Origin of the sequence: Marinobacter profundi (genome assembly GCF_002744715.1) — a bacterium.
In the GTDB taxonomy this organism is placed as follows: domain Bacteria; phylum Pseudomonadota; class Gammaproteobacteria; order Pseudomonadales; family Oleiphilaceae; genus Marinobacter; species Marinobacter profundi.
Map to the genome: position 1 here is coordinate 114,619 of NZ_KZ319375.1, position 50,134 is coordinate 164,752.

Annotated in this window: 59 protein-coding genes (1 of these 59 cut by a window edge); 7 read left to right on the top strand and 52 right to left on the bottom strand. The window is 59.2% G+C overall.

The window, feature by feature from the left end:
* Positions 1 to 141, top strand: the end of a protein-coding gene (locus tag CLH61_RS15750; protein WP_099615726.1) for a glycosyltransferase family 9 protein. 903 nt of this gene lie to the left of the window's left edge; only the last 141 of its 1,044 coding nucleotides appear in the window; the start codon falls outside the window, past its left edge; it ends in the stop codon at positions 139 to 141.
* 65 nt (positions 142 to 206) lie between these two features.
* On the opposite strand, the gene CLH61_RS15755 is transcribed toward CLH61_RS15750, so the two are convergent.
* From CLH61_RS15755 to glnE, 3 genes are all read right to left on the bottom strand, one after another.
* Complete coding sequence (locus tag CLH61_RS15755) at positions 207 to 614, bottom strand: DUF6165 family protein (protein WP_099615727.1); 408 nt, start codon at positions 612 to 614, stop codon at positions 207 to 209.
* A 90-nt stretch (positions 615 to 704) separates the two neighbouring features.
* Positions 705 to 1,631, bottom strand: a complete 927-nt coding sequence (locus CLH61_RS15760) for a branched-chain amino acid transaminase (RefSeq protein ID WP_099615728.1) — start codon at positions 1,629 to 1,631, stop codon at positions 705 to 707.
* Positions 1,632 to 1,713: 82 nt separating this feature from the next.
* Positions 1,714 to 4,620 carry a bifunctional [glutamate--ammonia ligase]-adenylyl-L-tyrosine phosphorylase/[glutamate--ammonia-ligase] adenylyltransferase gene (gene glnE, locus CLH61_RS15765; protein ID WP_099615729.1) on the bottom strand — a complete coding sequence of 969 codons (2,907 nt, stop codon included), beginning with the start codon at positions 4,618 to 4,620 and terminating at the stop codon, positions 1,714 to 1,716.
* 81 nt (positions 4,621 to 4,701) lie between these two features.
* On the opposite strand from glnE, the gene CLH61_RS15770 reads away from it, so the two are divergent.
* Complete coding sequence (locus tag CLH61_RS15770; RefSeq protein ID WP_099615730.1) at positions 4,702 to 5,853, top strand: ion channel; 1,152 nt, start codon at positions 4,702 to 4,704, stop codon at positions 5,851 to 5,853.
* Positions 5,854 to 5,865: 12 nt separating this feature from the next.
* Here CLH61_RS15770 and CLH61_RS15775 read toward each other — a convergent pair whose 3' ends face one another.
* From CLH61_RS15775 to typA, 5 genes are all read right to left on the bottom strand, one after another.
* Positions 5,866 to 6,729: a CYTH domain-containing protein gene (locus CLH61_RS15775; RefSeq protein ID WP_099615777.1), complete on the bottom strand. Its 864-nt coding sequence runs from the start codon at positions 6,727 to 6,729 to the stop codon at positions 5,866 to 5,868.
* 95 nt (positions 6,730 to 6,824) lie between these two features.
* Entirely contained in the window at positions 6,825 to 7,793 is a 969-nt protein-coding gene (locus tag CLH61_RS15780; RefSeq protein ID WP_099615731.1) for a porin, read from the bottom strand.
* Positions 7,794 to 8,339: 546 nt separating this feature from the next.
* Positions 8,340 to 8,798, bottom strand: coding sequence for a D-aminoacyl-tRNA deacylase (gene dtd / locus CLH61_RS15785; RefSeq protein WP_099615732.1), 459 nt, complete (start codon positions 8,796 to 8,798; stop codon positions 8,340 to 8,342).
* A gap of 75 nt (positions 8,799 to 8,873) precedes the next feature.
* Positions 8,874 to 9,836, bottom strand: coding sequence for a prolyl aminopeptidase (gene pip / locus CLH61_RS15790; protein ID WP_099615733.1), 963 nt, complete (start codon positions 9,834 to 9,836; stop codon positions 8,874 to 8,876).
* Between the two features lie 108 nt (positions 9,837 to 9,944).
* The gene (gene typA, locus CLH61_RS15795) at positions 9,945 to 11,756 is read right to left on the bottom strand and encodes a translational GTPase TypA (protein WP_099615734.1); all 1,812 of its coding nucleotides are present in this window, start codon (positions 11,754 to 11,756) and stop codon (positions 9,945 to 9,947) included.
* Positions 11,757 to 12,149: 393 nt separating this feature from the next.
* Here typA and glnA point away from each other — a divergent pair, with 393 nt between their 5' ends.
* The 4 genes from glnA to ntrC all read left to right on the top strand — a co-directional run bounded on the left by glnA (position 12,150) and on the right by ntrC (position 17,029).
* Positions 12,150 to 13,553 (top strand): glutamate--ammonia ligase, encoded by a 1,404-nt coding sequence (glnA, locus tag CLH61_RS15800; RefSeq protein ID WP_099615735.1) that lies wholly within the window; start codon positions 12,150 to 12,152, stop codon positions 13,551 to 13,553.
* 215 nt (positions 13,554 to 13,768) lie between these two features.
* Entirely contained in the window at positions 13,769 to 14,290 is a 522-nt protein-coding gene (locus CLH61_RS15805; protein ID WP_099615736.1) for a DUF4124 domain-containing protein, read from the top strand.
* Between the two features lie 232 nt (positions 14,291 to 14,522).
* The gene (gene glnL / locus CLH61_RS15810) at positions 14,523 to 15,605 is read left to right on the top strand and encodes a nitrogen regulation protein NR(II) (RefSeq protein WP_099615737.1); all 1,083 of its coding nucleotides are present in this window, start codon (positions 14,523 to 14,525) and stop codon (positions 15,603 to 15,605) included.
* Entirely contained in the window at positions 15,602 to 17,029 is a 1,428-nt protein-coding gene (ntrC, locus tag CLH61_RS15815) for a nitrogen regulation protein NR(I) (protein ID WP_099615738.1), read from the top strand. Before glnL ends, ntrC begins: the two co-directional genes overlap by 4 nt.
* Before the next feature lie 135 nt (positions 17,030 to 17,164).
* Here ntrC and CLH61_RS15820 read toward each other — a convergent pair whose 3' ends face one another.
* The 16 genes from CLH61_RS15820 to CLH61_RS15895 form a co-directional block, all read right to left on the bottom strand.
* A complete protein-coding gene (locus CLH61_RS15820) occupies positions 17,165 to 20,167 on the bottom strand; it encodes a DUF6701 domain-containing protein (RefSeq protein WP_143752163.1) in 3,003 nt (1,000 codons plus the stop codon).
* The gene (locus tag CLH61_RS15825) at positions 20,164 to 20,595 is read right to left on the bottom strand and encodes a hypothetical protein (protein ID WP_099615740.1); all 432 of its coding nucleotides are present in this window, start codon (positions 20,593 to 20,595) and stop codon (positions 20,164 to 20,166) included. The genes CLH61_RS15820 and CLH61_RS15825 overlap by 4 nt, the downstream gene beginning before the upstream one ends.
* Positions 20,585 to 21,364, bottom strand: coding sequence for a type II secretion system protein (locus CLH61_RS15830; RefSeq protein WP_099615741.1), 780 nt, complete (start codon positions 21,362 to 21,364; stop codon positions 20,585 to 20,587). Before CLH61_RS15830 ends, CLH61_RS15825 begins: the two co-directional genes overlap by 11 nt.
* On the bottom strand, positions 21,364 to 21,861 hold the full coding sequence (locus CLH61_RS15835; protein WP_099615742.1) for a type IV pilus modification PilV family protein: 498 nt from the start codon (positions 21,859 to 21,861) through the stop codon (positions 21,364 to 21,366). The genes CLH61_RS15830 and CLH61_RS15835 overlap by 1 nt, the downstream gene beginning before the upstream one ends.
* Complete coding sequence (locus CLH61_RS15840) at positions 21,858 to 22,364, bottom strand: pilus assembly FimT family protein (RefSeq protein WP_322868272.1); 507 nt, start codon at positions 22,362 to 22,364, stop codon at positions 21,858 to 21,860. Before CLH61_RS15840 ends, CLH61_RS15835 begins: the two co-directional genes overlap by 4 nt.
* Positions 22,365 to 22,487: 123 nt before the next feature.
* Positions 22,488 to 22,997, bottom strand: a complete 510-nt coding sequence (locus CLH61_RS15845) for a type II secretion system protein (protein WP_099615743.1) — start codon at positions 22,995 to 22,997, stop codon at positions 22,488 to 22,490.
* A gap of 45 nt (positions 22,998 to 23,042) precedes the next feature.
* Positions 23,043 to 23,564 carry a prepilin-type N-terminal cleavage/methylation domain-containing protein gene (locus CLH61_RS15850; RefSeq protein WP_099615744.1) on the bottom strand — a complete coding sequence of 174 codons (522 nt, stop codon included), beginning with the start codon at positions 23,562 to 23,564 and terminating at the stop codon, positions 23,043 to 23,045.
* A 134-nt stretch (positions 23,565 to 23,698) separates the two neighbouring features.
* Entirely contained in the window at positions 23,699 to 24,928 is a 1,230-nt protein-coding gene (locus CLH61_RS15855; RefSeq protein WP_099615745.1) for a type II secretion system F family protein, read from the bottom strand.
* A gap of 5 nt (positions 24,929 to 24,933) precedes the next feature.
* A complete protein-coding gene (locus CLH61_RS15860) occupies positions 24,934 to 26,715 on the bottom strand; it encodes a GspE/PulE family protein (protein ID WP_211289135.1) in 1,782 nt (593 codons plus the stop codon).
* 2 nt (positions 26,716 to 26,717) lie between these two features.
* Positions 26,718 to 28,388, bottom strand: a complete 1,671-nt coding sequence (gene mshL, locus CLH61_RS15865) for a pilus (MSHA type) biogenesis protein MshL (RefSeq protein ID WP_228152672.1) — start codon at positions 28,386 to 28,388, stop codon at positions 26,718 to 26,720.
* Positions 28,389 to 28,430: 42 nt separating this feature from the next.
* The gene (locus CLH61_RS15870; protein ID WP_099615747.1) at positions 28,431 to 28,769 is read right to left on the bottom strand and encodes a hypothetical protein; all 339 of its coding nucleotides are present in this window, start codon (positions 28,767 to 28,769) and stop codon (positions 28,431 to 28,433) included.
* 1 nt (position 28,770) lies between these two features.
* Positions 28,771 to 29,424: a type II secretion system protein GspM gene (gene gspM, locus CLH61_RS15875; RefSeq protein WP_099615748.1), complete on the bottom strand. Its 654-nt coding sequence runs from the start codon at positions 29,422 to 29,424 to the stop codon at positions 28,771 to 28,773.
* Entirely contained in the window at positions 29,421 to 30,029 is a 609-nt protein-coding gene (locus CLH61_RS15880; RefSeq protein ID WP_099615749.1) for a PilN domain-containing protein, read from the bottom strand. Before CLH61_RS15880 ends, gspM begins: the two co-directional genes overlap by 4 nt.
* Positions 30,026 to 30,832, bottom strand: coding sequence for a type IV pilus biogenesis protein PilM (locus tag CLH61_RS15885; protein WP_228152673.1), 807 nt, complete (start codon positions 30,830 to 30,832; stop codon positions 30,026 to 30,028). The genes CLH61_RS15880 and CLH61_RS15885 overlap by 4 nt, the downstream gene beginning before the upstream one ends.
* 328 nt (positions 30,833 to 31,160) lie before the next feature.
* Positions 31,161 to 31,682: a single-stranded DNA-binding protein gene (ssb, locus tag CLH61_RS15890; RefSeq protein WP_099615750.1), complete on the bottom strand. Its 522-nt coding sequence runs from the start codon at positions 31,680 to 31,682 to the stop codon at positions 31,161 to 31,163.
* Between the two features lie 59 nt (positions 31,683 to 31,741).
* Complete coding sequence (locus tag CLH61_RS15895) at positions 31,742 to 33,112, bottom strand: MFS transporter (protein WP_099615751.1); 1,371 nt, start codon at positions 33,110 to 33,112, stop codon at positions 31,742 to 31,744.
* 177 nt (positions 33,113 to 33,289) lie between these two features.
* Here CLH61_RS15895 and uvrA point away from each other — a divergent pair, with 177 nt between their 5' ends.
* Complete coding sequence (gene uvrA, locus CLH61_RS15900) at positions 33,290 to 36,115, top strand: excinuclease ABC subunit UvrA (RefSeq protein ID WP_099615752.1); 2,826 nt, start codon at positions 33,290 to 33,292, stop codon at positions 36,113 to 36,115.
* A gap of 158 nt (positions 36,116 to 36,273) precedes the next feature.
* Here the strand turns inward: uvrA and rplQ are convergent, their stop codons facing one another.
* From rplQ to rpsJ, 28 genes are all read right to left on the bottom strand, one after another.
* Positions 36,274 to 36,669: a 50S ribosomal protein L17 gene (rplQ, locus tag CLH61_RS15905; protein ID WP_099615753.1), complete on the bottom strand. Its 396-nt coding sequence runs from the start codon at positions 36,667 to 36,669 to the stop codon at positions 36,274 to 36,276.
* A gap of 34 nt (positions 36,670 to 36,703) precedes the next feature.
* Positions 36,704 to 37,708, bottom strand: coding sequence for a DNA-directed RNA polymerase subunit alpha (locus CLH61_RS15910; RefSeq protein WP_099615754.1), 1,005 nt, complete (start codon positions 37,706 to 37,708; stop codon positions 36,704 to 36,706).
* A gap of 35 nt (positions 37,709 to 37,743) precedes the next feature.
* Positions 37,744 to 38,364 (bottom strand): 30S ribosomal protein S4, encoded by a 621-nt coding sequence (gene rpsD / locus CLH61_RS15915; RefSeq protein WP_099615755.1) that lies wholly within the window; start codon positions 38,362 to 38,364, stop codon positions 37,744 to 37,746.
* An 18-nt stretch (positions 38,365 to 38,382) separates the two neighbouring features.
* A complete protein-coding gene (rpsK, locus tag CLH61_RS15920; RefSeq protein ID WP_007153992.1) occupies positions 38,383 to 38,772 on the bottom strand; it encodes a 30S ribosomal protein S11 in 390 nt (129 codons plus the stop codon).
* A gap of 13 nt (positions 38,773 to 38,785) precedes the next feature.
* Positions 38,786 to 39,142 carry a 30S ribosomal protein S13 gene (gene rpsM / locus CLH61_RS15925; RefSeq protein ID WP_099615756.1) on the bottom strand — a complete coding sequence of 119 codons (357 nt, stop codon included), beginning with the start codon at positions 39,140 to 39,142 and terminating at the stop codon, positions 38,786 to 38,788.
* A gap of 140 nt (positions 39,143 to 39,282) precedes the next feature.
* Positions 39,283 to 39,396, bottom strand: coding sequence for a 50S ribosomal protein L36 (gene rpmJ, locus CLH61_RS15930; RefSeq protein ID WP_008174902.1), 114 nt, complete (start codon positions 39,394 to 39,396; stop codon positions 39,283 to 39,285).
* A gap of 30 nt (positions 39,397 to 39,426) precedes the next feature.
* Positions 39,427 to 40,749, bottom strand: a complete 1,323-nt coding sequence (secY, locus tag CLH61_RS15935) for a preprotein translocase subunit SecY (protein ID WP_099615757.1) — start codon at positions 40,747 to 40,749, stop codon at positions 39,427 to 39,429.
* Positions 40,750 to 40,766: 17 nt separating this feature from the next.
* Complete coding sequence (gene rplO / locus CLH61_RS15940; protein ID WP_099615758.1) at positions 40,767 to 41,201, bottom strand: 50S ribosomal protein L15; 435 nt, start codon at positions 41,199 to 41,201, stop codon at positions 40,767 to 40,769.
* A gap of 1 nt (position 41,202) precedes the next feature.
* Positions 41,203 to 41,391, bottom strand: coding sequence for a 50S ribosomal protein L30 (rpmD, locus tag CLH61_RS15945; protein ID WP_099615759.1), 189 nt, complete (start codon positions 41,389 to 41,391; stop codon positions 41,203 to 41,205).
* Between the two features lie 4 nt (positions 41,392 to 41,395).
* Complete coding sequence (gene rpsE / locus CLH61_RS15950; protein ID WP_099615760.1) at positions 41,396 to 41,896, bottom strand: 30S ribosomal protein S5; 501 nt, start codon at positions 41,894 to 41,896, stop codon at positions 41,396 to 41,398.
* 12 nt (positions 41,897 to 41,908) lie between these two features.
* Positions 41,909 to 42,256, bottom strand: a complete 348-nt coding sequence (gene rplR, locus CLH61_RS15955) for a 50S ribosomal protein L18 (protein WP_099615761.1) — start codon at positions 42,254 to 42,256, stop codon at positions 41,909 to 41,911.
* A gap of 9 nt (positions 42,257 to 42,265) precedes the next feature.
* Entirely contained in the window at positions 42,266 to 42,799 is a 534-nt protein-coding gene (gene rplF / locus CLH61_RS15960) for a 50S ribosomal protein L6 (protein WP_099615762.1), read from the bottom strand.
* 9 nt (positions 42,800 to 42,808) lie between these two features.
* Positions 42,809 to 43,201, bottom strand: coding sequence for a 30S ribosomal protein S8 (rpsH, locus tag CLH61_RS15965; protein WP_099615763.1), 393 nt, complete (start codon positions 43,199 to 43,201; stop codon positions 42,809 to 42,811).
* A gap of 88 nt (positions 43,202 to 43,289) precedes the next feature.
* Positions 43,290 to 43,595 (bottom strand): 30S ribosomal protein S14, encoded by a 306-nt coding sequence (gene rpsN / locus CLH61_RS15970; RefSeq protein WP_099615764.1) that lies wholly within the window; start codon positions 43,593 to 43,595, stop codon positions 43,290 to 43,292.
* Positions 43,596 to 43,607: 12 nt separating this feature from the next.
* Entirely contained in the window at positions 43,608 to 44,147 is a 540-nt protein-coding gene (gene rplE / locus CLH61_RS15975) for a 50S ribosomal protein L5 (protein ID WP_099615765.1), read from the bottom strand.
* 15 nt (positions 44,148 to 44,162) lie between these two features.
* Positions 44,163 to 44,483 (bottom strand): 50S ribosomal protein L24, encoded by a 321-nt coding sequence (gene rplX, locus CLH61_RS15980; protein WP_012139777.1) that lies wholly within the window; start codon positions 44,481 to 44,483, stop codon positions 44,163 to 44,165.
* Between the two features lie 17 nt (positions 44,484 to 44,500).
* On the bottom strand, positions 44,501 to 44,869 hold the full coding sequence (gene rplN, locus CLH61_RS15985) for a 50S ribosomal protein L14 (RefSeq protein WP_007154005.1): 369 nt from the start codon (positions 44,867 to 44,869) through the stop codon (positions 44,501 to 44,503).
* Positions 44,870 to 44,887: 18 nt separating this feature from the next.
* On the bottom strand, positions 44,888 to 45,154 hold the full coding sequence (gene rpsQ / locus CLH61_RS15990) for a 30S ribosomal protein S17 (protein ID WP_092005427.1): 267 nt from the start codon (positions 45,152 to 45,154) through the stop codon (positions 44,888 to 44,890).
* Position 45,155: 1 nt separating this feature from the next.
* A complete protein-coding gene (gene rpmC, locus CLH61_RS15995) occupies positions 45,156 to 45,347 on the bottom strand; it encodes a 50S ribosomal protein L29 (RefSeq protein ID WP_099615766.1) in 192 nt (63 codons plus the stop codon).
* Positions 45,347 to 45,760: a 50S ribosomal protein L16 gene (gene rplP / locus CLH61_RS16000; RefSeq protein WP_099615767.1), complete on the bottom strand. Its 414-nt coding sequence runs from the start codon at positions 45,758 to 45,760 to the stop codon at positions 45,347 to 45,349. The genes rpmC and rplP overlap by 1 nt, the downstream gene beginning before the upstream one ends.
* 12 nt (positions 45,761 to 45,772) lie before the next feature.
* Entirely contained in the window at positions 45,773 to 46,456 is a 684-nt protein-coding gene (gene rpsC, locus CLH61_RS16005) for a 30S ribosomal protein S3 (protein WP_011784249.1), read from the bottom strand.
* 11 nt (positions 46,457 to 46,467) lie between these two features.
* Entirely contained in the window at positions 46,468 to 46,800 is a 333-nt protein-coding gene (gene rplV, locus CLH61_RS16010) for a 50S ribosomal protein L22 (RefSeq protein ID WP_008940674.1), read from the bottom strand.
* 16 nt (positions 46,801 to 46,816) lie between these two features.
* The gene (gene rpsS, locus CLH61_RS16015; RefSeq protein WP_058089997.1) at positions 46,817 to 47,092 is read right to left on the bottom strand and encodes a 30S ribosomal protein S19; all 276 of its coding nucleotides are present in this window, start codon (positions 47,090 to 47,092) and stop codon (positions 46,817 to 46,819) included.
* A gap of 23 nt (positions 47,093 to 47,115) precedes the next feature.
* Positions 47,116 to 47,943, bottom strand: coding sequence for a 50S ribosomal protein L2 (gene rplB, locus CLH61_RS16020; RefSeq protein WP_099615768.1), 828 nt, complete (start codon positions 47,941 to 47,943; stop codon positions 47,116 to 47,118).
* 17 nt (positions 47,944 to 47,960) lie between these two features.
* Entirely contained in the window at positions 47,961 to 48,254 is a 294-nt protein-coding gene (gene rplW, locus CLH61_RS16025) for a 50S ribosomal protein L23 (RefSeq protein WP_099615769.1), read from the bottom strand.
* Complete coding sequence (rplD, locus tag CLH61_RS16030) at positions 48,251 to 48,856, bottom strand: 50S ribosomal protein L4 (protein ID WP_099615770.1); 606 nt, start codon at positions 48,854 to 48,856, stop codon at positions 48,251 to 48,253. The genes rplW and rplD overlap by 4 nt, the downstream gene beginning before the upstream one ends.
* 11 nt (positions 48,857 to 48,867) lie before the next feature.
* Positions 48,868 to 49,506 (bottom strand): 50S ribosomal protein L3, encoded by a 639-nt coding sequence (gene rplC / locus CLH61_RS16035; protein WP_099615771.1) that lies wholly within the window; start codon positions 49,504 to 49,506, stop codon positions 48,868 to 48,870.
* 76 nt (positions 49,507 to 49,582) lie between these two features.
* Positions 49,583 to 49,894 carry a 30S ribosomal protein S10 gene (gene rpsJ / locus CLH61_RS16040; protein ID WP_004580743.1) on the bottom strand — a complete coding sequence of 104 codons (312 nt, stop codon included), beginning with the start codon at positions 49,892 to 49,894 and terminating at the stop codon, positions 49,583 to 49,585.
* Between the last annotated feature and the right edge of the window lie 240 nt (positions 49,895 to 50,134).

Here is a 50,134-nt window from a genome sequence, read left to right on the forward strand (position 1 = left end):
AAGTTCACCGGGAAAACGGTGGCGGAGGCCCGCTGGGGAGCCAAGGCCGAGTTCGAAGGGGCTATGGAACTGGTGACGGTCGCCGACACCACCGCCATGCTGGATCGATGGGTGGCGTCACATTGCGATGACCGGGACTGACACAGCGACGGGCGGGCGTGGCGCACGACAGCAATCGTGTCACCACGCCACGGAAGGCGCCGCCATTATTTCCTGGCGGTATAGTCCTGGTAGGATTTTTCTTCCACAAACCGCGAACCCAGCGCCAGGTTGATTTCTTTCTTGATCGCGGCGCGCTTGTCGTTGGTCACATACACGGCGCGGGCCAGTTCAATGAACTTCGGCCCGAAATCCTGTGCGGCTTCCTGGTCACGGATGTCATCTTCGATGACCCACAACTCCTCGTTCACCGCCTTGAGCTGCTTGCGCAGATCAGCAATATCTGCAGCCCGGTCCGACACCGCCTCATCCCAGGTTACGCTGAGCTCCTCAAGCTCCAGGCGCACGTTTTTCACTTTCTCCTGATCCTTGATGCGTTCGGACTTGATTTCCAGGATGGTGATCTTGTCGAGGACTTCGCCGAAGGAAACCGGAACTTTGATTACGTCTGCCATTGTCTCGTCCTGCTTTTTTCCGTGAATTCTATACAACGAAGCCGCCGGGGCTGGGAGCACCGGCGGCTATCTTTAAATAAAAGGCGTTTCTCAGCCCTTGACCGGCGTCAGCCACTCAGAATGCTGAGCCAGCTTACCTTTCACCGCATCGAAATACATTTGCTGAAGCTTCTCGGTAATCGGCCCGCGCTTGCCCTCGCCAATCTGACGGCCATCGAGCTCGCGGATCGGCAGCACTTCGGCGGCGGTGCCGGTGAAGAACGCTTCTTCGGCAATGTAGACTTCGTCGCGGGTGATGCGACGCTCTTTCACCACCAGCCCCAGGTCCTTGGCGAAGTCGATAATGGTGGCACGGGTGATGCCGGCCAGGCACGAGGTCAGTTCCGGGGTATGCAGCTCACCGTTGCGAACGATGAAGATGTTTTCACCGGAGCCTTCCGCCACGTAACCTTCGTTATCCAGCAGCAGAGCTTCCTCGGCACCACCGGAAATGGCTTCATTCAACGCCAGCATGGAGTTGATGTAGTTACCGTTGGCCTTGGCCTTGCACATGGTGATGTTGACATGGTGCCGGGTGTAGGATGAGGTCCGCACCTTGATGCCCAGTTCTTTGGCTTCCGGAGACATGTACGACGGCCAGCTCCAGGCCGCAACCATCACGTGAACCTTCAGGTTCTCGGCACGCAGGCCCATACCTTCGGAGCCCAGGAACACCATCGGACGCAGGTAGGCTTCTTCCAGATTGTTCTCACGAACAGCCGCACGCTGAGCTTCGTTGATCTCATCCTTGGTGAACGGCATTTTCATGTTCAGGATGTGCGCGGAATTGAACAGCCGGTCGGTGTGCTCTTTCAGGCGGAAAATCGATGTGCCGTTTTCGGCGTTGTAGGCACGGACACCTTCAAAACAGCCCAGGCCGTAATGCAGGGTGTGAGTGAGGACGTGGGTTTTGGCTTCACGCCAGGGAACCATTTCACCATCCAGCCAGATAACGCCATCACGGTCAGCCATCGACATTTCTATTCTGCTCCTAAAAAAGCGGGATTTCGGGGAACCGGCATTCTAGCAGGATTTTTCTGCGGAACGAAAGTGTAGCTTGCTAATTAAGCATCACTTTTTGCCACATCGCCTGTATGTACTTTCTCTCATCCGGGAAGGATCCGGCGGCCACCTGGCTGTTCAGGTTCTGCAATGCCCGGCGATGGATGGTGGAGCGCAGGGTAATGTAGGTTTCCCGAAGCCTTTCCGTGTCTTCCACCGGCAAAATCCCTGCCCTGCCCAGCTCCTCCATCTGGCGGATGTTATCCGACCACTGGGTCAGCTCCGGATGTTCCGCGCAATGGGCCAGCATCAGGTACTGCACCATGAACTCAATGTCGATAATGCCACCGCGGTCGTGCTTGATATGGAACACTTCGGGCTCCCTGCCTTCCACAACCGGGGTGCCGAGGCTGGTACGCATCTTTTCCCGCATCTCTACAACGTCCTGGCGCAGCTTGCCCTTATCCCGGCCAAGGCAAAGAATGCTGCGCCTCAGCGCCTCAAAGGCCTCCAGAGTCGCCGGACAACCGGCTACGCCCCGGGCACGGGCCAGGGCCTGGTGCTCCCAGGTCCAGGCATCGTTGCGCTGATACTTCTCGAAAGCTGCCAGGGTGGATACCAGCAGGCCGGAGTTACCGGACGGACGCAGCCGCATATCCACTTCGTAAAGCTGGCCCGACGGTGTCTGGGTACTGAGGATGTGGACAATGCGCTGCCCGAGGCGGGTATAGAACACGGCGTTATCGATGGGCTTGTCGCCATCGGTCGCCAGCCCGGGATCGGCATCGTGGATGAACACCAGGTCGAGATCCGAGGTATAACCCAGCTCGATACCGCCCAGCTTGCCATAACCGATGATGGCAAAATCGGTGTTACAGGCCGTGCCATCAGCCCGCAACGGATAGCCATGGCGGCTGACGAGGTTGGCGAAGGCCACGTCCACCACGTGGTCCAGCACCACCTCGGCAATCCAGGTGAGGTAATCACTCACTTTCATCAGCGGTAAGGTACCACGCAACTCAGACGCGGCCACCCGCAGAATATGGGCTTTCTTGAAGTGGCGCAGGGACTCCATCTGCTCTTCCAGGTCTTCGTAGGGAATGCGCAGCATCTGCTGTCGCAGGTCGTCCTGCAGCTCACTTCGGGCGGGCGGATGATAAAGACTTTCGGCGTTGAGCAATTCGTCGAGCAACAACGGGGTTTCCGCCAGCTGACGGGCAATCCAGGGGCTCTGGCTGCACAGCCTGACCAGCTGGGCGCGGGCGCCGGGGTTCTCCAGCAGCAGGACCAGGTAGGCGGTACGCCGCAATACCGCCTCGACCAGGTGCAGCACTCTGCCGAGGGTTTCCGAAGGCTGCTCGACGGCGGTCAGTGCCTCCAGCAGCACTGGCATGAACTGGTTGAGCCGTCGCCGACCCTGGGTTTGCATGGTTTGCACGGCGCGACCGGAGCGCAGGTCCGCAAGCAACTTCACACTCTGCTCCGGCGCCTCGAAACCATGGTCGGCCAGCCATTTGACGGCGCTCTCGTCATCAATCTCACCAAACCAGATTTCCTGCCAGCCCTCATCCAGGCCGCCCTGTTCCTGTTCTTCATCCTCGAGCGCAATGATATCGGCAAAATGCCGGGCGACCCGCTCCCGGTGGCCATCCAGCGCTGCCATGAAGTCCGCCCAACTGGCAAAGCCCAGAATCAACGCTACCCGCGCCCGACTCAGCGCATCCTCCGGGAGTAACTGGGTCTGCTTGTCTTCCATGCCCTGCAAGGCGTGCTCCAGATTGCGCAGGAAGATATAGGCATCACGCAGCTCACTGACTACCCGGGGCGGCAGCAGCTCAAGAGCTTCCAGTTCCACCAGGATGTTGAGCAGTTCGCGCTGCTGCAATTCACGGTCTCGGCCACCCCGGATGAGCTGGAACGCCTGGACCACGAACTCGATTTCGCGAATCCCGCCACTGCCAAGCTTGATGTTGTTTTCGAGGCCCTTGCGCCGAACCTCGCGACTGATCATGGCTTTCATGTTGCGCAGGGATTCGAAGGCGCTGAAATCGATATATTTGCGGTAGACAAAGGGCTTGAGCATGGCGGTCAGCACATCGCCCGCACCCTGGTCACCGGCTACGACACGGGCCTTGACCATGGCATAACGCTCCCAGTCCCGCCCCTGGTCCTGGTAATAGGTTTCCAGGGCGGCAAAACTCAGGGCCAGCGCACCACTCTGGCCGTACGGCCGCAGGCGCATGTCGACCCGGAACACGAAGCCGTCGGCGGTTATCTGATCCAGCGCCTGGATCAGCCGCTGGCCGAGACGGATAAAGAACTGCTGGTTGTCGAGGGTGCGGGGCCCGTCCCGGGTCTCGCCCTTGCCGGGAAACGCAAAGATCAGGTCGATGTCGGAAGACACATTGAGCTCCCGCCCGCCGAGTTTGCCCATACCCAGCACAACCATGCGCTGGGGGCCGTCCTTTCCGGTTACCGGATCCATACCCCAGGGCGTCCCGAACAGCCGGCAACTGTCGGTGTAGAGCCACGCCAGGGCGCCGTCGATGCAAACGTCGGCAAAAGCGCTGGTCGCCGCCATGGTCTCCTGGAGGTCAGCCCAGCGCAGCAGGTCGCGCCAGATGATGCGGAACTGGGTCTCCCGACGGAACCTGCGCAATGCCCGGTGCAGGGAGGCTTCGTCGGTGACAGCGGCGAGAAAATCCTGCCAGCGTCGCTGCAGGAACGCCGGGGTGGTGGGTTCCGCCAGAGGCTGCGCCTGGTTCAGCTCGGCAACCAGGTCAGGCTGGCGCTGCAGGGTTTCCCGCAGAAACAGGCTGCGGGCGAGCGCCTGTGCCATGTCATGCGGTGAAACTCCGGTGTCACCGGATGTCCAGCCCGGCAACCCTTCGGGAAAAACCGACGTCCAGACTCCCGACACATCGGCCGCCAGCTCTGCCGGCAACTGCCCCCACGGCTCAGACATGATGCAAACCCCTGTTGCTCTGTTATATTTCCGGTACTGTATACCGAACCGTCCATCGACTGAACCGCCAGAAGGCTCCTGATGCAAAGAAACCGCCGGCCGCTCAATCCGGAACACAGCATGCCCCACCTGCCCATGTCGGGGATTATCCGGGAGCGGATGAAACGGCTGTTCCTCATCCTCGCAGGGCTGATGAGCCTGCAGATTCTGGTGATCTGGACGGTGGAGGACCTCACCCTGTTCGAATCCGTGTGGATCACCATGACCACGGTGTCGACGGTTGGCTACGGCGACTTTGCCCCGAAGACGTACATCGGACGGATCAGCACTATCCTCATCATGTTTGTGGGTGCCATCACCCTGCTGACGCTGATTGTCAGTGATTTCATCGAGTACCGCTTTTACCGGCGGGAACGCATAGTGACCGGACGCTGGATCTATAAAATGAAAGACCACATCATCATCATCAACACCCCGAAACAGGGTGGTGAACAGTACTTCCTGCGGTTCGCTACCCAGGTTCGTGCCGTACCGGGTTACGAGCGCATTCCCATCCAGATCCTGACCCGCCAGTACCCCATGGGGCTGCCGTCGGAACTGGCGGACATGGGGCTGGTACATTATCACGGCTCGGGCAGCGACATGGAGGCGCTCAAAGCTGTCCATGCCGGCGACGCCCGGCACATCCTGCTGCTGTCACCGGACGAAAGTGACCCCACCTCAGACAGTCTGATCTTTGACATTGCCCACCGCCTGAGTGAGTCCAACCTGGCCAGCAAGGTGGTGGCGGAATGCGTGCGGGACGAGAACCGGCCGCGTTTCAAGACCCTGGGCATCCGCTCGGTCATCCGGCCGGTACGCACCTATCCTGAAATCATGGTGCGCGCCGTGGTGGCACCAGGCTCGGAAAAGGTCCTGGAAGACATGTTCGACTACGAGCAGGATCACCCCCACCGTTACGACCTGAAGCTGGATGACCTGAACTGGGCGGACATCGTCAGTGCCCTGATCCGCCACGGTATCGGAACCGCACTGGCCTACATCGATCACGACGGTGAAGTCATCTGCCACCCGGACACGGCAGACGAAATCAAGGGCAAGGGGTTGATCGTACTGGTAAAAAGCAAGGACACCCCCAGCCTCGAAACCGTAGAGGAAGCCCTCGAGCGCTACCGCGCCTTTGTCGAGAAATGGCACAGCCTGCAGGAAAAGGCCGGTTCGGGCGTCGCATAGGCGCCCGCACCCTCAACGACCGGCAATGGCCAGCTGCAGCCTGCCCAGATCGCGAGCTGCGAGCAGTTGCCGGACCGGCTGGCCAGCCCCCAGCGCCCGGGCTACATCGCCAAACAGTTCGGCCTCACCGGCCTGCCCGGCCTTCGCCGCAACCTCACGCAGCTGGCTGGCGCTGACAGTGAGCGATTTACCGGTCAGCCAGGCGACACTCAGCAGATAAAGAAACCGGTTTACATCCAGCGTTTCAGCCTGACCGACCACGGTGTCCTGCCCGGGGGCATGGACCCCCGCCAGGAAATAACCCTGCTCCGCCTTGCTGACCAGATTCAGGAACACCGGGACCTGTTCCGCCAAGGCCCTCGCCCAGTGCAGCAAGCGACCGCCATCGCCCGATTTCAGCTCAAACTCCACCTCGTTCAACGGGCAGCGTCGGTCACCGGCGACGATCTCGCCGCAATCGATCGCGCACTCGATCACCGTCTCGCCATCGTCAATCATCACCACCCGCCGCTCGAAGTTGGTCTCGAACACCGGCTGCAGCGCTGCCAGGTCCACTCCCTGCCCTACGGGAGTGTCCGCCAGCAGGGCGACATCCAGCGCCGCCCCCGGCACCGGCCACTCCCACTCCTGGCGCAGGTGGGCGCCGTCGACAAACTCACCGCGGGTTTTCAGGGTCTGGATGAACCGGTCCCCGGCGTCACGCACCCGCAGCGCTATTTGCTGCCGGTTCAGATCCGCCGACGCGGTATCGTAGTAACAGTTGATCAGCTGGCGGCGCTTGCCCTCGCGGGTCCCTGGCTGCTTCAGCAACCACGCCAAAGCCTGCTCGAGATCCGCCGGTTCAAGACTGAGCTTGATTTCCAGTTCTGCGGCCATAACGTCCTCCCGGACAAACATTCTGAACGCCAATAAAAAACCGGCGACCCTGAGGTCGCCGGTTCTCACACTGCTTCGATTAGCCGGAAGGCTGATCAGAAGTAGTAGGTAGCACCAACAGCCAGATCGGTGGTGTCAAAATCGTTGGCACCGTCGTCGGCATTGTTCAGGTAGCCTTCAACATAAACGTACATGTTGTCGGACAGGTTGTGCAGGGCCTGAGCTGTGATGGTAGAAGTCTCGGCATCGGAGTTGTCTTCATCGCCAAACTCGTAAGCTACTGCGAAGACGTTCTTGCCCATGGTGTAGCCGGCAAACACGCCCCACAGGTCACCAACGTCCTTGCGGGTCTGGTACTGGGCAGTCAGGCGCAGGTCGCCGGCTGCGTAGCTACCGCGCACACCGTAGGTGTTTTCATTGTTTACGCTGGTACCGGCAGTGCCGTTGGAGTAGGCGAAATCGCCGTCGTTGGAGTCCATGGCGACAGCCAGTTCAAAGGCATCAACTGCGTAAGTGGCGGCCAGCTGGTACGGGTAGGACTTCTCACCCTTGTCGTCGTCACCGTTGAACTGAACAGCACCGTGCAGCTTCAGGCCACCAAAGTTCGGAGTGCTGTACTGGATCAGGTCGCCTTCGCCGGTGTCATAGGGTCCACGGAAGTTCTGGGAAGCCACTTCGAAGTAGTTGGAGATTTCATCAATGGCAGACTCGTAGGTGGAATCGTCGGAACCCACCCAGATCTTACCGAACTGGTCGCCTTCCACACCGATGTAGGCTTCGTCAAATGCGTTCAGACCGCCGTTGTCAGCCTTGTCGTCCGCGTCGAATTCCAGCTCGGCCTTGAAGAAACCCTTGATGCCAGGCGCGATTTCGTGGTCGTGCTTCACACCGATGGTGGAGCCGTTGTCGTAGTGACCGATACCGGAGCTGCCATCTTCAACGTCGCTGTGAACAACAGCCAGCTGGATGTTACCGTAAACAGTCGGCAGGTTGCTTTCCTGGGCCAGCGCTGCGCCGGAGAAAGTGGCCGCTGCAATTGCAGATGCGATGAGCGTCTTTTTCATGTTGCGTCTTCCTTTTTGAGTTAACTCAGGTTTTAGCGACGGGTTGGACCCGCTCTTCTAGACTTCTTCTTTCGGGCTTGATCGCGCCCCATTCTCTTTCACAAAGATGTCATTTATGTGACATCGTTTGGACATCATTCGGCGCTACAGCACGGAACTTCCGGCTCCGCTTGCTGCTGCCACCCGGTCGAATACCCCTTAAATTACCAGCGCTTACTGACCAAAAGATTGAGATGAATCAAGTACACCTTTTCCCTCAATCACTTACGGAGATAACTTAAAGCGCGACCTGATGAACCTGTTTTAATACAATGACTGCATTTTTGCAAATTTTCATTGCCGGTTTTTTAGGCCATTTCGTGCAACCTGCACCCGCCCTTATGCCCTTGTCTCTGCACGCTGACCTGTCAATTTTGAGGCCAGATTTAAAATTATTCTTTAAAAACAATAACAAAAACTAAAACTCCACCCAAAAGCCGGGGAAAACCTCGCGACAGTCCGCCACCCACCGCCCCAAAACGGCGCCGGTAACCAGCCCACGCCCTGCTATGGTGCGCCACCGGCCTCCAACATAAAGGTGACAGGCCCGTCATTCAGCAGCGCCACTTTCATATCCGCACCGAATTCCCCGGCCTGCACCCTGCTCTCACCAAGCCCCTGGCGTCTGGCCTGCTCAACAAAATAACGAAACAGGTCGCAGGCTTCTGCCGGCGCGGCAGCGCGGGAGAAGCCCGGACGGGTCCCCGAGGTGGTATCAGCGGCAAGGGTAAACTGGGGAACGACCAGAAGGTGGCCTTCGATATCGAGCAGGCTGCGATTCATCCGCCCCTGCTCATCGGGAAACACCCGGTAGGTGAGGATCTTGCGGCACAATTGATCGGCGACAGCAGCACTGTCTCCGCGCTCAACGCCGAGTAGCAGGAGCAATCCGCGCGGAATTTCGGCAATCAGCCGGTTATCCACGGTGACACTCGCCTGTGAGACACGCTGGATCAGCCCCTTCATTACACTCCCGGTCAGAAGGCGGTCATTAAAATCGCGAAAGATTCTATCGACCCCATGACCGGGCTGCAACCCCGCTCAAGACGAATGGTTCTCAATTATTGCAGCAACCCCTTCAACTCCATGGATCAGCGCGTCCACAATTGCCGGCTCGGAGGCGGAATGACCGGCGTCGCGAATAATCCGCAACTCCGCATCGGGCCAGCGCTCACTCAATGCCAACGCATTATCGAGCGGGCACACCATGTCATAGCGGCCATGCACGATGACCCCGGGAATACCCGCCAGCCGCCCCGCATCCCGCAGAATCTGCCCCGGCTCGAGGAACGCCTGGTTCATGAAGTAGTGACATTCGATCCGGGCCAGGGCAATGGCCACATGGGGGTGACCAAAGTGCTCGACCACCCGGGGGTTGGGATGCAGGGTGGCACAGCGGCCTTCCCATACCGACCACGCCTTGGCCGCCTGGATCTGCTCCAGCTCGTTGCTGCTGGTCAGGCGGCGGTAATAGGCGCCGACCAGGTCATCCCGTTCCGTCGCGGGAATCGGGGCAAGGAACTCCTGCCAATAGTCGGGGAAAATCCGGCTGGCGCCCTGCTGATAAAACCAGTGGATATCCTCCGGGCGGCACAGGAAGATGCCCCGCAATACCAGCCCCAGCACTCGTGCCGGGTGCGTCTGGGCGTACACCAGGGCCAGCGTGGACCCCCAACTGCCACCAAACAGCAGCCACCGGCGGATGCCAAGAAGCCCGCGAATACGCTCGATGTCGTCCACCAGCCCCGCAGTGGTGTTGCCACCCAGTTCTGCCAGCGGCGTCGAACGGCCGGCACCGCGCTGGTCAAACAGGATAATGCGGAATCGCTCGGCATCAAAAAACCGCCGGTAATACTCCTCACAGCCGCCGCCGGGGCCGCCATGCACGACGAGCACTGGCAGCCCGTCCGGATTTCCGCATTCTTCAATATAGAGTTCGTGGGGAGGATCAACTGCCAGCCTGTGCTGGGCGTAGGGTTTTATTTCTGGAAAGAGGGTTCGCATAGCTTGTAGCCCGACCGGGGGAGTTACCGGAAGTTTAGCGCATCTGACCATAAAAAAACGGGACCGGAACTGAGTTCCGATCCCGTTTCGGGCATCCTGCGGCCAGCGTTACTTCTTGTTGGCGCGCTTCCGCTCGTTTTCGGTCAGCAGCTTCTTGCGCAGCCGGATCGACTTTGGCGTCACTTCAACCAGCTCGTCGTCATCAATGAACTCCAGCGCCTGCTCAAGGGTGAACTTGATGGGCGGCACCAGGGCGATCACCTCGTCCTTGCCGGAAGCCCGCATGTTATCGAGCTTCTTGCCCTTGGTGGGATTCACTACCAGGTCGTTCTCACGGCTGTGGATACCACACAGCTGACCTTCATAGATGTCCTGGCCCGGCTCAAGGAACAGCTTGCCGCGGCTCTGCAGGGTCTCCAGGGAATAGGTCAGCGCAGTACCTGTCGCCATGGAAACCAGCACACCGTTCTGGCGGTTGGTCACATCACCGGCCTTGATCGGGCCATAGTGGCTGAAGGTAGAGGTCAGGATACCGGTACCTGAGGTCATGGTCAGGAAGCTGTTACGGAAACCAATCAGACCGCGGGCCGGAATAGTATATTCCAGGCGCATACGGCCCTTGCCGTCCGGTGCCATGTTGGTCAGTTCGCCTTTGCGAAGACCCATCTGCTCCATCAGCGGGCCCTGATGCTGCTCTTCGATATCGACGATAACGTTCTCGTACGGCTCCTGCTTCTCACCGTCGACAACCCGGATAACCACTTCCGGTCGACCGACAGCCAGCTCAAAGTTTTCCCGGCGCATGTTCTCGATCAATACCGACAGGTGCAACTCACCACGACCTGATACCTTGAACTTGTCGGCGGAATCACCGTCCTCGACACGCAGCGCCACATTGTGCAGCAACTCTTTCTCCAGACGCTCCTTGATGTTGCGGCTGGTGACGTACTTGCCTTCTTTACCGGCGAACGGCGAATCGTTGACCTGGAAGGTCATGGATACCGTCGGCTCGTCGACGGTCAGCGCCGGCAGCGCCTCAACGGAGGTCGGATCGCACAGGGTATCGGAGATGTACAGCTCGTCCAGACCGCTGACGCACACGATATCGCCGGCCTGGGCTTCTTCAACCTCGATACGCTGGAGACCTGAGTGACCCATGATCTTGAGAATACGGCCCTGACGTTTTTTGCCGTCGGCGCCGATGGCCACGACCGGAGTATTGGTCTTGACCTTGCCACGCATGATACGGCCGATACCGATCACACCCAGGAAGCTGTTGTAATCCAGCTGGGAGATCTGCATCTGGAAGGGGCCGTCAAGGTCCACTGAAGGTGCAGGCACGTGATCGACAATGGCCTGGAACACGGCGTCCATATTGTCGCCCATGTTCTCGTGATCCAGTCCGGCAATTCCGTTCAGGGCGCTGGCATAGACAATCGGGAAGTCCAGCTGCTCATCGGTAGCCCCCAGGTTGTCGAACAGGTCGAATACCTGGTCCACAACCCAGTCCGGCCGGGCGCCGGGCCGGTCAATCTTGTTAACCACCACAATCGGCCGCAGGCCAGCGGCAAAGGCCTTCTGGGTCACAAAGCGGGTTTGCGGCATCGGGCCGTCGATGGAGTCCACCACCAGCAGCACACTGTCCACCATGCTCATCACCCGCTCAACCTCGCCACCGAAATCGGCGTGGCCCGGGGTGTCCACAATGTTGATGTCGTAGCCGTTCCATTTCAGTGCCGTGTTCTTGGCCAGAATGGTAATGCCGCGCTCTTTTTCCTGATCGTTGGAGTCCATAACCCGCTCGTTCTCGAGCTCTTTACGGTCCAGCGTTCCGGACAAACGCAGCAGTTTGTCTACGAGAGTGGTTTTGCCATGGTCGACGTGGGCGATGATGGCGACGTTTCTAAGCTTATCAATCACAACTGGTATCCTGCAGAATTTGGCGGGGCGCAGTATATCGAAAAGTCCATGTCGATAATATGAAGAATAGTGCTTAATATGTAACCAGCCGCCTGATGCACTGTTATCAGGCAACAGACTGCAAGACGCACCATTTCGGTGCGCTTACTGAGTGCATCGACCCATGAATTGCAACCAGGCTGTGCGCCAGAATGGCCCCAAAGCCCCGTGGCTGCGCTGTTCTGGCGCAAAACCTGAAAACTGGCAAGGCCCTTGCTTAGCTGAGAGCAGCCGTAATTGAAAGGTAAGCGCGGGACGCTTCTGGTAAGCTGCCGTCACCTGTAAAAACGATCGGGCCTCAGCACTCTGAACGATCCGGCACAACGAACATGTATAACTCACGGAGCATGCACCATGTCCAAGACTGTTGATTTGATCAAAGAACACGAAGTCAAGTGGGTCGATCTGCGCTTTACCGACAGCCGCGGTAAAGAACAGCACGTAACCCTGCCAGCCACCGAAGTGAACGACGACTTCTTCACCGAAGGCAAGATGTTCGACGGTTCCTCCATTGCCGGCTGGAAAGGCATCAACGAATCCGACATGATCCTGATGCCGGATGACAGCAGCTCCGTACTGGATCCGTTTACCGAAGAAACCACCGTCAACATCACCTGTGACATCGTGGAGCCTTCCACCATGCAGGGTTATGAGCGGGATCCGCGTTCCGTTGCCCGCCGTGCCGAGGAATACCTGAAGTCCACCGGCATTGCCGATGGCGCCCTGTTCGGCCCGGAGCCCGAGTTCTTCATCTTCGATTCCGTAAAATGGAAGACCGACATGCAGGGCTCCATGTACGAGCTCTACTCCGAAGAAGCTGCCTGGGTATCCGGTGAAGACTTCGACCGCAACAACATCGGTCACCGTCCTGGCGTTAAAGGTGGCTACTTCCCGGTTCCGCCGGTCGACAGCCTGCACGACCTGCGTGGCGCGATGTGTGCCGCCATGGAATCCATGGGCCTGGTGATCGAGGTTCACCACCACGAAGTTGGTACCGCCGGCCAGTGTGAAATCGGTGTGGGTCCGAATACCCTGACCAAGAAAGCGGACGAGGTTCAGATCCTCAAGTACTGCGTCCACAACGTTGCCCACGCCTACGGCAAGACTGCCACCTTCATGCCGAAGCCGGTGGTCGGTGACAACGGTTCCGGCATGCACGTTCACATGTCCCTGAACAAGGACGGCAAGAACCTGTTTGCCGGTGACAGCTATGCCGGTCTGAGCGAAATGGCGCTGTACTACATTGGCGGTATCATCAAGCACTCCAAGGCCATCAACGCCTTCACCAACCCGGCCACCAACAGCTACAAGCGCCTGGTTCCGGGCTACGAAGCTCCGGTCATGCTGGCCTACTCTGCCCGTAACCGCTCGGCCTCTATCCGGATTCCTTACGTGAGCAGCCCGAAGGCGCGCCGTATCGAAGTTCGCTTCCCGGATCCGGCCGCCAACCCGTACCTGGCCTTCGCTGCCCTGATGATGGCTGGTCTGGACGGTATCCAGAACAAGATCCACCCTGGCGATGCCATGGACAAGGACCTGTATGATCTGCCGAAGGAAGAAGCGCTGAACATTCCGAAGGTTGCCGAAACCCTGTCTGAAGCACTGGACTGCCTGAAAGAAGACCACGAGTTCCTGACCCGTGGCGGCGTGTTCACCGAGGACATGATTGCCGGCTACATCGACCTGAAGCGTGGCGAAGTTGAGCGTATCAACATGACCACCCACCCGGTTGAGTTCGAACTGTACTACTCTTGCTGATCGCAGCCTGCTGATGGCCCCGTGCCGTGGCAACACGGCCGGTGCATCATGCAAGGCCGGTCCCTTTGACCGGCCAGGGAAGCCCCGCTACGGCGGGGCTTTTTCATGGGCATGTCGTCATTAACGGACTGTAACGCAAAGCCAATCGGGCAGCGTTGCATTGTTGCGGTGCGCTACCGATAATCGGCCTTATAACAACCACACAGAGGCCTGATATGACATTCCGATTCCTCGTTCTTGGCAGCTTGCTCGCTGCGGTGACTTTGCCCGCCGGCGCCGAGGTTTACCGCCATGTGGACAAGCAGGGCAACGTGACCTTTTCGGACGAGCCGACCGAGGGTGCCGAAGCCATTCAGGTCAAGCCTGTCACTACGGTCACCCTGCCCAAACTTCAGGACGTGAGCCGCCCGGAACGCCGTGACCAGGCGCCCGACGGTAAAGTCCGTTACGACCAGGCTTCCTTTGCTGCCCCGCAAGATGGCGAGGCGTTCCACAGCGGCAGTGGCGACATCGAGTTCCGCGTCAGCAGTTCGCCCGCCCTTGGCCAAGGCCACAAATATGAAATAACCCTGGACGGCCAGCCCGTGGCACAAAGTGCCTCCGGATCTCTCGTGGTGCGCAATGTCTATCGCGGTACCCACCAGGCCGCTGTCCATGTCATTGATGAAAACGGCCTGCGCGTGTTTACCGGAGACAGCATCAGCTTCACCGTGCATCGCCCCTCCGCCCGGAACTGACGCCGGCACCGCACCATTTCGGTGCGTAAGCACCAAAAAAGAGCCATACTCTGAGCAAACGCAGGGCGTTAACCCGGCCACAGGGGCCGGGTGGCGATTTGCTTGCACCATTCCGCGGCGCAGATAGCGCCAACTTCCGGCACGTTGCCCGCCACTTGCGCTATTTTGCATCGCGACCAGCAAAACTGGTTCACTTCTTGCAAAGTTGCTGACACGTACAAGGGGAGCAACGATGGCAACCACTGCAGGCTACAAGAACATACTGGACAACCTGACGACAGCCGTCGTGGTGCTCAGTGCAGACCTGCGCGTCGAATACCTCAATCCGGCGGCCGAGAACCTCTTTGAGACCAGTATCACCCGCACCCTTGACCTTCCCGTGGACGAACTGCTGCTCGAATCCGCCGCCGCCCTGGACACGCTCCACGCCGCTGCGCTGAATGGCCAGTCCTACACCAAGCGCGAGGCCGAGTTCCTGCTCCCGAGCGGTACCCGGCTGACGGTGGATTATTCCGTATCCCCGATTGGCAGTGCGCCCCTGGAACTGCTGATGGAAGTTCAGCCCCGGGACCGCCTGCTGCGGATAAGCAGGGAAGAAGACATTATTTCCCAGCAGGAAACCACCCGCATTCTGGTGCGGGGCATGGCCCACGAGATCAAGAACCCGCTGGGCGGTATCCGCGGCGCGGCACAGCTGCTGGACCGGGAGCTTGCCGATGAAAGCCAGCGCGAATACACCCGGGTAATTATTGATGAGGCTGACCGGCTCCGCACGCTGGTGGACCGGATGCTCGGGCCCAACAAGGCCCTCAAGATCGCCCCCACCAACATCCACGAAGTGCTTGAGCGGGTCAAAACGCTGCTGGAAGCGGAGAGCCGTGGCCGGCTCACCTTTGTGCGGGACTACGACCCGAGCCTGCCGGAATTTCCGGGCGACAAGGAGCAGCTGATTCAGGCCTTCCTGAACATTGCCCGCAATGCCATGGAAGCGGCCTTCGAGAACCAGCCCGCCGGCGGCGGCAGCCAGTCACCAACCATTACCTTCCGCACCCGCGCGCTGCGCCAGTTCACCATCGGTCACAAACGCCACCGGCTGGTGTGCCGGATAGATGTTATCGACAACGGGCCGGGCATCCCCCCGGAGCTCCTGCAGAACATCTTCTACCCGATGATCAGTGGCCGGGCCAGCGGTACCGGTCTGGGCCTGTCCATCACGCAAAGCATCATTGGCCAGCATCGCGGGCTGGTGGAGTGCGAAAGTGAACCCGGTAAAACCGACTTCATTATCTTCCTGCCTCTGGAGGAGACAGCATGAGCCAACCGGCAAACGTATGGATAATCGATGACGATCGCAGCATTCGCTGGGTGCTGGAGCGCGCCCTGAGTCAGGCCGGTATGCTGCCACGGGTATTCGAGAGCGGTGACACCATTCTGATGCGCCTCGAACACGAACAGCCCGACGCCATCATCAGCGACATTCGCATGCCCGGGGTCGACGGCATCACCCTGCTGGCCAGCATTGTCGACGCCCACCCGGACATCCCGGTCATCATCATGACCGCCCACTCGGACCTGGAAAGCGCGGTGACCAGCTACCAGACCGGCGCTTTCGAATACCTGCCCAAACCCTTTGATGTGGACGACGCAGTCGCCCTGGTAAAGCGGGCGGTGGCCCACAGCCGCGAGCGGCGCGCCACCACCGAGCCGCAGCCTGACAGCGCCCAGCGCAACACCGAGATTATCGGCGAGGCGCCGGCGATGCAGGAGGTATTCCGGGCGATTGGCCGGCTGTCCCATTCCAACATCACGGTACTGATCAACGGCGAAAGCGGCACCGGCAAAGAGCTGGTCGCCCAGGCCCTGCACAATCACAGCCCCCGGGCCGGGCACCCGTTCATCGCCCTGAACATGGCCGCCATCCCCAAAGACCTGATCGAATCGGAGCTGTTCGGCCACGAAAAGGGTGCTTTCACCGGAGCGGGCGCTGCACGCCAGGGCCGCTTCGAACAGGCCAACGGCGGCACCCTGTTCCTTGATGAGATCGGAGACATGCCGGCGGACACCCAGACCCGACTGCTGCGGGTGCTGGCGGATGGCGAATTCTACCGGGTGGGCGGCACCACCCCGATCAAGGTGGATGTGCGGATCATCGCCGCCACTCACCAGGACCTGGAGAAACTGGTGCTGGCCGGTACCTTCCGGGAAGACCTGTTCCATCGCCTTAACGTGATCCGGGTCCATCTGCCGAAACTGGCCGAGCGCCGGGAAGATATTCCCCGTCTCATGCAGCACTTCCTCAAGCGGGCGGCCCGGGAGCTGGCGGTGGAGCCGAAGATTCTGCGTCCGGACGCCGAGGAATACCTCACCACCCTGCCCTGGCCAGGCAACGTCCGCCAGCTGGAGAATACCTGTCGCTGGCTGACCGTGATGGCCAGCGGCCGCGAGATCCATGTGGATGACCTGCCTCCGGAGCTGCTGCAGCAGGCCGAGGCGCCCGCTACCGGACTGACCTGGCAGGACGCCCTGAAGAACTGGGCAGACCAGGAACTGAAACGCGGTCACAAGGGCATCCTGGACACCGCCGTGCCCGAATTCGAGAAGATCATGATCGAGACCGCCCTCAGGCACACCGGTGGCCGGCGGCGGGATGCCTCCATTTTGCTGGGCTGGGGTCGTAATACCCTCACCCGCAAGATCAACGAACTCGGGCTGGATCACCCGGAGGACGACGAAGACTGACAGACAACTGCGGCAGGCCCTCAGCTCTGCCCCCGGTCCTGAGACGTTTATCCGGCCTTACCGCCGGGTCATAAATGGGGGAAACTTCGGGATCGGGGGCAGAGCTGAGGGCCTGCCGCAACAGGGCCACTACGATCACCGCTCCCGCCAGTAGATCACCCGGTCATGGCCGCGGAAGACTCCGAAGGTGGCCGTCGCCGCCGGATCCTCCAGAACACCATCCTGGTTCCAGTCACCTTCAAGCCATACCGGCACATCCCAGACCAGCCGATCAGTGCCACGGTCTCCGTTGGGTTGCAGCAACAGCGGACCCGCCATTCCACCTGCGAGCACGCCGGAACCGGCAACCAGCGAGTGATAGACCTGCGGATCGCTGATATCGCCGGTCGTCCACCCGCTGCAGCTGTCGTCGCTGTTGGTCACAAATCCGGATCCGTCCCAGTAGGAGGCGGCGAACGGCATGGCCAGCGCCGTCACTGTCTCCGGGCCGTAGACGTTGTCCAGCTGCAGGCGGCCGTAGCGCAGCGGGAACGACGCCGCCGGCCGGATAGCGGGCAACACCGTCGCGGTCACGCCATCACTGTCCGCCACGCGCTCGAGCATGATACGCAGATCCGGCTCAAACGGGCTTACCCGGCTGGCCGCGCTCTTGCCATAGGTGATCTGGTCCTCACCGGCAAACTGATAGACCATTTCCCCCGAACCCGATGCGGTACTCGTAAGCACCCCGGGTTCCAGGGAAACAGCAACGGGATACGGCTGAGCTCCGCGGGTGGTTGCGGTTGCATCTGTCACCGGTGCCTGCCGAACCACATCCGGCGCGGCCAGTTTGCGAAAGCCACCGAGGGTGTAGTTGCGGGTCTCGACAGTCTGCAAGTTATAGGGCGTGATAAACACCGCGGGGGTCAGGGACCAAGTTAGTGGCTGGCCGCTGTAGGCGAAGGGTGACGCCGTGCTGCAGGCCGCACCAAGCCGGCCGGAATCAATCTCCAGACCGAAATGGTCCGGAATAAACCGGCCAACACTGGCGGACTCGCCGCGCACCGCCGGAGCAATCCCCAGATAAGCCAGGTTGTCCGCCAGCAGCCTGATGATACCGACCTCGCTCCAGGTGAGGTCCGCCAGGGCGGCTACCCCACTGTCAAAGCTCGTCCCCGCAACCGTCAACGTACCCGATAGTACTCCGTCATTGCCGCCCAAAGGCGCTTCCAGAGCATGGGTTATCAAGACCCCCTGGGGCCACCCCTCCTTGCCATAACTGACGGTAGGATTGCCAGCCGCGCCAAGTGCTGTGACCCTGGCTTCGAAGGGCGAGCCGCTGACGGCAAACACCGGGCCGGCAGCATCCCCGGCCGCAGGATTGCCGGTCACCACCACGTCGAACCGGGCGGGCCTTACCGTCCACAGATCACTCATCCCCACCACAGGAATTGGCTGCCCGCCAGGATCGACAACGAAACCGGAACTGTCGTCCACCAGGTTCAGGCGGTACTGCCCGACATCGGTGGTACGCCACACAAGCCCTGCTTCCCCCTGAGAAAAGGACAGGGTCAGATTAGCGGCCCCGGGCGCGGTGTCCGGTAACGAGACCGGCATCGTGGCAGGCAGGGCGCCCTCAGCGACGGGTGGCTGCCCCGCCGGATCATCCGCACTGCGGGTCAGCCAGGCCTTGAGGGCAACCTCGCCTTCGTAGTCCGGAATCAGGCCACACTGGCCGTTATCCGGATCCTGACGAACCGCCTGCACCACCAGGCTGTGGTCGCGCTGAGCGATGAAATCCACACCGGTCGGATCAATACTGGTGATGGCCAGCGCGTTTTCCAGAAACCGGATCGCGCCCGAGACAATGGATGGGCTGCCCGAACTGTCAGTGACCGTGACCGTCAGCTCATCGGCGGTCGCACTGGCCAGACTGAGCGCCACCACGCCATTATCCGCCGCAGCGAACCGGTAGCTCGCAACACCCTCATTGGCCGGGCCCGGGCCAAGACTGCCGGACCCCGTTACCAGGCCCCAATTTCCCCGCCCCGAGCTGGTTTGCAGGAGGACCGTACCGTCATACCCTGACAGCACATCGCCAACAGCATTTACTGCCCGCACGGTGATCACCGCAGCCCCACAGACGCTGGCAACCGCCGGGGTATCGACAACGAATCCACCCAAAGGCGGCGCCGGGAGAATGTTGCCGATCCCCAGCTGGCTGGCAATCTGGCCATAGGGCGAGCCGGTTGCATCCCTGGCATTACTGAGGTTAACGCTGAAGCGGGTTTCTGCCGCCTGCCCCGTAACCAGGGTCGGTACGGTCACCGTCGCACTGGTTGCCCCGGCCGGTATCGTGAGGGTGCCACTGGTCGCAGTAAAGTCGATGCCGGCAACGGCGGTATCGCTGAGGGTGGCATAATCCAGCCGCAGCTCGGCCACCGCAGGTGTCAGCAGGGACACCGTAAAAACCGCGGGCTGGCCCTGGGCGACGGTGACGTTATCGATCGTGATCCCGGGGCCGCTGTCCCCGCCATCATTGGTGGTGCCTTCGGTGGTACCCGCCGCGTTGCCGGAGCGGAACCCCCAATCCCCGGCACCGTCCGGGGTACGCGCCAGCGTTTTGGTATTGGAGGACGGCGCCTGCCAGTCATAGGCGGGCGTGCAGGTGTTATCCTGCTGATGGTCATAGCTGCCCACCTGAAGGTAATCAATGGTCTGGCCATTGGCGGCCTTGAGGATAAGGTCCATCTGGTCAAAGTTGATGTAGTCCTCGGAGCTAATCAGGGATGCATCCGCGACCGCCCAGGGATAGGTCGAATCATCAAACGAAGCTAGGCTGATTTCACCGCTGCAGCGGTTTTCGACCAGATTGCCCTTGTTGTCATACAAGGGGCTGCAGACCTGAAGGGTCCAATCCTGGTAATCATCGCGGGTGATCATTGAGGAAAGGAATTTCACCTCAACCAGGCGGGTGTTGGTACCGCCCTGGGACAACTGGTGAACCTCGTTTATCGTCGCCAACCCCTTGTACTGGGGGGAACAGGCCGCCCGGAGGCCCTGGCTGAACAACAGGCCGCAGGCGAACACCAGGCAAAAACGAAGAATTGCCCTGGCACATCGGCCGTAAGGCGGCAAAGCAGGCAGCTGGAACCTCATCTGACCCCGACCTCCACGACCCGACTGGCCAATTCGTTACCCGTACCACACTGCCCCCTGCTGACCAGCGTGAAAACCTGGTTGCCGCCGCTGCCACCCAGGGGAACCGGTGCGGTGGCGGCGCAGCTGAGTGCAGCCTGACAGCCCCTGAGCCCGCCAACGCTAAACACCTGAACAGCCGGCACACCGGTGCAGCTGGCGGCATCCAGCACCTCCGCCACCGCCAGCTGCGCACCGCTTTCCGCGGCATGGAGCGCCCGCTGGGACTGGACCTGCAGGCTCACGGCCTGGCCGGTGCCCTGCTGCAGCTGTGCCATGCCGGCCACCAGCAGGGCCAGCACGGTGATGACAAACAGGGCAATGGGCAGGCCGATGCCCTGTTGCCGCCCGAAGGCGGGGGCAGAATGAGAACGGGGGTCAGGGCACATTGCGAATCTGTACCTCTTGGCTCACCGGCGTGGTTTCCCCGCTGCGGGGATCTTCCAGGACAAAGGCGAAACGGACCAGAGCGCCGCGCTGAAGGGTGGCTGGACTGAAGGCGAAATCGACGCTGCCGGCCAGGTTTGCCGCCACTACTTCCCGATTGCCTGTCAGCGGCGGTGCGGACTGGACCGGACTGACACCGTAACCGCTGTAGCGGAAAAGAAACCGGCCACTCTGGCACAGGCTGACCGGTGAACCGACAACGAACAGCCGCCGCTCGGGGGAGCGCTGGCTGAATCGGTGCGCCCCATCAAGCGTAATGACCGACGGTGACACGTCGTTGTCGATCGCGCTGATCGGGGTACTGACCGGGCCCGGATTAGCAGTGTTGTACAGGTCATTGGTGGCGGAGCCATACCCGTAGACCAGCGCCCGGGTGTTGCCCACCGGCGGAACCGTAGCAAAAGGCACCACTGTGATGTCGTCGAACCCCGGCCCCTGGCTGAGGCGGACATAGGTTGTAACTCCCTCTATCGGCAGCCACTCGATACAGGCGCCGGCGGTTCTTATGGAAAGCGGGAACGCGCTGCGCAGCTCCCGCGAGACCTGCTCACTGACCACTACGCTCTGCAACGCCCGCTGCTGCCGGGTACCGACATCCAGCGCGCCCCGGGTGGCCAGAGTGACAAACTGCACCGAAATGGCGGCGACGATCGCCAGCATCACGATCACCATCACCAGCTCAACGAGAGTAAAACCTGTCGACCGCCGCATCAGAAATTGGCCCGGTAAGCGGTAAAGCGCCAGTGTTGGCCGGAAGGATCGGTGATAGTGATATCCACACGCTTGGCGTCTTCCTCGGCCACACCGACCTCGGAACCGGCACAGGTCACCATGACGGCAACGGAAAAACCCCCATAACCCGGCAACGCACTATCTTCGCTGTCCTTCGGTGGGTTGTCCGTCAGGCCCGTGTAATCATCGGCGTCATCAAAGAACGGGCGGGCCTCACCATCGGGACCGGCGGTGATACAGTCCACTTCCGCCGCCGCGACTTTGCCGCCACCCACCGGGGTGGCCTCGTCATAATGGCGGGACAGAATCTCATCCATATACAGCTGGGACAATGCCACCGCACGGGTCTGGTTCAGCGGATCGGCACTGCGCCCGGTGATCACGGCAAAAGCGCCAACCACCCCGGCAATGGCCACGCCCAGTACCACGATGGTGATGATGAGTTCGACCAGGGTAACGCCGGACTGCCGCCTCACTGGCAGACTCCCGGATAGACCGCGCCGAGGGAGCTGAGGCACAGTTCAAACTGGCTGGCGCCGGAGATCCGGAACTCAAGGTTCTCGCGGGCAGCTGGCGCGGCGACCCGCCCCATATCGTCAAACGACACCGTCAGGCCCACGGCCGGAACAGCAGAAAAGACGCCGCCACTCACCCGGTAACTCAGGGAAGCCCCTTCCCGGGCCAGGGCGAAGGTATTGCCCCCGGCATCGAACTGAAGCTCGCCTGGCAACTGGCGAATGACCACGCGATTGGAAGTATTCCCCGCCAGCGCTGCCTGTTGGGCAAGCAGCGTGGCGGAGGAAAGCTGCTGGGTGGCCAGCAGTGGAGAGAAGGCGGAGCGGGTGGTGAACAGCCCGATGCCGAGTGCCGAGAGCACTCCGATCAGGATGATGACGATCACCAGCTCTACCAACGTGAAGCCTTTTATGCTCGCCGGATCACCACTACTTGCGCCATTCGTTATTAGCAATTGAGCCACACTTTGCGATGATGTCTAGGTCACGTATGGTCCCGCACACACATTGAAGCAGGCGATCTTTATTTCTGCCGATCCTGAATTAATTGCGGGCGCCGGTTCCACTAGACCGCTGCATATAGCCTACTAACAGCCAGTGATTGTGGCAGTAACGCTAGTCGGGGCTTCACTTCCGCTCGTGTCATTCGCCGCAGCATATTGAACTCTGCAAAGGCTAGATGAAGCGGCAGTACCATCGTCTGGCGAAATATAGTAAGTGATAGTCGCACTTTCGGCAGTACCACCGCCGTCAGCAGCTGAGACTTTGAATTCAGCACTAATCTGTGCGGCGTCACCAATTCCCGCCGCATTGGCAGTTGGGTACCCAGCAACCATCGTCACCGTCTTACCTTCCAAAACCACACTCGCATCAGGCCCTGCATTGTCCGCAGCCTGGCGCGCATGCGCAATTGCTGATGCCGAACGCATTGCCCCCGCGAGACCGTTTATTGAAGACACTCTTGCCTCGCCACCAAAATCCGCAAACCGCGGCAACGCAAACGCCGCCAGAATGCCCAGAATCACAATGACCATCACCAGCTCGATGAGGGTAAAGCCCTTTTCCTTTCTTGCGGCAATCACATGCATGGCTTTCATATCACTACTCCGAGGTTGAGTTACTATCTCTGATATCACTTTGTTTTAGTTGATATTTACACTGATCTCGCCAGTACTGGCATCGTACTGGATGTTGTCGCTACCACCGTTCAGGTTGTAGGCGAAGGTACACACGGAGGTCGCTGCCGAGGCGGTGTAATCGGTGGCGGTACCGGAGGCGGCAATGGTCGGCGCATTGGACTGCAGCAGCTCTTCCCACACCTGGACGCAACGGTCTGCGGTCATTACCGCGGAGCCGTCGGCTTCACCGGTGTAAGTTCCGGTGGAGGCGACCGCCCAGCCGCGACTGGAGACATTGATAATGCCGTTGCCAAAGCCCGCCACATTATCCACCGCCACAGTGCTGCCATTGGTGAGCCACTGCGCCTTCGCCAGGGCCACACCCGCACTCAGTGCACCGGACGTCGCCTTGATGCTTGAGACATGGGCTTCTTCCGACAACTGCGCAAAGCGTGGCAGGGCAAACGCCGCCAGGATGGCCAGGATGGCAATCACTACCACCAGTTCGATCAGGGTGAACCCCCGGTTTTGTTGCTTGTTGCTCATCACAACTCCTTGGTTGATTTATCAGTCAATTGTCTCACAACGCGCCTAATGCCCTAGATTTACCAGGGTTATTTCACCAGATTTAACAGAGGCCGGAGGCCAGTGCCCAGCGAACATCGCCGAAAGTCACCCACTCAGCCCCGCCCCATCGCCGCGGAGCCCAGGTCCCAGATCGGCAGGAATACGCCCAGCGCCAGTATCAGGACCAGAACGCCCATCGCCACAATCAGGATCGGCTCGATGGATTCCGCCAGCCGCTTGAGACCGTAATCGACGTCTTCATCGTAGAAATCCGCCACTTTCACCAGCATGTCGTCCACCGCACCGGTCTCTTCGCCGACTGCAATCATCTGCAGGATCAGCGGGGTGAACATGCCGCTGTTGCGGGCCGTACGCAGCAGGCTTTCACCCCGTTCGATGCCGGCCCGCATCCCCTTGATATGGGACGCCATCCAGGCATTGTCGGTGGCCTCCGCGCCGATGCTGAGGGCGTGGGTCACCGGCATCCCCGCAGCCAGCATGGCAGCGAAGTTACGGGCAAACCGGCTCAGGGTGATCAGCTCCAGCAACGGACCGATAATGGGGACCCGCAACTTGTAACGGTCCCAGGTCTGCCGGCCATCGTCGGTTGCTTTCCACTGCCGTACCAGGACGGCCACAGCGGCCACGGCAAACAGTGCAACGTGCCAGTACCCCAGCAAGGCGTTGGACGTACCGACCAGCACCTGGGTCAACAACGGCAAGTCCGCACCCAGCTTGGCGAACACCGTGGCAAACTTGGGAATAACCAGAAAGTTCACCACCAGCAATGCCGCCAGCAGAGCAATGACCACAAACGTCGGGTAACGCAGGGCCTGCTTCAGCCGACGGCGGGTATCCCGCTCCAGCTCCAGCATTTCTGCCAGCCGCTGGAAGGCGTCATCCAGCAACCCGGTGTTTTCGCCCACGTGGATCATCGCCACGAACAGTTCCGGAAAAACATCCGGGTGAGCCTGCATTGCGGTTGCCATGGTAGAGCCACCTTCCAGCCGGCTGGTGACATCCTCCAGCACCTCTGCCAGCACCGGCGACCGGGAGCTTTCCGCCAGCCCCCGCATGGTACGGATCAGCGGGATACCCGCCCGGGTCAACGCATGCATCTGGCGACAGAAAACAATCAGCTCGTCCAGGCCTACCTTGCGCCGGAACAGCGCCAGGCCGGCAGACTGCTCCAGGGTCGACGCCGGCTCCGCCTGCGGACGGATGCTCAGGGGCGTAATGCCCTGACGCAACAGTTCACTGGCTGCCGCTTCGGCACTGGCCGCGGCCAGATTGCCCTGACGGACTTCGCCTTTCGCTGTTTTGCCCCGGTAGCTGAACTGCATCGGCCTCAACCTTCCAACAGGCTTGCACGGTGATCCGGCGAATCCTCAACGCCTGCCCGAGCTTCATCAGGCGACAGTCCCGCATCCGCCGAAGCCGTCACCCTGGCCACTTCCTCCAGGGTTGTTACGCCCTGCAGGGCGTAATCCATCGCGCACTGGCCCAGGGGGCGGTAGAGCGGGCTCCGGCGGGCAGCGCGGGTGAATCCGGCGACATCCTGGCGCCGCAGGGCATCCAGCATGGCCTCGTTCATTTCCAGCATTTCATAGACCCCGATGCGCCCGCGATAACCGGTATGGCTGCAGTGATAACAGCCACTGCCCTGCACGAAGCCCGCTTGCCGGTCCGCCGGTGCCAGGTCAAAACTCGCCAGCCAGACCTTTTCCTGCTCCGTCGGCGTGTAGCTTTCGCTGCAGTTATCGCAAACCCGGCGCACCAGGCGCTGGGCCACCACCCCCAGCAGGGAACTGGCAACCAGGAATGGCTCAGCCCCCATATCGATCATCCGCAAGGCACTGCCCAGAGAGTCGTTGGTATGCAGGGTCGACAGTACCAGGTGGCCGGTCATGGCCGCCCGCAGGCCGATCTCCACGGTTTCCCGGTCCCGCATTTCGCCCACCAGAATAACGTCCGGGTCCTGACGCAGGCTGGCCCGCAACACACTGGCAAATTCCAGGCCGATGCGTGGGTTGACCTGGACCTGGGTGATCCGGGGCAGGCGGTATTCCACCGGGTCCTCGGCGGTAATGATCTTCACTTCGGGCCGGTTGAGCTCGGTCAGCGCGCCATACAATGTGGTGGTCTTGCCGCTGCCGGTGGGGCCGGTCACCAGGATCATGCCGTGGGGTTTGCGGATCATCCGGCGAAACCGCTCCAGCAGATGCGGCGGCATGCCGCCATTGTCCAGCCCCAGGCTGGCCTGGGAGTGATCAAGCAGGCGCATGACCACCGATTCACCGTACTGCACCGGCATGGTGGACACCCGGACGTCGATACTGCGCCCTTTCACCCGGACGTTGAACCGACCGTCCTGAGGCAGGCGTTTTTCGGAAATATTCAGCCCCGCCATCAGTTTGAGCCGCAGGACCACCGCCGAGTGGACCCGCTTTTCTTTCATCACCTGTTCCTGCAGCACCCCGTCAACCCGCTGACGAATGCGAATCACACTCTCATCCGGTTCGATGTGAATGTCCGAACTGCGGGCCTGGATGGCATCCTCGAACAGGGTCTGTAACAGCTTGACCACCGGCGCATCTTCGCTGGCGGAGGACGCTGACATCGTGGCCAGGTCAAACACATCATCGCTGAGCTCGTCTTCCAGCTCTTCCGCCAGCGAGGCGATCTCTTCAGTGCGGCGATAGACCATATCGAGGGTGCTGAGCAGCTCGCTCTCCCGGACCACCGCCTGACGCACCGGCTGTTTCAGCACCCGCACCAGCTCGTCGTAGGCGAAGATGTCCAGCGGGTCCGCCATGCCCACCAGCAGCTCCCCGGCCTGTTCGGCCAGCACGATGGCACGGAAACGACGGGCCAGGGCCTCCGGCAGCCGCTTCACCAGGGCACCGTCAAAGCGGTACTGGTTCAGCCGGACAAACGGTACATCCAGCTGGCGCGCCAGCAGGTTCATCAGCTCGATCTCGCCCACATAGCCGAGTTCCACCAGGGTGCGGCCGAGCTTTCGTCCGGTACGCTTCTGCTCTCCCAGGGCGGTGGCCAGTTGCGGCTCGGTAATCACCCCTTCCTGGATCAGCAGGTCACCAATCCGTAGCTTGCGTCTGGGTTCGTTCATCGTCATTCTTCAAGCCGGGGCTTGCGGGTAGCGGCAGCGTCGAGCGAGTCACGCAGCGCCTGCATCCGCTCGCGGCTCGCGGTGATGTCTGCTGCCACCGGCTCAACACCCGCCACCACCGGTCGCAACAGGATGACCAACTCGCTCTTGCGGGCAGTAAAGCGGCGCTGTTTGAACAGCTCTCCAAGCAGCGGAATGTCACTGAAGAAGGGCACCCCCGCGTTCTCATCCTCGCTGGTGTTCTGGATCAGGCCCCCGATCACCACGATCTGGCCGCTTTCGGCACGGATGATGCTATCGGTCTCGCGCACGGTACTGCGGGCCAGTGGCAGAGTGACATCCCGCTCGCCTACGGTGATGACTTTCTCCTGGTCACTGACTTCACTGACCGATGGATGGACGTGGAGCGTAATGGCACCGTCTTCCGAAATCTGCGGGGTTACATCCAGCGAGATCCCGGAGAAGAACGGGGTCAGCTCCACGGAGGTGGAGGTACGGTCGGTGGCGGTTATGGCCGAATTGTTTTCGTCAAAGTCGATGTCGGTGACAAAAAACTCGTCCGTCCCCACCTTGATCACCGCCTTCTGGTTATTCACCGTCGCAATTCGCGGGCTGGAAAGAATCTGCACGTTACCCTGCTTGCCGAGCAACTGGATCAGGCCGCTGAAATCCCCCGCCCTGACGCTGGCCGAGAACAGCCCACCAATGTCGGAGGCGGTGATCGTCTGGCCCGCGAGAGACTGGGCGGTAAAGTAATCGGCGCGGCCAGCGGCACTCTGCACATCGGACCAGTTGATGCCCTGCTGGTAGCCCTCATTGAGGGTGATTTCGAGGATCTTGGCTTCCAGCACCACCTGTCGCTGCATGATCAACTCGGTCCGGCGCAGGTACTCCTCGACCTGACGGAGGCGGTCAGCGGGCGCACGAACCATTACCAGGCCGGCCGCCGCATTGACGATCACCTGGTTATTATCGCCGTCACCAACAATCAGGCTCACCGCACGACTGATATCGCTCCAGAAATCCGATTCGGTGAGGGTCGCAATCTGGGTACCAACGGCATGGGCAGCACCGGGACCTGCGTCCCCGGCGCCATCGGTGCCATTGCCCCGGGCAGAGCTCACCTGACCTGAACTGACGCGTGTCTCAGAGCCGCCCTGGCGCTTCAGGTGCAGATAATCGACGGGAAACAGACGCGTCTGTGACTGGTTACTGCCAACTCTGAACAGCCGCCCGCGGCGCTGGATATCCAGGTTGTAGAGTTCACCGGCAATCTCCATCACTTCAGGCACAGTGACGTCCTGCAGCCGCAGCCGGATAGTGGCACTGACATCCGGATGAACCACCACGTTGTAACCGGTACCTTCCACGAGTGCCTGAAAGAACGCCTCAGCGCCCACATTACTGGCATTCACATCAAACCGCTCTTCAATCCCGGTCTCGCCGGCGACCGGCGGCAACAAAGTCTCGGCCTGCGCATCGGGAAGGGCAACCGGCGCCGCGCCCGCAGACGGCCCGGCAGGCGCGGCCTGTTCGGCCTGTGCCAGGGCCTGGTCAATGGCGGCCGCGGCATCGCTGGACATCGTCTGCGATGAACGCATCGACGGGTGGGTACTGCAGGCCGAGACCAGCACGACCAGGGCCAGAGAAGTCAGTAGTCGGAACGTTGTCATGGATACCCTAATTTGTTATTCGTCTGAGCCTTCGCGGTGCGGTCAGTTCGACTGCCTAATCTGCGGAAGCGCTTCCAACCGAATTACCCGGACACGTCCCTGATCCAGTAACTCCACATTATCGGGATGAACCCGCAGCAGGCGGACCCCGTCAAATCGCTGTCCCTCCTGCCGAACCTGGCCGTCGATGATCGCAAACCGGCGTTGTTTGCCCAGCATCACCGAGCCGAGCGTGAAATTTCGCTGCGGCGTGGCGGCACGCTGCTGAACTTCGCCCGCCGGTGGCCGGGTGGGGTCGGTCAGCGGCCGGGCCGAAGCAGGGGCAGTCGCCAGCCCGAACAGGGTCGAGACGACTATTACAACCCGGCAGATCAGCCTCATCTCACACTCCCAGCCAGGCCCGTTGCAGGCTCAGGGTACGAACCCGGATCCGCGCCTCGCCCTGTGGGAACCGCTCGACCCGGTAATCCAGCCGTGCCCAGCCCAGCCGCTGGTCCAGCGCCTCCAGCTCCTGCAGGTAACCCAGCACGCCCAGGTAACCACCGGATACCGTCAGTTCCACTTCATGGGCATACAGCAAAGGTTCTGCCGCCTGCCCTTCCGCCCCCTCGCCATATACGGGAAGAGGGGCAAGCAGCTCCACACCCGTCAACTCCAGATCAGCCCGTGCCACCAGCATGTCCTGCAGCAATGCCACCATGGCGCGAGGTGCAATCAACCGATCCGTTGCATCCGCAAGGTCACTGTCCAGCCCGGCCAACCGCTGTTTTCGTAACGCCAGCGTCTGTCGCAGTTCGGCGGACGGATCCGCCGCATACTGTCGCTGCATTTCTGTCAGCTGGCTTTGCAAATCCCGAACCTGGCGGCGGGAATTCTCGACGGACATTTCCAGCACCCGGTTTTGCTGCCAGACCGGAGCGACGACCAGCTCCCAGCCAACAAACACGATCACGACCAGGATGGTAATCAGCAACAGCACCCGCTCCCGCAGCGCTCGCCCATTGAACCACTCTGCCCCCTGACGGAACGCGTTCATGAATTGTCTCCGGCTGTGCCCCGGGCGCCGACACGAAACTCGATCCAGTCCCCTGACGGGTCACGGGCCAGCCGGAAGCTCTCGAAGGTTCGCCCCTCAAACACAGATTCGTTACCCAGTTTTTCGAGGTACAGCGGGACCAGGTTGCCATGCCGGGAACGGCCTTCCAGGAGTACCTGGTCCGACAACAAGTCGAGTTCAACACGGGTCAGCCAGAGTTCAGGGGGCACCTGACGCGCCAGTGCGGCCAGGTAGGCGGAAAAGTTACCGCCCTCGCGGGCAACCAGGGTCTCCACTTCAGCCAGCAAACGCCTGCGCTGCTCGAGGCTGCGATCGAGGCGGGTCAGTTCCTGCTCCAGTCGCGGATCATCCCGGCGGGCGGCCAGCTCGGTGGCCAGCTTCTCAACGTCAGATCCCAGGGAAGCCACTTGCTGCGTCAGGCCGGCCAGAACCGATTCGTTGCCGGTGACGGCCCGCTGTTGCAGCACCGCAACCAGCACCGGCAACAGCACCGCCAGCAGCACCAGCGCCAATGCTGCGCCCGCCTGCAGCGGCTCCCGCTGCGGCCTGAGGTCATCACGATAGAGATTGACCTGTTGCCTCATGCTGCCTGCTCTCCGGGGAGGCTGGCGGCGGTGTCCGGCTCGCCAAGAGCGGCACTCCACGGCAGCACACAGTGGCTGCCCGGCACCGGATCCACCCCCAGCCGGGCCCAGTCCGGCGCCACAACGGCAAGGGTCATGTTGGCGGACAACCTGTCCGCCAACGACAGCCCGGCATCTTCAGCCAGCAACTGGATACTCGCCGGCGGCACCTGGCCAAGCTGGCTTTCGTAGTAATCCATAGAACGTTGAATCTCCAGCGCCAGGCCCTGGACTGCCTGGCCCTGAAGGGTCTCATCGCGCAAGGCTGCGGACGAGACCTCCAACCGACGGGACAGGTAAAGACTGCCACCGCGGCAAATCACCAACTGGCCATAGTGTTCCCGCAGGTGAACCAGGGCAACGCCGCGACCACCATCGTCCAGTGCCGCAGCGAGGTTGCGCAGGGCAAGTTCGGCAACCTCAATGGCGCGCATCCGCAAACCACAACGGTCAATCAGGGCAATCGGGTTCTGGAGCCTCGCTTTATGCGCGGCGACGACATTGATCTGGCGGCCCTGCCCCCGCGACGCGTTGGCGGGAAGCGGGAAAACATCGCAGACCGCTTCCGAAGGTGGGTAGTCGAGAAAGTCCCGCAACCGCCATTTGACCCCGTCCGCCAGTTCACCATCCTCAAGGCCATCCGGGCGATCAAGCTGGAACACCTGGTATTGGTCCATCGGCAGCACCAGGGTTGCGGGCGCACCTTTCCAACCCTGACGATCGACCAGGTCCCGCAAGGTTTCTGCAGGGTTATCTGGCGGCATGGCACAGCTGCCGCACCGGGGCCACGCTCCGTTGCCTGTGACCGCCCAGGCAATGTGGTCAGCCCCGAGTTCAAGAAAAACCTGCGCATCAGGGTTTCCGCGGTTGAACAACCTTCGCATCAGGGAGAGAGCCACACGTCAACCTATGATTTGGGAATGGCAGAAGAGGCCGCATCATAGATTAAAAAATGTACTCAACTCCATGCATTTGTGAAGGATTTCACGAGTTTTTGCAGGTCAGATACAAAAAACCCTCCACAAAGGAGGGTTTTTTCAATTCCGCCAACAAGTTGGCACCCTGGCGGACCGGGGCACCAATTCACCTTTATCAGAACGGAATATCGTCGTCAAAATCATCAACCGGTTCAGGCATGCCACCCTGGGCGGGCGGCTGGTTGTAACCACCGGACTGCTGGCCGCCCTGATTGCTGGCCGGCGCGTTGTAATTGCTTTGTTGCTGGGGACGCCCTGCCGGTGCCCCCTGGTTCATGCCGCCTTCGCCACCACGACTGTCCAGCATCTGCATCTGGCCATTGATGTCCACCACCACCTCGGTGGTGTAGCGGTCCTGACCATCCTGCCCCTGCCATTTGCGGGTCTGCAACTTGCCTTCGATGTAGACCTTGGACCCTTTCCGCAGGTATTGCCCGGCCACCTCGGCGATCTTGCCGAACAGCACAATACGGTGCCATTCGGTTTTCGGAACCATCTGCCCGGTCTGACGGTCCTTGTAACTCTCGTCGGTAGCCAGGTTAAGGTTGACGACCGCGTTCCCATTCGGGGTATAGCGGGTTTCCGGGTCCTGCCCCAGATTGCCGATCAGAATAACCTTGTTTACGCCTCGTGCCATGTTCTGCTCCTGACTCTGTTTCATCTCGACACCGGCATCCCTGCCGGTCTTTTAGGAATTCAAGAAGCGTTACCCTGACTGACAAACGGAAAGTCTGCAAGTAACCCTTCATCAAAATACAGGCGATCGACCTTGAGGTACGCCGTCCGGGCATCCTCAAGAATCACCACATCATGTACACCGGGAAGACCTCTCAGTGCTTCATCAATGGCATCCGCCTGATCGCCCGCTGCTGCCCGCAACTGTACCACGAAACTGGTAGCATGGCGCGGCGTTGGCATGGTAACGGCGACAACCAGCCAAAGCAGCAGAATCCCGGTCATCAGCCAGAGTACACCGGCTAGCCCGACCTCCTGCAGCAGCAGTCCACCAAGAGATCCGCCAAGGAATGCACCGAGGAACTGGGACGTTGAATACACGCCCATTGCAGTACCCTTACTGGCCGCCGGCGCCTCCTTGCTGATCAGCGATGGCAGGCTTGCCTCAAGCAGATTGAAGGCCATGAAAAAAAAGAAAAACACCAGCCACGCCACCACCAGCCCACCGGGTACCAGCCGGATCGCCGCCGTCGCCAGCGTCAGCATGGCTATGGCACCGCACAGCACCAACTTCATGCGGCGCTGCTTTTCCGCAATGATGATGAATGGCACCATCGCGAAAAAGGACGTCACCATCACCGTCAGGTAAAACCACCAGTGGGAGCTTGCCGCCAGTTGCAAGCGGTCCTGCAACAATGTCGGCACCAGCAGAAAAACAGCCGTCAGGACCAGGTGCAGCGCAAAGATACCGAAATCCAGCCTCAGCAGGCGGGGGTTACGAAGTACCTGTGACAGCATTTCCCGCGCCGGGTGAGTATCCGGGCTCCTGCGCTGCAGGTGGGGGTTCGGCACCACTCGATTGACGACCACCAGGGCCGCCACCGCCAGTACCGCGGTGGTATAGAAGATTCCCGCCAGCCCGAACATCGAACCCAGCAGGGGCCCCAGAACCAGGGAGACCGAGAATGACAGCCCGATCGAGATACCGACGCTCGCCATCGCCTTGGTGCGTTCTTCCTCCCGCGTCAGATCGCTGAGCAAGGCCATCAGCACACTGGCGATGGCACCACTGCCCTGAAGGATCCGTCCGGCAATCACACCGTATATCGACTCCGAAGCTGCCGCCAGCAGACTACCCGCGGCAAACAGGATGAGACCGATGTAGATCAGCCGCTTGCGGCCGAAGCGATCGGACAGCAGCCCGAATGGTACCTGCAGCAGTGCCTGACTGAGTCCGTAGGCACCGATGGCAAGACCGATCAGTGCGGGAGTGGCGCCGGCAAGGTCATCACCCAGTAACACAAATACCGGCATGACCATGAACAGGCCGAGCATACGCATGGCGTAGATCGATGCCAGTGCTGCTACCGAGCGCCTTTCAAGTGCATTCATACCGCAGAGGAACCTCTTCGTCTCGGACCGGGAGGCAGGAAACCGCGGGGCTCGCTGCCGGAGAGCGCGCATTGTAACAGAAGGTCACGAACCGGGCATTGCCCGTTCCGGCCAGCTCATTTTCCCCGTGACGGGGTATACACGGTATAATGGCCGTTTTTGTCTTCGAGGCGTTTTATGGACCATATCCAGATCAAAGGGGCACGCACCCACAACCTGAAGAACATCGACCTGGATATGCCACGGGACAAGCTGATCGTGATTACCGGCCTGTCCGGGTCCGGCAAATCCTCCCTGGCTTTTGATACCCTGTATGCCGAAGGACAGCGCCGTTACGTGGAGTCGCTGTCCACCTACGCACGCCAGTTCCTGTCGATGATGGAAAAGCCTGACGTGGACCATATCGAGGGGCTGTCCCCGGCCATATCCATCGAGCAGAAGTCCACCTCCCACAACCCCCGCTCCACGGTTGGCACCATTACCGAGATCTACGACTACCTGCGCCTGATGTTCGCGCGCGCCGGCGAGCCCCGTTGCCCCGAACACGGCCAGCCTCTGGAAGCACAGACCGTGAGCCAGATGGTCGATCAGGTCCTGGCGATGCCGGAGGACAGCAAACTGATGATCCTCGCCCCGGTGATCCGTGACCGCAAAGGTGAACACCTGCAGGTGATCGACACTATGCGAAGCCAGGGTTTTATCCGGCTGCGGATTGATGGCGTGGTGTATGACATTGACGACGTGCCCGCCCTGGATAAAAAGCGGAAACACCAGATCGACGTGGTCGTCGATCGCTTCAAGGTCAAACCCGGCCTCGAACAGCGTCTGGCGGAGAGTTTCGAAACCGCCCTCGAGCTGGCTGACGGCATCGCCCTGGTTGCTCCGATGGACGGCGAAGGCGAGGAGCACACTCTGTCCGCCCGTTACGCCTGTACCCAATGCGGCTATGCCCTCAGTGAGCTGGAACCACGACTGTTCTCCTTCAACAACCCCGCCGGTGCCTGCCCGACCTGTGACGGCCTCGGAGTCAAACAGTTCTTTGACCCGGAAAAAATTGTCCAGCACCCGGAGGCTACGCTGGCCGAAGGTGCCATCAAAGGCTGGGACCGGCGCGCGGTATACTATTTCCAGATGCTGGTGAGTGTTGCCGAACACTATGGCGTCGATATGGACACGCCCTGGGACGACCTGCCACAGAACTTCCGTGAAACCCTGCTGTACGGTTCCGGCAAGGAAGACATCCCGTTCCGCTATGTAAATTCCCGCGGCCACATCATGGAGAAGGCCCATCCATTCGAGGGCATCCTGCCCAATCTCGAACGCCGCTACCGCGAGACCGATTCCCAGAGCATGCGGGAGGAGCTGGCACGCAACCTCAGCACCCAGCCCTGCAAAGACTGCGGTGGCTCCCGGCTGCGCATCGGAGCCCGCCACGTATTCATTGAGGAGAACAACCTGCCGGCGATTACCCGTCTGCCGGTGGGTGAAGCACACCGCTATTTCGAAACCCTCAACCTGCCCGGACGGCGGGGCGAGATCGCCGAAAAGATCCTCAAGGAAGTCCGCCAGCGGCTGCAGTTCCTGGTCAATGTCGGCCTCGAGTACCTCACCCTCGAGCGCAGCGCTGACACCCTGTCCGGCGGTGAAGCCCAGCGTATCCGCCTGGCCAGCCAGATTGGCGCCGGCCTGGTCGGCGTCATGTACATCCTGGACGAGCCCTCCATTGGCCTGCACCAGCGTGACAACGACCGCCTGCTGGCCACGCTTACCCACCTGCGGGATCTCGGCAACACAGTGATTGTGGTGGAACACGACGAAGACGCCATCCGCGCGGCCGACTTTGTCATCGACATCGGCCCCGGCGCCGGCGTCCACGGCGGCCAGGTGGTGGCACAAGGCACACCGGAGCAGATTATCAGCAACCCTGACTCGCTCACCGGTCAGTATCTATGTGGCACCCGGGAAATCGCCGTGCCCGGAGAACGGCAGCCCGGCAACGGCCAGTTGCTCACACTGAAAGGCGCCACCGGCAACAACCTCCGGGATGTTACCCTCAATATCCCGCTTGGCGTGATGACCTGCGTGACCGGAGTTTCCGGCTCAGGGAAGTCCACCCTGATCAATGGGACCCTGTATCCGGTGGCAGCCGCCAAGCTCAACAAGGCTACCAGCCTCAGCCATGCCCCCTACGGGCAACTCGATGGCCTCGAGCACCTGGACAAGGTGATCGATATCGATCAGAGCCCGATCGGCCGGACACCGCGGTCGAACCCGGCCACCTATACCGGCCTGTTCACCCCGATCCGGGAATTGTTCTCCGGCACCCAGGAAGCCCGTTCGCGGGGCTACAAACCGGGCCGGTTCAGCTTCAACGTGAAGGGCGGACGTTGCGAAGCCTGCCAGGGCGACGGCGTCATTAAAGTGGAAATGCACTTTTTGCCGGACATTTACGTTCCCTGCGACGTTTGCAAGGGCAAGCGCTACAACCGGGAAACCCTGGAGGTCCGCTACAAGGGCAAGAACATTCACGAGGTGCTGGAAATGACTGTCGAGGAAGGCCGCGAGTTCTTCGATGCGGTCCCCTTCCTGGCGCGCAAACTACAAACGCTGATTGACGTGGGGCTATCTTATATCCGCCTTGGCCAGAGCGCCGTGACCCTGTCAGGGGGCGAAGCCCAGCGCGTGAAGCTTGCCAAGGAACTGTCCAAACGGGATACCGGTAAGACGCTCTACATCCTCGATGAACCAACCACCGGGCTGCACTTCTACGATATCCAGCAGCTGCTCAACGTCTTGCAGCGACTGCGCGACCATGGCAACACCATCGTCGTGATCGAACACAACCTGGATGTCATCAAGACCGCCGACTGGATCGTCGATCTGGGGCCGGAAGGCGGCTCCGGCGGTGGCCAGATCATTGCCGAGGGTACACCGGAGGCGGTCGCCGATAACCCGGCATCCCATACCGGCCGCTACCTGAAGAAACTGCTGCCGGCGTCTTGACCATCTAACCACCGTCTCGCCGGCAAACCGCACGGGCGCCCACCGGGGGCCCAGGGGATCCTTTCCCTGCCCCCGCCGCGAGTACCAATCACAGACACAAAAAAACCGGAGGCCCTGAGGCTTCCGGTTTTTTTGTGATCTGAACGACCGCGAAGAACTTACTCTTCGTCGTCCATCTCTTCTGCTTCGACGTCCAGCGGACGGCCGACCAGCTCAACAAATGCCATAGGGGCATTGTCGCCGGCACGGAAGCCACACTTGAGGATACGCAGGTATCCACCAGGACGCTCGCTGTAACGGGGGCCCAGCTCATCAAACAGCTTGGCAACCGCTGCATCGTTACGCAGGCGCGCAAACGCCAGACGACGATTCGCGACCGAATCATTTTTAGACAGCGTGATCAACGGCTCAGCCACCCGGCGAAGTTCCTTCGCTTTCGGGAGAGTCGTTTTGATCAGCTCGTGCTCAACCAGTGACGCAGTCATGTTACGGAACATGGCCTTGCGATGCGCACTGGTCCTGTTGAACTTACGACCACTCTTACGATGACGCATTGCTCTGATTCCTTACCTTAAACTAATCGGCAATTTAACCGCCCAGAACCCGGTCATCGCCACGAAGGCTAGCCGGCGGCCAGTTATCAAGACGCATACCCAGAGACAGACCGCGGGACGCAAGTACGTCCTTGATCTCGGTAAGCGACTTTTTACCCAGGTTAGGCGTCTTCAGCAGCTCAACTTCTGTGCGCTGAATAAGATCGCCGATGTAGTAAATATTTTCCGCTTTCAAGCAGTTAGCTGAACGAACAGTCAGCTCCAGATCATCAACCGGACGCAGCAGGATCGGATCGATTTCTTCCTCTTCCTCTACGCGCTCCGGCTCTTTCTCATGATCGAAGTCGACAAACACGGCCAGTTGCTGCTGGAGAATGGTCGCGGCCCGACGAATTGCTTCCTCAGGGTCGATCGTACCATTGGTCTCCAGATCGATTACCAGCTTGTCCAGGTCTGTGCGCTGCTCTACACGGGCACTTTCAACCGCGTAGGCGACACGACGGACCGGACTGTATGTTGCATCCAGCTGCAGGCGTCCGATGGCACGGGTTTCGTCTTCGTCATGACCGCGCTGATCCGCTGCCTCGTAACCACGACCGCGAGCCACCTTCACGCGCATGTTCAGCTCACCGTTTTCACTCAGGTGACAGATAACATGCTCGGGATTGGCAATCTCGACATCATGATCCAGCTTGATATCTCCGGCAGTGACAACGCCCGGCCCTTTCTTGCTGAGGCTGAGTTCCGCTTCATCACGACCGTGCATTTTGACAGCCACGCCCTTGAGATTCAGCAGAATCTCGATGACATCTTCCTGGACACCCTCAATTGCGCTGTACTCGTGCAGAACACCGTCGATCTGCGCCTCGGTAACGGCGCAGCCCGGCATTGAGGACAAGAGTATACGACGCAATGCGCTACCCAAAGTATGACCGAAACCTCTTTCCAGAGGCTCCAGAGTCACCTTGGCACGCGTGGCGCTCGATTCCTTCACGTCAATGGTACGAGGTGTCAATAACTCATGTACTGAACGCTGCATAGACGCCCCTATCTGCTCTCGTTGCTAACTGGGCTTTACTTCGAGTAAAGCTCGACGATGAGGTTCTCGTTGATGTCGGCCGGCAGTTCAATACGCTCGGGTACTGACTTGTAAACGCCTGACATCTTGCTGGCGTCGACCTCTACCCAGCTCACCGCAGCACGGCCAGAGGAGAGTTCCAGAGCGCCTTTGACACGCAACTGGTTCTTCGCCTTTTCGCGCACGCTCACAACGTCACCCGGCTTGACCTGGTAGGAAGGGATATTCACTACCTTGTCGTTTACCAGGATCGCTTTGTGAGAAACGAGCTGACGGGATTCTGCACGGGTAGAACCAAAGCCCATGCGGTATACAACGTTATCCAGACGGCCTTCCAGAAGTTGCAGCAGGTTCTCACCGGTTGCACCCTTCAGACGGGCAGCCTCTTTGTAGTAATTACGGAACTGCTTCTCCAGCACACCGTAAATACGACGAACTTTCTGTTTTTCACGAAGCTGTACGCCGTACTCGGACAGACGACCGCGACGCGCGCCGTGCATACCCGGCGGAGTCTCGATGTTGCACTTCGAATCGAGCGCGCGAACACCGCTCTTCAGAAAAAGATCTGTCCCTTCACGACGAGACAGCTTGCACTTCGGGCCTATATAACGAGCCATATTTCACTGTCTCCTGTGTTAGACGCGGCGCTTTTTGGGCGGACGACAGCCGTTATGGGGAATCGGCGTCACATCAGTGATGTTGGTGATCTTGTAGCCGCACGCGTTCAGCGCACGAACTGCAGACTCACGTCCGGGCCCAGGACCCTTAACCTCTACGTCCAGGTTTTTAAGGCCGTATTCAGCAGCCGCGTTACCGGCTCTTTCAGCTGCTACCTGCGCAGCAAAAGGTGTACTCTTACGTGACCCACGGAAACCGGAACCACCGGAGGTGGCCCAGGACAGGACGTTGCCCTGACGGTCGGAAATGGTCACGATAGTGTTGTTGAAGGACGCGTGAATGTGCGCGACGCCATCAACAACCGTCTTTTTCACCTTTTTACGGGTACGTGTACCTGGCTTTGCCATGATTGCCTACCTGTTACTTACGAATCGGTTTGCGAGGACCTTTACGGGTGCGCGCGTTGGTCTTGGTGCGCTGGCCACGGACCGGAAGGCCATGACGATGACGCAGACCACGGAAGCAGCCGAGATCCTTCAAACGCTTGATGTTCATCTGTACTTCACGACGCAGATCGCCTTCAACGGTCACCTTGCCCACTTCTGAACGAAGTGCTTCAAGTTGATCGTCGCTCAGGTCTTTGACCTTGACGTCCGGCTTGATGCCGGTTGCATCGCAAAGCTTCTGGGCTGTTGTCTTGCCAACACCAAAGATGTAGGTGAGCGAGATAACAGCATGTTTGTTATCGGGTATATTGACACCGGCTATACGTGCCATCCAAATTACTCCGCGTTCAAAGCTTTGCTGTGTGAATTTTCCGCCACAAAAAGGGCGCGAAATAATAGCGCCTGACCCGATGAAGAGTCAAGCGCTACTATTCCGACCCCTTGCATTGTCAGGATTGGTTCCCGAAGGAATCAGCCCTGGCGCTGCTTATGACGAGGCTCCGAGCAAATGACTCGTACTGAGCCATTGCGACGAATTACTTTGCAGTTACGGCAAATTTTCTTTACCGAAGCGCGTACTTTCATTGTCGACTCCAGTTTTCAAGGGGAACGGCATCAGCCGTTCCGACCATAGCCCTTGAGATTGGACTTCTTCATCAGTGATTCATACTGATGTGACATCAGGTGCGACTGAACCTGAGCCATGAAATCCATCACCACGACTACAACAATCAGCAGTGAGGTACCGCCCAGATAGAACGGAACATTCCCGGCCACCATCAGGAACTGAGGGAACAGGGACACTGCTGCAATGTACATTGCACCGAACAGGGTCAGACGAGTCAGCACACCGTCAATGTACTTGGCGGTTTGATCGCCCGGACGAATGCCCGGAATAAACGCGCCGGAGCGCTTGAGGTTATCCGCAACTTCTTTCGGGTTGTACATCAGCGCTGTATAGAAGAAGCAGAAGAAGACCACTGCTGCTGCAAACAGAATGATATACAACGGCTGACTGGGAGCCAGCGCCTGGGAGACATCGCTCAGCCACTCCATCCCTTCGCCCTGACCAAACCACTGACCCAGCGACGCCGGGAACAGCAGGATTGATGACGCGAAAATGGGCGGGATAACCCCGGCCATGTTCACCTTCAGGGGCAAGTGGCTGGACTGCTGGGCGAACACCCGGCGTCCTTGCTGTCGCTTGGCATAGTTGATGGTCAGGCGACGCTGTCCGCGCTCCATAAACACCACGAAGCCAACGACGGCAATGGCCAGCACCGCAATACCCAACAGCACCAGGAGACTCATCTCGCCATTCCGGGCCTGTTCGAGCGTCTGACCAATCGCGCCGGGCAAGCCCGCCACGATACCGGCGAAAATCAGCAACGAAATGCCGTTACCAACGCCCCGCTCGGTGATCTGCTCGCCCAGCCACATCATGAAGACTGCACCACTAACGAAAGATACCACTGCCACAAAGTGGAAGCTGAAGCTGTCGTTGAAGGTAACACCCTGGGATGCCAGGCCTACCGAAATACCAAGACCCTGAACCAGGGCCAGAATAACCGTACCGTACCGCGTGTATTGGCTGATCTTGCGACGACCCGCCTCACCTTCCTTCTTCAGCTGCTCAAGCTGCGGACTGACCGCAGTCATGAGCTGCATGATAATGGAAGCCGAAATATACGGCATGATACCAAGTGCGAAGATACTCATGCGCTCAAGCGCACCACCGGAAAACATGTTGAACAGACTCAGGATCGTGCCCTGGTTCTGATCAAACAATGCTGCCAGGCGGTCAGGGTTAATGCCCGGAACCGGAATGTGTGCACCGATCCGGTACACCAACAGTGCCAGGAAGACAAACCAGAGCCGCGAACGCAGCTCTGCCAGTCCTTTTCCCGCGCCCGCAGGCAATGATGATGTCTTGGCCATTTAGTCCTCGACTCGCCTTAGTCTTCGACTTTTCCACCCGCGGCAGCGATTGCCTCGCGCGCGCCTTTGGTTACCCGCAGACCCTTCACGGTTACCGCACGGTCCAGTTCACCAGACAGGATAACCTTGGCCTCACGAATTTCTTCGCGAATGATGTCCGCTTTTTTCAGGGCATCCAGGTCAACCACGTCGCCTTCTACCTTCGCCAGTTCGTTCAGGCGAATCTCGGCAACGTAACGCTGCTGACGGGAAGTGAAACCGAACTTCGGCAGACGACGCGCCAGAGGCTGCTGACCGCCTTCGAAGCCCGGAGCCACACTGCCACCAGAGCGGGATTTCAGACCTTTGTGACCACGGCCGGCAGTCTTGCCGAGGCCGCTACCGATACCACGACCGACGCGCTTGGCGGACGGACGTGAACCGGGTTCCGGAGCAAGTTCGTTCAGACGCATCTCAGTTCTCCTCAACCCGAACCAGGTAATTGACCCGGTTGATCATACCGCGGATGGAAGGAGTATCTTCCAGCTCAACGGTATGGCCGATTTTACGAAGACCCAGGCCCTTGACGCACAGTTTGTGCTTGGGCTGGCAGCTGATTGGGCTGCGGGTCAGTGTAACCTTGATCGTTTTTGCATTCGCCATGACTTCAACCCAGAATTTCGTCCACGGATTTACCGCGCTTGGCTGCAACATCTTCAGGCGCTTTCATTGCCTGCAGACCCTTGATGGTAGAACGGACCACGTTCACCGGGTTGGTAGACCCGTAGCACTTGGACAGTACGTTCTGCACACCTGCAACTTCCAGCACCGCACGCATCGCGCCACCGGCGATGATACCAGTACCCTCAGAAGCCGGCTGCATGTAGACCTTGGAGCCGCCGTGCTGTGCCCGGACCGGGTACTGCAGGGTGGTGCCATCAAGGGCAACGTCTACCATGTTCTTGCGTGCAGCTTCCATGGCCTTCTGGATAGCAACCGGCACTTCGCGCGCCTTGCCACGACCAAAACCCACGCGACCCTTGCCATCACCCACTACGGTCAGTGCGGTGAAGGCAAAGATACGGCCACCTTTTACTACCTTGGCGACGCGATTGACCTGAACCAGCTTTTCCTGGAGCTCAGGCGCCTTCTGTTCGTTAACGCTCATCTTCTCCACCTCTTAGAATTGCAAGCCAGCTTCACGGGCTGCGTCGGCCAGAGCCTGGACACGACCGTGATAACGGTAACCGGAACGGTCGAACGCGACACGCTCCACTCCCGCCGCCTTGGCACGCTCAGCGATCAGCTGACCAACCTTCTTGGCGGCATCCACGTTACCGGTTGCACCCTGGCGCAGTTCCTTATCCAACGTGGAGGCAGAGGCCAGCACCTTGCTGCCATCTGCAGTCGTAACCTGGGCGTACATGTGACGCGGTGTGCGGTGAACGCACAGGCGGTCAGTACCCAGCTTACGGATCTTCATGCGCACTTTGCGTGCGCGACGCAATCTTTCAATATTCGCGCTCATAGTCCCGCCTTATTTCTTCTTGGCTTCTTTGCGTCGTACCTGCTCTTCCGCATAACGAACACCCTTGCCCTTATAAGGCTCGGGCGGACGGTAGGCGCGGATTTCCGCAGCGACCTGGCCAACCTGTTGCTTGTCGATACCGCGAATAACCACTTCCGTCTGGGACGGAGTTTCAGCGGTAACACCCTCGGGCAGCTCATACTCAACCGGGTGAGAAAAACCCAGTGTCAGGTTGAGCTTCTTACCTTGCGCCTGGGCACGGTAACCTACGCCCACAAGCTGGAGCTTACGCTCGAAGCCTGCCGACACACCGGTAACCATGTTGTTGACCAGTGCACGGGTAGTACCAGCAAGAGCGCGGGACTGCTTGGCACCATCGCGGGCCGCAAAGCGAAGAGTGTTCTCTTCCTGCTTTACTTCTACCGCCTGGTGAATGGTGAACTGAAGCGTTCCTTTGGAACCCTTCACGTTAATTTCCTGTCCGTTCAGCTTAACCTCAACACCGGAAGGCAGCACGACAGGATTATTGGCAACCCTGGACATGTGTATCTCCTAGAATACGGTGCAGATGACTTCGCCACCCACGCCAGCAGCACGTGCAGCGCGGTCTGTCATAACGCCCTTGGACGTTGAGACAATAGCGACCCCCAAACCACCGGAAACCTTCGGCAGCTCCCCAGCGCCTTTATACTGGCGCAGACTCGGACGACTGACCCGCTTGATTTCCTCGATAACCGGCTTACCACCAAAGTACTTCAGGGTAATGGTCAGCTCAGGCTTGGCGTCAGCTGAAACGGAAAAGTCCGCCACGTAACCTTCGTCCTTGAGGACCTGGGCTACGGAGACCTTCATTTTGGAAGACGGCATCGTAACGTCTGCTTTTGATGCCATCTGTGCATTACGAATACGAGTAATCATATCCGCAAGCGTATCTTGCATACTCATTGGTATGAGACTCCTGATCTTTTTAGTTGTGCAGCGGCGTGCCGCACCGCTTACCAACAGGCTCCTGACCGAAGTCAGGAAGCCTATCTTACCAGCTTGCCTTGGTCAGGCCCGGAACGTCACCGCGCATGCCGTATTCACGGAGTTTGATCCGTGACAGCTCGAACTTGCGCAGAACGCCGTGGGGACGACCAGTCACCTGGCAACGATTACGAAGACGCGAAGGAGAGGCATCGCGAGGAAGCTGCTGGAGCTTCATCTGTGCATCCCAGCGCTCTTCATCGCTGGTATTCGGGTTCTTGATAATCGCCTTGAGCTCAGCGCGCTTCGCTGCAAACTTCGCAACGGTCTGTTCGCGCTTCAGCTCACGGTTCTTCATGGAAACCTTAGCCATTACACTCGTTCCTTATTTCTTGAACGGAAAGCCAAAAGCTTTCAGCAGTTCGCGACCTTCATCGTCGGTACCGGCTGTAGTGGTAATGGTGATGTCCAGACCACGGATCTTGTCTACCTTGTCGTAGTCAACTTCCGGGAAAATGATCTGCTCACGCACACCCATGCTGTAGTTACCACGGCCGTCGAACGACTTGGGATTCAGACCACGGAAGTCACGAATGCGGGGAACCGCAATGTGAACCAGGCGATCAAAGAAATCCCACATACGCTCGCCGCGCAGGGTAACTTTGCAACCGATCGGCCAGCCTTCACGGATCTTGAAACCCGCAACGGACTTACGCGCCGTAGTAACAACCACTTTCTGACCTGCCAGGCGCTCAAGATCCGCCACGGCATTCTCAATCAGCTTCTTGTCACCAACCGCTTCACCGACACCCATGTTCAGGGTGATCTTTTCGATACGCGGCACCTGCATGATGTTCTTGTAGCCGAACTCCTTCTGCAGGGCGGGTACCACTTCCTTACTGTACTGCTCTTTCATGTTAAGCATCGTAACCACCACCGCTTACTGGTTATCGACAGCTTCGTTCGTGGACTTGAAGATCCGCACTTTAGCGCCGTCTTCCTTGATCTGGAAGCCTACGCGATCGGCTTTGCCGGTCTGCGGATTAAAAATAGCCACGTTGGAAGCCTGGATAGGTGCTTCTTTTTCGACGATGCCACCGGGGGTGCCCAGCATCGGGTTCGGCTTGGTGTGCTTCTTCATCATATTGATGCCAGAAACAATCACACGGCCATCGTCCTGAACTTTCAGAACTTTACCACGTTTGCCTTTGTCTTTCCCCGTGGTGACGATAACTTCGTCATCTCGTTTGATCTTTTTCATAACCGGCCTCTGGTCCTTTAAAGTACTTCGGGTGCCAGTGAGATAATTTTCATGAACTTCTCATTACGCAGTTCACGGGTAACCGGTCCGAAAATCCGGGTACCGATAGGTGCGTCCTGATTGTTCAGAAGTACTGCCGCGTTACCGTCGAAACGGATCAGCGACCCGTCCGGACGACGCACACCCTTGCGGGTACGTACTACCACAGCCTTCAGGACCTGGCCTTTTTTCACTTTACCGCGGGGAATGGCTTCCTTGACGGTTACCTTGATGATATCCCCAACGCTGGCGTAACGCCGGTGTGAACCGCCCAGGACCTTGATGCACATCACCTGACGTGCACCACTGTTGTCCGCGACTTCAAGCATTGTTTGAGTCTGAATCATGGTTGATCTCCGGGCGAATTACACCTTGGAAGCGCGTTCGGTAACTTCCACCAGGGCCCAGCTCTTGGTCTTGGAGACCGGACGGGTTTCCTGGATGGTTACGGTGTCACCGATGTTGCACTGGTTGCTTTCGTCGTGCGCATGGATCTTGGTCGAGCGCTTCATGTACTTGCCGTACAGCGGGTGCTTCACCTGACGCTCGACAAGAACCACGATGGACTTGTCCATCTTGTTGCTCACGACCTTTCCGCTCAGAGTTCTGGCAGTTTGGGTAGCTTCGGTCATGTCACTGTCCTGCCTTTTCATTCATTACCGTTTTCACGCGAGCAATGTCACGCTTCACCTTGCCGAGAAGGTGAGACTGATTCAGCTGACCTGTCGCCTTACGCATGCGCAGGTTGAACTGCTCCTTCAGGAGGTCGATCAGCTCTTTGTTCAGCTCCTCGACTGACTTTTCACGCAGCTCTGTTGCTTTCATCACATCACCGTCCTCGTTACAAAGGTGGTCTGTACCGGCAGCTTTGCGGCAGCGAGAGTGAAGGCTTCACGAGCGATTTCCTCGGACACCCCTTCCATCTCATACAGCATGCGGCCAGGCTGGATCTCAGCCACCCAATACTCGACAGAACCCTTACCTTTACCCATCCGAACTTCCAGCGGCTTACCGGTGATCGGCTTGTCCGGGAACACCCGGATCCAGATCTTACCGCCCCGCTTGATGCGACGAGTCATGGTACGACGCGCTGCTTCAATCTGGCGCGCAGTTATACGCCCACGGGTAACCGCCTTCAATCCGTATTCACCGAAGCTCACCTTGTTAGCGCGCTGAGCAAGACCGGTGTTACGGCCCTTCATTACCTTGCGAAATTTGGTGCGTTTTGGTTGCAGCATAAGATTGCCCCTTTACTTAGAACCTTTCTTCCCAGAGGCTTTCTTGTCAGCACGGACCTGCTCCATACCACCAAGAATCTCACCTTTGAAGATCCATACCTTGACGCCGATTACGCCGTAAGTGGTATGCGCTTCGTAGGTTGCGTAATCAATATCTGCACGCAGAGTGTGCAGTGGAACACGACCTTCGCGATACCACTCGGAACGCGCAATCTCAGCACCCCCGAGACGACCGCCAACCTGGATCTTGATACCCTTGGCTCCCTGACGCATGGCGTTCTGTACGGCGCGCTTCATGGCACGACGGAACATAACGCGACGCTCCAGCTGGCCGGCAACGTTTTGCGCTACCAGGCGGGCATCCAGGTCCGGCTTGCGGACTTCTTCGATGTTGATGTGCACAGGCACACCCATCATGTCGCTGACTTCGCGACGCAGACGATCAACATCTTCACCCTTCTTACCGATAACAATACCGGGACGGGCAGTATGGATCGTGATGCGGGCGTTCTGAGCAGGGCGCTCGATCACAATCTTGCTGACAGACGCCTTCACCAGACGCTTGTCGAGGAATTCGCGAACCTGAATATCATTCAGCAGGTTTTTCGCGTAGTCCTTTTTGTCGGCATACCAGACTGAGTTGTGCTCTTTGATCACACCCAGGCGAATGCCGGTCGGATTTACTTTATGACCCATCTGAGCATCTCCTACTTGTCGGCGACCTTGACGGTGATATGGCAGGTGCGCTTGAAAATGCGGTCAGCGCGCCCCTTTGCTCGAGCCTTGATACGCTTGAGCGTCGGACCTTCATCCACCATCACGGTGGAGACCCGCAGATCATCTACGTCCAGACCTTCGTTATGCTCAGCATTGGCAATGGCGGACTCAAGAGCTTTCTTGATCACGACCGCTGCCTTTTTCGGGCTGAAAGTCAGAATGTTCAGGGCGTCCTCAACAGCCTTGCCGCGTACTTGGTCAGCGACAAGACGCGCTTTCTGAGCTGAGAGGCGAGCGCCCTTGTACTTGGCTGCTACTTCCATTTCTATTACCTCACAATCAGCGTTTAGCTTTCTTGTCGGCCGCATGACCACGATAAGTACGCGTTGCCGCGAACTCACCCAGCTTATGACCCACCATATCTTCGGTGACATAAACCGGCACGTGCTGCTTGCCGTTGTGGACTGCAATGGTCAGGCCTACCATCTCCGGGAAGATTGTTGACCGGCGGGACCAGGTTTTGATCGGCCGCTTGTCATTAGCTTCCAGAGCTGCCTCGACCTTCTTCAACAGATGCAGGTCTATAAAAGGACCTTTCTTCAAAGAACGTGGCACAGCAATTACCTCTATGTAGTCGTTTACTTGGCCGAACGACGACGTACTATCATCTTGTCAGTACGCTTGTTCTTACGAGTCTTATGCCCTTTGGTCGGAACACCCCACGGAGTAACCGGGTGACGTCCGCCAGAGGTACGCCCTTCACCACCACCATGCGGGTGGTCAACTGGGTTCATAGCAACACCACGTACTGTTGGCCGTTTGCCGCGCCAACGTGATGCACCCGCTTTACCAAGCTGCTTGAGGCTGTGTTCGCTGTTGGACACTTCGCCCAACGTCGCACGGCAGTCAACAAGCACCTTACGCATTTCACCTGAACGCAGGCGGATAGTGGCGTAAGCCCCTTCCCGAGCAACCAGCTGTACGGATGCGCCCGCAGAGCGAGCCAGCTGAGCACCTTTGCCAGGCTTGAGTTCGACGCAGTGGATCACGGAACCGACCGGAATATTCCGGAGCGGCAGCGTGCTGCCCACCTTGATCGGCGCGTCGACGCCGGAACGCACAGGATCACCTGCCTGCATGCCTTTGGGAGCGATGATGTAGCGACGCTCGCCATCAGCATACTTCAGGAGCGCGATGTGCGCGGAGCGGTTAGGATCGTATTCCAGGCGCTCAATGACCGCCGGAATACCATCTTTGATCCGCTTGAAATCGATAACACGGTAGTGCTGCTTGTGGCCACCACCGATATGACGAGTGGTGATGCGGCCCGCATTGTTACGGCCACCCGACTTGCTCTTTGTTTCTACCAACGGCTCGTAAGGGCGCCCTTTGTGCAGATCCGGGTTGTAAAGCTTTACAACGTGACGGCGGCCGGCAGATGTTGGTTTGGTTTTGACGATCGGCATATTACGACCCCTTTACCTTATTCCACATCCAGAAAATCGATATCCTGACCTTCTGCAAGCTTTACATAAGCCTTACGAATGTCAGAACGCTTGCCGAAGCCGCGAACGGTACGCTTGAGCTTACCCTTACGGTTCAGAACCTGAACACCTTCGACGGTGACGTTGAACAGTTGCTCAACGGCTTTCTTGATCTCGGGCTTGGTGGCATCGGGTGCTACACGGAACACCACCTGACCACGCTCTGCTGCCAGAGACGCTTTCTCTGAAATATGCGGCCCCAGCAGGACCTTATAAATACGTTCCTGATTCATCCCAGCATCTCCTCGATCTTCTTCAGAGCGGGAACAGTCACAACGACCTTCTCGAAGGCAACCAGGCTAACCGGGTCCAGACCAGCGACGTCGCGAACATCCACGTGGGGAATGTTGCGGGAAGCCAGGTGCAGGTTCTGCTCGACGGTATCGGACAGAATCAGGGCGTTTGTTACGCCGATGTCGTTCAGCTTGGCAGTGAAAGCCTTGGTCTTGGGAGTGTCGACAACCATGTCATCAACAACAACCAGACGCTCCTGGCGAACCAGCTCGGAAAAAATGGAGCGCATTGCTGCGCGGTACATTTTGCGGTTTACCTTCTGCTCGAAGCCACGAGGCTTGGCTGCAAAGGTAACACCACCGGAACGCCAGATCGGGCTACGAATGGTGCCCGCACGAGCACGACCGGTACCCTTCTGACGCCACGGCTTTTTGCCACCGCCGCTAACTTCAGAACGCGTTTTCTGAGCCTTGGTACCCTGACGACCAGCTGCCATGTATGCAGTGACCACCTGGTGAACCAGCGCCTCATTAAAATCTTTGGCAAATGCAGCGTCGGAAACAGAGATTCCTTTGCCGCTACCTGTAATTGTCAATTCCATCGCACCGCTCCTCAGGCTTTAACTGCAGGCTTGATGACAACGTTACCGCCGGTTGCACCGGGAACGGCACCACTCACCAGCAGCAGGTTGCGCTCGGCGTCGACGCGGACGACCTTCAGGTTCTGCACAGTAACCTGCGCGTTACCCATCTGGCCCGCCATCTTCTTGCCCTTGAATACCCGACCGGGAGTCTGGTTCTGACCAATCGAACCCGGGGCACGATGAGACAGTGAGTTACCGTGGGTAGCGTCCTGGGTGGCAAAGTTCCAGCGCTTTACACCGCCCTGGAAGCCCTTACCCTTGGACTGACCGATGGCATCAACCACCTGACCGTCTTCGAAGATAGAAGCAGTAATCTCGCCACCGGCAACCAGGTCTTCACCTTCACCTTCGGCCAGACGGAATTCCCACATGCCACGACCAGCTTCGACGCCGGCTTTGGCAAAGTGACCTGCCTCACTCTTGGTTACGCGAGAGGAACGGCGCGCACCCACAGTTACCTGAACTGCACGGTAGCCGTCATTTTCAAGAGTTTTCAGTTGGGTAATGCGGTTGGGCTCAACCTCAATTACCGTTACGGGCAGCGCCTGCCCATCTTCCGTAAAAATACGGGTCATACCGGCCTTACGACCGACAACACCAATCGCCATGTTTCACCTCTTAAGTGTACGGGGCTCTCACCCTCTATGGCCTTATGACAGTTACACAGACTAATACCGGACGGTATTAGCCGAGGCTGATCTGAACGTCTACACCTGCTGCCAGGTCCAGTTTCATCAGAGCATCCACTGTCTTCTCCGTCGGCTCAACAATGTCGAGCAGACGCTTGTGGGTACGAATTTCGTACTGATCGCGCGCGTCTTTGTTGACATGCGGAGAAATCAGAACGGTGTACTTTTCCTTCCGCGTCGGCAGAGGAATAGGACCACGCACCTGAGCGCCGGTCCGCTTAGCGGTATCGACGATCTCCTGCGTGGACTGGTCGATCAGGCGGTAATCAAACGCCTTCAACCGGATTCGAATCTTTTGGCTTTGCATGATGCACCAAACTCCACTCGTAGCAGCTAACGGTTAGCCGACCTTCAAAAAAAGGAGCCGCATTGTATGCATAATACCCAACCATGTCAACTGCCCAGCAGTTTGACCGGGTCGGGTCGATTGATGCGACCTAAACGGAAAAAGGGGCTGACGATCCAGCCCCTTCTTCCTGATCATTCGAGAGTGATTACTCGATGATCTTGGATACCACGCCGGCACCAACGGTACGGCCACCTTCGC

Bases quoted from the DNA above. Each gene is read 5' to 3' on its own strand.
- CLH61_RS15755 (WP_099615727.1), bottom strand. From the start codon at position 614: ATGGCAGACGTAATCAAAGTTCCGGTTTCCTTCGGCGAAGTCCTCGAC.
- CLH61_RS15760 (WP_099615728.1), bottom strand. From the start codon at position 1,631: ATGTCGATGGCTGACCGTGATGGCGTTATCTGGCTGGATGGTGAAATG.
- glnE (WP_099615729.1), bottom strand. From the start codon at position 4,620: ATGTCTGAGCCGTGGGGGCAGTTGCCGGCAGAGCTGGCGGCCGATGTG.
- CLH61_RS15770 (WP_099615730.1), top strand. From the start codon at position 4,702: ATGCAAAGAAACCGCCGGCCGCTCAATCCGGAACACAGCATGCCCCAC.
- CLH61_RS15775 (WP_099615777.1), bottom strand. From the start codon at position 6,729: ATGGCCGCAGAACTGGAAATCAAGCTCAGTCTTGAACCGGCGGATCTC.
- CLH61_RS15780 (WP_099615731.1), bottom strand. From the start codon at position 7,793: ATGAAAAAGACGCTCATCGCATCTGCAATTGCAGCGGCCACTTTCTCC.
- dtd (WP_099615732.1), bottom strand. From the start codon at position 8,798: ATGAAGGGGCTGATCCAGCGTGTCTCACAGGCGAGTGTCACCGTGGAT.
- pip (WP_099615733.1), bottom strand. From the start codon at position 9,836: ATGCGAACCCTCTTTCCAGAAATAAAACCCTACGCCCAGCACAGGCTG.
- glnA (WP_099615735.1), top strand. From the start codon at position 12,150: ATGTCCAAGACTGTTGATTTGATCAAAGAACACGAAGTCAAGTGGGTC.
- CLH61_RS15805 (WP_099615736.1), top strand. From the start codon at position 13,769: ATGACATTCCGATTCCTCGTTCTTGGCAGCTTGCTCGCTGCGGTGACT.
- glnL (WP_099615737.1), top strand. From the start codon at position 14,523: ATGGCAACCACTGCAGGCTACAAGAACATACTGGACAACCTGACGACA.
- ntrC (WP_099615738.1), top strand. From the start codon at position 15,602: ATGAGCCAACCGGCAAACGTATGGATAATCGATGACGATCGCAGCATT.
- CLH61_RS15820 (WP_143752163.1), bottom strand. From the start codon at position 20,167: ATGAGGTTCCAGCTGCCTGCTTTGCCGCCTTACGGCCGATGTGCCAGG.
- CLH61_RS15825 (WP_099615740.1), bottom strand. From the start codon at position 20,595: ATGTGCCCTGACCCCCGTTCTCATTCTGCCCCCGCCTTCGGGCGGCAA.
- CLH61_RS15830 (WP_099615741.1), bottom strand. From the start codon at position 21,364: ATGCGGCGGTCGACAGGTTTTACTCTCGTTGAGCTGGTGATGGTGATC.
- CLH61_RS15845 (WP_099615743.1), bottom strand. From the start codon at position 22,997: ATGAAAGCCATGCATGTGATTGCCGCAAGAAAGGAAAAGGGCTTTACC.
- CLH61_RS15850 (WP_099615744.1), bottom strand. From the start codon at position 23,564: ATGAGCAACAAGCAACAAAACCGGGGGTTCACCCTGATCGAACTGGTG.
- CLH61_RS15855 (WP_099615745.1), bottom strand. From the start codon at position 24,928: ATGCAGTTCAGCTACCGGGGCAAAACAGCGAAAGGCGAAGTCCGTCAG.
- CLH61_RS15860 (WP_211289135.1), bottom strand. From the start codon at position 26,715: ATGAACGAACCCAGACGCAAGCTACGGATTGGTGACCTGCTGATCCAG.
- mshL (WP_228152672.1), bottom strand. From the start codon at position 28,388: ATGACAACGTTCCGACTACTGACTTCTCTGGCCCTGGTCGTGCTGGTC.
- CLH61_RS15870 (WP_099615747.1), bottom strand. From the start codon at position 28,769: ATGAGGCTGATCTGCCGGGTTGTAATAGTCGTCTCGACCCTGTTCGGG.
- gspM (WP_099615748.1), bottom strand. From the start codon at position 29,424: ATGAACGCGTTCCGTCAGGGGGCAGAGTGGTTCAATGGGCGAGCGCTG.
- CLH61_RS15880 (WP_099615749.1), bottom strand. From the start codon at position 30,029: ATGAGGCAACAGGTCAATCTCTATCGTGATGACCTCAGGCCGCAGCGG.
- CLH61_RS15885 (WP_228152673.1), bottom strand. From the start codon at position 30,832: ATGCCGCCAGATAACCCTGCAGAAACCTTGCGGGACCTGGTCGATCGT.
- ssb (WP_099615750.1), bottom strand. From the start codon at position 31,682: ATGGCACGAGGCGTAAACAAGGTTATTCTGATCGGCAATCTGGGGCAG.
- CLH61_RS15895 (WP_099615751.1), bottom strand. From the start codon at position 33,112: ATGAATGCACTTGAAAGGCGCTCGGTAGCAGCACTGGCATCGATCTAC.
- uvrA (WP_099615752.1), top strand. From the start codon at position 33,290: ATGGACCATATCCAGATCAAAGGGGCACGCACCCACAACCTGAAGAAC.
- rplQ (WP_099615753.1), bottom strand. From the start codon at position 36,669: ATGCGTCATCGTAAGAGTGGTCGTAAGTTCAACAGGACCAGTGCGCAT.
- CLH61_RS15910 (WP_099615754.1), bottom strand. From the start codon at position 37,708: ATGCAGCGTTCAGTACATGAGTTATTGACACCTCGTACCATTGACGTG.
- rpsD (WP_099615755.1), bottom strand. From the start codon at position 38,364: ATGGCTCGTTATATAGGCCCGAAGTGCAAGCTGTCTCGTCGTGAAGGG.
- rpsK (WP_007153992.1), bottom strand. From the start codon at position 38,772: ATGGCAAAGCCAGGTACACGTACCCGTAAAAAGGTGAAAAAGACGGTT.
- rpsM (WP_099615756.1), bottom strand. From the start codon at position 39,142: ATGGCACGTATAGCCGGTGTCAATATACCCGATAACAAACATGCTGTT.
- rpmJ (WP_008174902.1), bottom strand. From the start codon at position 39,396: ATGAAAGTACGCGCTTCGGTAAAGAAAATTTGCCGTAACTGCAAAGTA.
- secY (WP_099615757.1), bottom strand. From the start codon at position 40,749: ATGGCCAAGACATCATCATTGCCTGCGGGCGCGGGAAAAGGACTGGCA.
- rplO (WP_099615758.1), bottom strand. From the start codon at position 41,201: ATGCGTCTGAACGAACTTGCTCCGGAACCCGGTTCACGTCCGTCCGCC.
- rpmD (WP_099615759.1), bottom strand. From the start codon at position 41,391: ATGGCGAATGCAAAAACGATCAAGGTTACACTGACCCGCAGCCCAATC.
- rpsE (WP_099615760.1), bottom strand. From the start codon at position 41,896: ATGAGCGTTAACGAACAGAAGGCGCCTGAGCTCCAGGAAAAGCTGGTT.
- rplR (WP_099615761.1), bottom strand. From the start codon at position 42,256: ATGAGCGCGAATATTGAAAGATTGCGTCGCGCACGCAAAGTGCGCATG.
- rplF (WP_099615762.1), bottom strand. From the start codon at position 42,799: ATGTCCAGGGTTGCCAATAATCCTGTCGTGCTGCCTTCCGGTGTTGAG.
- rpsH (WP_099615763.1), bottom strand. From the start codon at position 43,201: ATGAGTATGCAAGATACGCTTGCGGATATGATTACTCGTATTCGTAAT.
- rpsN (WP_099615764.1), bottom strand. From the start codon at position 43,595: ATGGCTAAGGTTTCCATGAAGAACCGTGAGCTGAAGCGCGAACAGACC.
- rplE (WP_099615765.1), bottom strand. From the start codon at position 44,147: ATGCTTAACATGAAAGAGCAGTACAGTAAGGAAGTGGTACCCGCCCTG.
- rplX (WP_012139777.1), bottom strand. From the start codon at position 44,483: ATGAAAAAGATCAAACGAGATGACGAAGTTATCGTCACCACGGGGAAA.
- rplN (WP_007154005.1), bottom strand. From the start codon at position 44,869: ATGATTCAGACTCAAACAATGCTTGAAGTCGCGGACAACAGTGGTGCA.
- rpsQ (WP_092005427.1), bottom strand. From the start codon at position 45,154: ATGACCGAAGCTACCCAAACTGCCAGAACTCTGAGCGGAAAGGTCGTG.
- rpmC (WP_099615766.1), bottom strand. From the start codon at position 45,347: ATGAAAGCAACAGAGCTGCGTGAAAAGTCAGTCGAGGAGCTGAACAAA.
- rplP (WP_099615767.1), bottom strand. From the start codon at position 45,760: ATGCTGCAACCAAAACGCACCAAATTTCGCAAGGTAATGAAGGGCCGT.
- rpsC (WP_011784249.1), bottom strand. From the start codon at position 46,456: ATGGGTCATAAAGTAAATCCGACCGGCATTCGCCTGGGTGTGATCAAA.
- rplV (WP_008940674.1), bottom strand. From the start codon at position 46,800: ATGGAAGTAGCAGCCAAGTACAAGGGCGCTCGCCTCTCAGCTCAGAAA.
- rplB (WP_099615768.1), bottom strand. From the start codon at position 47,943: ATGCCGATCGTCAAAACCAAACCAACATCTGCCGGCCGCCGTCACGTT.
- rplW (WP_099615769.1), bottom strand. From the start codon at position 48,254: ATGAATCAGGAACGTATTTATAAGGTCCTGCTGGGGCCGCATATTTCA.
- rplD (WP_099615770.1), bottom strand. From the start codon at position 48,856: ATGGAATTGACAATTACAGGTAGCGGCAAAGGAATCTCTGTTTCCGAC.
- rplC (WP_099615771.1), bottom strand. From the start codon at position 49,506: ATGGCGATTGGTGTTGTCGGTCGTAAGGCCGGTATGACCCGTATTTTT.
- rpsJ (WP_004580743.1), bottom strand. From the start codon at position 49,894: ATGCAAAGCCAAAAGATTCGAATCCGGTTGAAGGCGTTTGATTACCGC.